This window comes from Stutzerimonas kirkiae, assembly GCF_004327335.1.
GTDB lineage: Bacteria > Pseudomonadota > Gammaproteobacteria > Pseudomonadales > Pseudomonadaceae > Stutzerimonas > Stutzerimonas kirkiae.
The window spans coordinates 1-57,671 of sequence record NZ_QJUO01000008.1 but is presented as its reverse complement, the minus strand read 5'-3'; the positions used below and the strand labels follow the sequence as shown (position 1 = coordinate 57,671).

General features: G+C 63.4%; 43 protein-coding genes, 1 pseudogene and 1 riboswitch (1 of these 45 running past the window's edge). Of the genes and pseudogenes, 10 read left to right on the top strand and 34 right to left on the bottom strand.

The annotated features are described in order from the left end of the window. The 15 genes from DNJ95_RS06770 to DNJ95_RS06700 all read right to left on the bottom strand — a co-directional run. Positions 1-1,040: the 5' portion of a SurA N-terminal domain-containing protein gene (locus DNJ95_RS06770; protein ID WP_131184026.1), read on the bottom strand. 808 nt of this gene lie to the left of the window's left edge; the window shows 1,040 of its 1,848 coding nt (coding positions 1-1,040); the start codon lies at positions 1,038-1,040; its stop codon lies off the left edge, out of view. Positions 1,041-1,207: 167 nt separating this feature from the next. Next, positions 1,208-1,480: a nucleoid-associated protein HU-beta gene (hupB, locus tag DNJ95_RS06765; RefSeq protein ID WP_003239952.1), complete on the bottom strand. Its 273-nt coding sequence runs from the start codon at positions 1,478-1,480 to the stop codon at positions 1,208-1,210. A gap of 134 nt (positions 1,481-1,614) precedes the next feature. After that, the gene (gene lon, locus DNJ95_RS06760) at positions 1,615-4,011 is read right to left on the bottom strand and encodes an endopeptidase La (protein ID WP_131183963.1); all 2,397 of its coding nucleotides are present in this window, start codon (positions 4,009-4,011) and stop codon (positions 1,615-1,617) included. Between the two features lie 125 nt (positions 4,012-4,136). Then, positions 4,137-5,417 carry an ATP-dependent Clp protease ATP-binding subunit ClpX gene (gene clpX / locus DNJ95_RS06755; RefSeq protein WP_131183962.1) on the bottom strand — a complete coding sequence of 427 codons (1,281 nt, stop codon included), beginning with the start codon at positions 5,415-5,417 and terminating at the stop codon, positions 4,137-4,139. A 93-nt stretch (positions 5,418-5,510) separates the two neighbouring features. Beyond that, positions 5,511-6,149: an ATP-dependent Clp endopeptidase proteolytic subunit ClpP gene (clpP, locus tag DNJ95_RS06750; RefSeq protein ID WP_131183961.1), complete on the bottom strand. Its 639-nt coding sequence runs from the start codon at positions 6,147-6,149 to the stop codon at positions 5,511-5,513. Positions 6,150-6,234: 85 nt separating this feature from the next. After that, on the bottom strand, positions 6,235-7,548 hold the full coding sequence (gene tig, locus DNJ95_RS06745) for a trigger factor (protein WP_131183960.1): 1,314 nt from the start codon (positions 7,546-7,548) through the stop codon (positions 6,235-6,237). Positions 7,549-7,720: 172 nt separating this feature from the next. Next, positions 7,721-9,406: a 30S ribosomal protein S1 gene (gene rpsA / locus DNJ95_RS06740; RefSeq protein ID WP_131183959.1), complete on the bottom strand. Its 1,686-nt coding sequence runs from the start codon at positions 9,404-9,406 to the stop codon at positions 7,721-7,723. A gap of 145 nt (positions 9,407-9,551) precedes the next feature. Beyond that, complete coding sequence (gene cmk, locus DNJ95_RS06735; protein WP_131183958.1) at positions 9,552-10,238, bottom strand: (d)CMP kinase; 687 nt, start codon at positions 10,236-10,238, stop codon at positions 9,552-9,554. After that, a complete protein-coding gene (locus tag DNJ95_RS06730) occupies positions 10,235-12,433 on the bottom strand; it encodes a prephenate dehydrogenase/arogenate dehydrogenase family protein (protein ID WP_242671924.1) in 2,199 nt (732 codons plus the stop codon). Before DNJ95_RS06730 ends, cmk begins: the two co-directional genes overlap by 4 nt. Then, positions 12,430-13,539: a histidinol-phosphate transaminase gene (gene hisC, locus DNJ95_RS06725; protein ID WP_131183957.1), complete on the bottom strand. Its 1,110-nt coding sequence runs from the start codon at positions 13,537-13,539 to the stop codon at positions 12,430-12,432. The genes DNJ95_RS06730 and hisC overlap by 4 nt, the downstream gene beginning before the upstream one ends. Positions 13,540-13,630: 91 nt before the next feature. Continuing rightward, the gene (pheA, locus tag DNJ95_RS06720; protein WP_131183956.1) at positions 13,631-14,728 is read right to left on the bottom strand and encodes a prephenate dehydratase; all 1,098 of its coding nucleotides are present in this window, start codon (positions 14,726-14,728) and stop codon (positions 13,631-13,633) included. Next, positions 14,728-15,813, bottom strand: a complete 1,086-nt coding sequence (serC, locus tag DNJ95_RS06715; protein ID WP_131183955.1) for a 3-phosphoserine/phosphohydroxythreonine transaminase — start codon at positions 15,811-15,813, stop codon at positions 14,728-14,730. The genes pheA and serC overlap by 1 nt, the downstream gene beginning before the upstream one ends. A 100-nt stretch (positions 15,814-15,913) precedes the next feature. Continuing rightward, on the bottom strand, positions 15,914-18,661 hold the full coding sequence (gyrA, locus tag DNJ95_RS06710; protein ID WP_131183954.1) for a DNA gyrase subunit A: 2,748 nt from the start codon (positions 18,659-18,661) through the stop codon (positions 15,914-15,916). 648 nt (positions 18,662-19,309) lie between these two features. Then, on the bottom strand, positions 19,310-20,386 hold the full coding sequence (gene mtnA, locus DNJ95_RS06705; protein ID WP_131183953.1) for an S-methyl-5-thioribose-1-phosphate isomerase: 1,077 nt from the start codon (positions 20,384-20,386) through the stop codon (positions 19,310-19,312). 194 nt (positions 20,387-20,580) lie between these two features. Next, positions 20,581-20,988 (bottom strand): PA2817 family protein, encoded by a 408-nt coding sequence (locus DNJ95_RS06700; RefSeq protein ID WP_131183952.1) that lies wholly within the window; start codon positions 20,986-20,988, stop codon positions 20,581-20,583. 130 nt (positions 20,989-21,118) lie between these two features. Between DNJ95_RS06700 and DNJ95_RS06695 the strand changes: the two genes are divergently transcribed. The 4 genes and pseudogenes from DNJ95_RS06695 (at position 21,119) to DNJ95_RS19180 (ending at position 24,033) form a co-directional block, all read left to right on the top strand. After that, a complete protein-coding gene (locus DNJ95_RS06695) occupies positions 21,119-21,379 on the top strand; it encodes a type B 50S ribosomal protein L31 (RefSeq protein WP_131183951.1) in 261 nt (86 codons plus the stop codon). Beyond that, positions 21,376-21,531 (top strand): type B 50S ribosomal protein L36, encoded by a 156-nt coding sequence (gene ykgO / locus DNJ95_RS06690; protein WP_131183950.1) that lies wholly within the window; start codon positions 21,376-21,378, stop codon positions 21,529-21,531. The genes DNJ95_RS06695 and ykgO overlap by 4 nt, the downstream gene beginning before the upstream one ends. A gap of 331 nt (positions 21,532-21,862) precedes the next feature. Next, on the top strand, positions 21,863-22,429 hold the full coding sequence (locus DNJ95_RS06685) for a TonB-dependent receptor plug domain-containing protein (protein WP_131183949.1): 567 nt from the start codon (positions 21,863-21,865) through the stop codon (positions 22,427-22,429). Between the two features lie 265 nt (positions 22,430-22,694). Then, positions 22,695-24,033, top strand: a pseudogene (locus DNJ95_RS19180) (TonB-dependent siderophore receptor). 59 nt (positions 24,034-24,092) lie between these two features. On the opposite strand, the gene DNJ95_RS06675 reads toward DNJ95_RS19180, so the two are convergent. The 6 genes from DNJ95_RS06675 to DNJ95_RS06650 form a co-directional block, all read right to left on the bottom strand. After that, on the bottom strand, positions 24,093-25,031 hold the full coding sequence (locus tag DNJ95_RS06675) for a chemotaxis protein CheV (RefSeq protein WP_131183947.1): 939 nt from the start codon (positions 25,029-25,031) through the stop codon (positions 24,093-24,095). 271 nt (positions 25,032-25,302) lie between these two features. After that, positions 25,303-26,208, bottom strand: coding sequence for a lipid kinase YegS (gene yegS, locus DNJ95_RS06670; protein ID WP_131183946.1), 906 nt, complete (start codon positions 26,206-26,208; stop codon positions 25,303-25,305). A 69-nt stretch (positions 26,209-26,277) separates the two neighbouring features. Beyond that, positions 26,278-27,750, bottom strand: a complete 1,473-nt coding sequence (locus DNJ95_RS06665; RefSeq protein WP_131183945.1) for an efflux transporter outer membrane subunit — start codon at positions 27,748-27,750, stop codon at positions 26,278-26,280. Next, the gene (locus tag DNJ95_RS06660) at positions 27,747-30,857 is read right to left on the bottom strand and encodes an efflux RND transporter permease subunit (RefSeq protein WP_131183944.1); all 3,111 of its coding nucleotides are present in this window, start codon (positions 30,855-30,857) and stop codon (positions 27,747-27,749) included. The genes DNJ95_RS06665 and DNJ95_RS06660 overlap by 4 nt, the downstream gene beginning before the upstream one ends. A gap of 22 nt (positions 30,858-30,879) precedes the next feature. Beyond that, a complete protein-coding gene (locus DNJ95_RS06655) occupies positions 30,880-33,966 on the bottom strand; it encodes an MdtB/MuxB family multidrug efflux RND transporter permease subunit (RefSeq protein WP_131183943.1) in 3,087 nt (1,028 codons plus the stop codon). Further along, positions 33,963-35,174, bottom strand: a complete 1,212-nt coding sequence (locus tag DNJ95_RS06650) for an MdtA/MuxA family multidrug efflux RND transporter periplasmic adaptor subunit (protein WP_131183942.1) — start codon at positions 35,172-35,174, stop codon at positions 33,963-33,965. The genes DNJ95_RS06655 and DNJ95_RS06650 overlap by 4 nt, the downstream gene beginning before the upstream one ends. A 433-nt stretch (positions 35,175-35,607) precedes the next feature. Between DNJ95_RS06650 and DNJ95_RS06645 the strand changes: the two genes are divergently transcribed. Then, positions 35,608-36,267 (top strand): 7-cyano-7-deazaguanine/7-aminomethyl-7-deazaguanine transporter, encoded by a 660-nt coding sequence (locus DNJ95_RS06645; protein WP_131183941.1) that lies wholly within the window; start codon positions 35,608-35,610, stop codon positions 36,265-36,267. A gap of 319 nt (positions 36,268-36,586) precedes the next feature. Here the strand turns inward: DNJ95_RS06645 and DNJ95_RS06640 are convergent, their stop codons facing one another. Then, positions 36,587-37,804 carry an MFS transporter gene (locus DNJ95_RS06640; RefSeq protein WP_131183940.1) on the bottom strand — a complete coding sequence of 406 codons (1,218 nt, stop codon included), beginning with the start codon at positions 37,802-37,804 and terminating at the stop codon, positions 36,587-36,589. Positions 37,805-37,935: 131 nt separating this feature from the next. Between DNJ95_RS06640 and DNJ95_RS06635 the strand changes: the two genes are divergently transcribed. Continuing rightward, on the top strand, positions 37,936-38,829 hold the full coding sequence (locus tag DNJ95_RS06635) for a LysR family transcriptional regulator (protein ID WP_131183939.1): 894 nt from the start codon (positions 37,936-37,938) through the stop codon (positions 38,827-38,829). Positions 38,830-38,983: 154 nt separating this feature from the next. Then, positions 38,984-39,964, top strand: a complete 981-nt coding sequence (locus tag DNJ95_RS06630; protein WP_131183938.1) for an Rpn family recombination-promoting nuclease/putative transposase — start codon at positions 38,984-38,986, stop codon at positions 39,962-39,964. A 125-nt stretch (positions 39,965-40,089) separates the two neighbouring features. Here DNJ95_RS06630 and DNJ95_RS06625 read toward each other — a convergent pair whose 3' ends face one another. The 10 genes from DNJ95_RS06625 to pvdP all read right to left on the bottom strand — a co-directional run bounded on the left by DNJ95_RS06625 (position 40,090) and on the right by pvdP (position 52,577). Then, positions 40,090-40,650, bottom strand: a complete 561-nt coding sequence (locus DNJ95_RS06625) for a vWA domain-containing protein (RefSeq protein WP_131183937.1) — start codon at positions 40,648-40,650, stop codon at positions 40,090-40,092. 107 nt (positions 40,651-40,757) lie between these two features. Beyond that, the gene (locus DNJ95_RS06620; protein WP_131183936.1) at positions 40,758-41,789 is read right to left on the bottom strand and encodes a magnesium chelatase ATPase subunit I; all 1,032 of its coding nucleotides are present in this window, start codon (positions 41,787-41,789) and stop codon (positions 40,758-40,760) included. After that, positions 41,786-45,568, bottom strand: a complete 3,783-nt coding sequence (cobN, locus tag DNJ95_RS19325; RefSeq protein WP_131183935.1) for a cobaltochelatase subunit CobN — start codon at positions 45,566-45,568, stop codon at positions 41,786-41,788. The genes DNJ95_RS06620 and cobN overlap by 4 nt, the downstream gene beginning before the upstream one ends. Before the next feature lie 3 nt (positions 45,569-45,571). Further along, complete coding sequence (gene cobW / locus DNJ95_RS06610; protein WP_131183934.1) at positions 45,572-46,642, bottom strand: cobalamin biosynthesis protein CobW; 1,071 nt, start codon at positions 46,640-46,642, stop codon at positions 45,572-45,574. A gap of 44 nt (positions 46,643-46,686) precedes the next feature. Continuing rightward, positions 46,687-47,052, bottom strand: a complete 366-nt coding sequence (locus DNJ95_RS06605) for a DUF1636 family protein (protein ID WP_131183933.1) — start codon at positions 47,050-47,052, stop codon at positions 46,687-46,689. A 130-nt stretch (positions 47,053-47,182) separates the two neighbouring features. Then, positions 47,183-47,971 carry an ABC transporter ATP-binding protein gene (locus DNJ95_RS06600; protein WP_131183932.1) on the bottom strand — a complete coding sequence of 263 codons (789 nt, stop codon included), beginning with the start codon at positions 47,969-47,971 and terminating at the stop codon, positions 47,183-47,185. Further along, a complete protein-coding gene (locus DNJ95_RS06595) occupies positions 47,968-48,984 on the bottom strand; it encodes a FecCD family ABC transporter permease (RefSeq protein WP_131183931.1) in 1,017 nt (338 codons plus the stop codon). Before DNJ95_RS06595 ends, DNJ95_RS06600 begins: the two co-directional genes overlap by 4 nt. Further along, positions 48,981-49,757 (bottom strand): ABC transporter substrate-binding protein, encoded by a 777-nt coding sequence (locus tag DNJ95_RS06590; protein ID WP_165491591.1) that lies wholly within the window; start codon positions 49,755-49,757, stop codon positions 48,981-48,983. Before DNJ95_RS06590 ends, DNJ95_RS06595 begins: the two co-directional genes overlap by 4 nt. A gap of 119 nt (positions 49,758-49,876) precedes the next feature. Continuing rightward, positions 49,877-50,485, bottom strand: coding sequence for a cob(I)yrinic acid a,c-diamide adenosyltransferase (gene cobO, locus DNJ95_RS06585; RefSeq protein WP_181953379.1), 609 nt, complete (start codon positions 50,483-50,485; stop codon positions 49,877-49,879). 88 nt (positions 50,486-50,573) lie between these two features. Continuing rightward, a riboswitch (cobalamin riboswitch) is annotated at positions 50,574-50,786 on the bottom strand. Positions 50,787-50,963: 177 nt separating this feature from the next. Next, positions 50,964-52,577: a pyoverdine maturation tyrosinase PvdP gene (pvdP, locus tag DNJ95_RS06580; RefSeq protein ID WP_165491590.1), complete on the bottom strand. Its 1,614-nt coding sequence runs from the start codon at positions 52,575-52,577 to the stop codon at positions 50,964-50,966. 328 nt (positions 52,578-52,905) lie between these two features. Between pvdP and DNJ95_RS06575 the strand changes: the two genes are divergently transcribed. The 3 genes from DNJ95_RS06575 to DNJ95_RS06565 all read left to right on the top strand — a co-directional run bounded on the left by DNJ95_RS06575 (position 52,906) and on the right by DNJ95_RS06565 (position 56,376). After that, positions 52,906-54,561 (top strand): cyclic peptide export ABC transporter, encoded by a 1,656-nt coding sequence (locus DNJ95_RS06575; RefSeq protein WP_131183929.1) that lies wholly within the window; start codon positions 52,906-52,908, stop codon positions 54,559-54,561. 293 nt (positions 54,562-54,854) lie between these two features. Further along, the gene (locus DNJ95_RS06570; protein ID WP_131183928.1) at positions 54,855-55,193 is read left to right on the top strand and encodes a helix-turn-helix domain-containing protein; all 339 of its coding nucleotides are present in this window, start codon (positions 54,855-54,857) and stop codon (positions 55,191-55,193) included. Next, positions 55,108-56,376, top strand: a complete 1,269-nt coding sequence (locus DNJ95_RS06565; RefSeq protein WP_242671923.1) for a type II toxin-antitoxin system HipA family toxin — start codon at positions 55,108-55,110, stop codon at positions 56,374-56,376. Before DNJ95_RS06570 ends, DNJ95_RS06565 begins: the two co-directional genes overlap by 86 nt. Before the next feature lie 245 nt (positions 56,377-56,621). On the opposite strand, the gene DNJ95_RS06560 is transcribed toward DNJ95_RS06565, so the two are convergent. After that, positions 56,622-57,044, bottom strand: coding sequence for a helix-turn-helix domain-containing protein (locus DNJ95_RS06560; RefSeq protein WP_131183927.1), 423 nt, complete (start codon positions 57,042-57,044; stop codon positions 56,622-56,624). A gap of 33 nt (positions 57,045-57,077) precedes the next feature. After that, a complete protein-coding gene (locus DNJ95_RS06555) occupies positions 57,078-57,260 on the bottom strand; it encodes a type II toxin-antitoxin system HicA family toxin (RefSeq protein WP_131183926.1) in 183 nt (60 codons plus the stop codon). Positions 57,261-57,671: the final 411 nt, after the last annotated feature.

The following is a 57,671-nucleotide window of genomic DNA, read 5'->3' as shown; positions in this document are numbered from 1 at the left end:
GGAGCGGAAACCTGGTTCTCCTGCAAGGCATAGAGCGCCTCTTCGAACGCCGGATCGTAGACGCCCTTGCCAGCGAAACCGAGATCGCCGCCGTCCACCGCGGAGCCACTATCCTCGGAAAACTCCTTGGCCAGTACCGCGAAGTCCTCACCAGCATTCAAGCGTGCGGCAATCTCGTCGATGCGTGCCTTGGCCTGCGCCTCGCTATGATCCCCGCCGACTTCGATCAGGATATGAGCGGCACGACGCTGTTCGGCCAGATTGGCAATCTGCTTCTGATAGAGTTCCTGTAGCTCTTCCTCGGAAGCCTCGACCTGGTCGAAGAAGGATTCCTTGCGAAGTTCGAGATATTCCACGACGACCTGCTCGGGGGAACGAAAACGCTCAGTATTGGCATTGTAATAGGCCGCGATATCGTCATCGGAAACCTGCACTTCATCGGGATTGGCCTTGACAGTGATACTGGCGAAGTCACGTGTCTGCTGCTCGAGACGCGCGAAATCCGCCACCTGCCGGTCGGTGACGAAGCTCGTACCGGAAATGCCCGCACGCAATTGCCCGATCAGCAGTTCCTGCTCGAGTAAGTGACGGAACTGCAAGCGGTTGTAGCCCATCTGCTGAATGACCTGATCGAATCGAGCGGCATTGAATACACCGTCGACCTGGAATTCAGGCGTCTGCAGAATCAATTGGTCCAGAGCCGCCTGGGAAAAGGCGAAACCTGCGTCCACGGTACTTTGCAGCAGTACCTGGCGCTCGATCAGCCCGGCCAGGGCGGACTCGCGCAACAGCCGGTCATCGAGCAGGGAAGCATCGAAGTCACGCCCGAACTGCTGGACCAGTTGCCGGCGCTGCATGTTCACAGCCTGCTCCAGCTCCGCCTGGCTGATCTTCTCGCCATTCACTTCTGCCACATCGCGGCTGTTTCCGGTCGAGTTGAAGATAGCCTCAACACCGGTCAGCGCCAACAGCACCACAATGATTCCGATGATGGTCTTGGCAATCCAGCCTTGAGAATTATCCCTGATGTTTTGAAGCATGCATCCCCCGGGTGGCTGCGTAATACGACGAGCAGCGCAGGTGAGTCCAGATAAAAGAAAGGCGCATCCATGGATGCGCCCTCTCGGAACTTTCAAAGCGACCATTACGCGAGGATGGAATCTCCGGCGAAGGCGCCTCTACAGGCCAGAGCCAGGATCGAAGACGCTTAGTTGACTGCGTCCTTGAGTGCCTTGCCGGCCTTGAAGCCCGGGATCTTGGCAGCAGCGATGCTGATCGGCTTGCCAGTCTGAGGATTGCGGCCAGTGCGGGCAGCGCGTTCCTTGACGGCGAAAGTACCAAAACCAACCAAAACGACAGAGTCGCCAGCCTTCAGAGCACCGGTGACGGATTCGATCACTGCATCCAGCGCACGGCCAGCTACAGCTTTCGGGATATCAGCAGATGCAGCGATGGCATCAATCAGTTCCGATTTATTCACTCTTGAATCCCCTTGAATATTCTATGGAGTCGTATCTTCGATTTTTCGGGTGTAAGCAAAGCGATGCTGGGACGCTGCCGACAAGGGGCCGTTTATATCAAGGCGCCCAAAATTTTGTCAATCATGCCCACGGACTAATGCGTGCTGATCCTCTCCTTGGAGTCTACCTCGCGCTTTTCTTCCGTTGCAACAATCTCTGGAGCCGCATCAGACAAGGGCTCCGGCGCGTATTGCAACGCAATTTGCAGGACCTCGTCAATCCACTTGACCGGTTTAATCTGCAAGTCCTGCTTAATATTCTCGGGAATTTCCTTCAGATCTCGCTGGTTCTCTTCCGGGATGATGACAGTCTTTATTCCTCCGCGATGGGCTGCCAGCAACTTCTCCTTCAGCCCACCGATCGCCAGCACCTGCCCACGCAGGGTGATTTCCCCGGTCATGGCCACATCGGCGCGGACCGGAATCTGCGTCAGCGCCGAAACCAGCGCCGTGCACATGCCAATACCGGCACTCGGGCCATCCTTGGGCGTGGCCCCCTCGGGCACGTGGATATGGACATCCTGCTTCTCATGGAATTCCGCTTCCAGGCCGAGGCTGCGGGCGCGGCTGCGCACCACCGTCATCGCCGCGGTGATAGATTCGCCCATGACATCGCCAAGCGAGCCGGTCTTGGTCAGGCGCCCCTTGCCTGGCATCGCGGCCGCCTCGATCGTCAGCAACTCGCCACCGACCTGCGTCCATGCCAGCCCGGTCACCTGGCCGACCTGGTCCTGTTGCTCGGCCAGGCCGTAGCGGAACTTGCGCACGCCCAGGTATTGCTCCAGGTTTTCCGTATCGATACGCAGGCTGACCTTCTTCTGTGCAACATGCTCCTTGACGACCTTGCGGCAGACCTTCGCCAACTGCCGCTCCAGGCTGCGCACACCGGCCTCGCGGGTGTAGTAGCGAATGATATCGCGCAGGGCCGACTCATCGAAGGTCAGCTCGGCGGCCTTCAGGCCATTGGCCGCGACCTGCTTGGGTACCAGATAACGAGTGGCGATATTGATCTTCTCGTCCTCGGTATAGCCAGGCAGGCGTATGACCTCCATGCGGTCCAGCAATGGCGCGGGGATATTCATCGAGTTGGCGGTACAGAGGAACATCACCTCGGACAGGTCGTAATCGACCTCCATATAGTGGTCGTTGAAACTGTGATTCTGCTCCGGGTCCAGCACCTCGAGCAGGGCGGATGCGGGATCGCCCCGCATGTCGTTGCCCATCTTGTCGATTTCATCGAGCAGGAACAATGGATTGCGCACCCCGACCTTGCTCATGCGCTGGATCAGGCGCCCCGGCATCGAGCCGATATAGGTACGCCGATGCCCGCGGATCTCCGCTTCGTCACGTACGCCACCCAAGGCCATGCGGATGAACTTGCGGTTGGTCGAACGGGCGATCGACTCGGCCAGCGAGGTCTTGCCGACACCGGGAGGGCCAACCAGACAGAGCACGGGCCCCTTGAGCTTCTTCACGCGCTTCTGTACCGCGAGGTATTCGAGGATGCGCTGCTTGACCTCTTCGAGGCCATAGTGATCGGCATCCAGCACCTCCTCCGCCTTGGCCAGATCGAGACGAACCTTGCTGACCGCCTTCCAGGGCACATTGACCAACCAATCGATATAGGAGCGGACCACGGTCGCCTCGGCGGACATCGGCGACATCTGCTTGAGCTTGTTCAGCTCGGCCATCGCCTTCGTCTGTGCGTCCTTGCTCATTCCGGCGGCATCGATACGCTTCTTCAGGTCATCGATTTCATTGTGCCCTTCGTCGAGGTCGCCCAACTCCTTCTGGATGGCCTTCATCTGCTCGTTCAGGTAGTACTCGCGCTGGCTGCGCTCCATCTGCTTCTTGACGCGCCCACGAATACGCTTCTCCACCTGCAGCAAGTCGAGCTCGGCATCCAGCAGGGCCAACACATGCTCGACACGCGCCGGCAACTCGGCCACTTCCAGGATCGCCTGCTTCTGCTCGATCTTGAGCGTCATATGCGCGGCCATGGTATCGACCAGGCGCGCCGGATCGTCGATCGAGGAAAGGGACGTCAATACCTCCGCCGGCACCTTCTTGCCCAGTTGCACATACTGCTCGAACTGGCCGAGCAGGGTCCGCGCGAAGACTTCGGCCTCTTTCTCGCTGACCTCGACCTCATCGAGCAACTGCACCTCCGCACGATGATGGGAGGCGTCGGCGACGAAGTCCTCGATCCGGCCACGCTGCTCGCCCTCGACCAGGACCTTGACCGTCCCGTCGGGCAGCTTGAGCAACTGCAGAATAGTGGCGACCGTACCCACCCGGTAGAGTGCATCCTCGCCCGGATCGTCATCCGCAGGGTTCTTCTGCGCGATCAGCAGAATCTGCTTTTCACTTGCCATCGCCGCCTCCAGGGCTTCGATGGATTTCTCACGCCCAACGAACAGCGGTATCACCATATGCGGGTAGACCACGACATCACGCAGCGGCAAAAGGGGCAATTCGATGGTTGTTTTCATAATTGAGCTCTACGACGGCGATGAACGGGCAAGGCTGATACGCATTGACGAACCCTTAACATGAGGGTGTGTCGTGCAAAAAACAAGGATGAAAAGATAAAGGGGCCAGACGGCCCCTTTATCTATCACGCCTCCGGCGCAGCCTTGGCTGGCGGCTCGGCACTTTCGTAGATCAGCAGCGGCTGGGAAGAACCCTCGATGACACTCTCATCGATGACGACCTTGCTGACATCCTTCTGCGAGGGAATCTCGTACATGGTGTCGAGCAGAACCCCCTCGAGGATCGAGCGCAGCCCGCGCGCACCCGTCTTGCGCTCGAGCGCCCGCGTGGCGACAGCCTTGAGCGCATCGGCACGGAACTCCAGCTCGACGCCTTCCAGCTCGAACAGCTTGGCATATTGCTTGGTCAGGGCGTTCTTCGGCTCGGTGAGAATCTGGATCAGCGCGGGCTCGTCCAGCTCATCCAGCGTCGCGATGACCGGCAGCCGGCCAACGAACTCGGGAATCAAGCCGAACTTGACCAGGTCGTCCGGCTCTACCGAACGCAGCGCTTCGCCGATCTTCTTGCCCGGCTCGCGACTGCGTACCTCGGCAGCGAAACCGATGCCCGCCTGGGTCGAGCGACCCTGAATGACCTTCTCCAGACCAGCAAAGGCACCACCGCAGATGAACAGAATGCTGCGGGTGTCGACCTGCAGAAATTCCTGCTGAGGATGCTTGCGACCGCCCTGCGGCGGCACCGAGGCAACCGTGCCCTCGATCAGCTTCAACAATGCCTGCTGCACACCTTCGCCGGAAACGTCGCGGGTGATGGAGGGGTTGTCGGATTTGCGCGAAATCTTGTCGATCTCGTCGATATAGACAATGCCCATCTGGGCCTTCTCGACATCGTAATCGCACTTCTGCAACAGCTTCTGGATGATGTTCTCGACATCCTCGCCCACATAGCCGGCCTCGGTCAGCGTCGTCGCATCGGCGATGGTGAAGGGAACGTTGAGCAGTCGCGCCAGGGTCTCCGCCAGCAGCGTCTTGCCGGAGCCGGTCGGCCCGATCAGCAGAATATTGCTCTTGCCCAGCTCGACTTCTTCTTTCTTGTCGCGCTGGTTGAGACGCTTGTAGTGATTGTATACAGCTACCGCAAGAATCTTTTTCGCACGCTCCTGACCGATCACGTACTGGTCGAGAATGCCGCTGATTTCCTTGGGAGTTGGCAATTTGTGCGAGTTGTTCTCGGCCTGGGCTTCCTGCACCTCCTCGCGGATGATGTCATTGCACAGGTCGACACACTCGTCGCAGATGAAAACGGAGGGGCCGGCAATCAGTTTGCGCACTTCGTGCTGACTCTTTCCGCAGAAAGAGCAGTAGAGAAGCTTTCCGGAATCCTCGCCGTTGCGGGTGTCAGTCATTCGGTCAATCCAATACGGTAGTCTTGCAAGACAAGATGAAGGCAATCGAGGGCGTTTTCAACCCCGGGAGGCCCTGCCATCCGGGGTGAAGAATCAGACAGCCAGTTGACGACGGCTATGAACCTGATCGATCAGACCGTACTTGACCGCATCTTCGGCGCTCATGAAGTTGTCGCGATCGGTATCGCGGGCGATGATTTCGATCGGCTGCCCGGTGTGGTCGGCGAGGATGCGATTCAGCCGCTCGCGGATCGTCAGTATCTCGCGCGCGTGGATCTCGATATCCGATGCCTGCCCCTGGAAGCCGCCGAGCGGCTGGTGAATCATCATGCGCGAGTGCGGCAGGCAGTAGCGCTTGCCTGCGGCGCCACCAGCCAGCAGCAACGCACCCATGCTGCAGGCCTGGCCGATGCAGGTGGTGGTGACGTCCGGCTTGATGAACTGCATGGTGTCGTAGATCGACATGCCGGCCGTGACGGAACCGCCTGGCGAGTTGATATAGAGATGGATGTCCTTCTCGGGGTTTTCCGCCTCGAGGAACAACAGTTGCGCAACCAGCAGGTTGGCCATGTAGTCTTCGACCTGGCCAACGAGAAATACCACGCGCTCCTTCAGGAGACGCGAATAGATGTCATAGGCCCGCTCACCGCGCGCCGATTGCTCGATCACCATAGGGACCAGACCGCCGGCGGCTTGGATGTCCGGAACATGCATGAAGGAATTGCGGGACATATCTAAGGTTACTCCCTATGTCATTGCCTCAAATGCATAAGCCAGCGCGAGGCTGGCTTATGCTGGCGTACTCGAACGAATCAAATCAGGCGGCTTGAGGCGCTTGCGCTGCCTTGACGGCTTCCTCGTAGGAGACTGACTTGTCGGTCACCTTGGCCTGCTTGAGAACAGTATCTACAACTTGTTCTTCGAGTACAACAGAACGAACTTCGTTCAGTTGCTCGTCATTCTTGTAGTACCAGGAAACCACCTGCTCCGGCTCCTGGTAGGCGGACGCCATTTCCTCGATAAGCTCGCGTACACGGGCCTCATCGGGCTTGATTTCGTTCTTCTGCACGACTTCGGCAACGATCAGGCCGAGCAGCACACGGCGCCGGGCCTGTTCGGAGAAGAGTTCCGCCGGCAGTTGATCGGGCTTGATATTACCACCGAACTGCTGAACCGCCTGGGTGCGCAGACGATTGACCTCGTTGTCCAGCAGCGCCTTCGGCACTTCGACCGGATTGCTGTCGATCAGGCCGTCCATGACCTGGGTCTTGACCTTGGTCTTGATCGCCTGGCGCAGTTCGCGCCCCATGTTCTTCCTGACCTCGGCACGGAAGCCTTCCAGACCGCCTTCGGTCACCCCGAAGCGCGCGAAGAATTCATCGTCCAACTCGGGCAGCTTGGGTTCCGCGACACTGTTGACGGTAACGCTGAACTCGGCGGTCTTGCCGGCCAGGTCGAGGTTCTGGTAATCCTCCGGGAAGGTCGGCGTGATCACGCGCTCCTCACCCGCCCTGGCACCGACCAGCGCCTCTTCGAAACCGGGAATCATGCGCCCGGAGCCCAACACCAGTTGAGTCCCCTTGGCCGAACCGCCAGCGAAAGCCTCGCCATCGATCTTGCCTACGAAGTCGATATTGACCTGGTCGCCGTTCTCGGCCACGCGGTCGGCAACGGTTTCGAAACGGGTGCTCTGCTTACGCAGGATTTCCAGCATGTTATCGACATCCGCATCGCCGACTTCGGCTTGCAGACGCTCGACCTCGATGCCCTCGAAACCAGCCAGTTCGAACTCGGGGAAGACTTCGAAAGTGGCGATGTACTCGAGATCCTTGCCCTTCTCGAAAACCTTGGGCTCGACCGAAGGCGCCCCGGCCGGGTTCAGTTTTTCGGCCACGACGGCTTCGTAGAAAGTCGCCTGGATCACGTCACCCAAGGCTTCCTGGCGGGCAGCCTCTTCATAACGCTGGCGGATGACGCTCATGGGCACCTTGCCCGGACGGAAACCTGGAATCTTTGCACGGCTGGCGGTCTGCTGCAGACGCTTGTTGACTTCGGTCTCGATACGCTCTGCCGGCACGCCGATAGTCAGGCGGCGCTCGAGAGCAGAGGTGCTTTCAACAGAAACTTGCATGTATTTTCCTCGTTGCACAGACATAAGCCGGGCGTTCCGGCCCCAGAATGGGGATGCATTCTATTAGCTCGAATGACAGAAGTCACCCATCGCCAAGGCACATGCCGGCTGATGAAATTCTCGGATACGAAAAGGGCGACCGAAGTCGCCCTTTCCAACGGAAAGCAGAAACTCAGTTCTGGTTTTCCATTTGCGCGCGGATCAAATCACCAATGGTGGTCGGACCGGTGCTTTCCACGGTTGTTTCCTGCTTGCGCAGCCCCTGGATGGCTTCCTTCTCGTCATCCACGTCCTTCGACTTGATGGACAGGCTGATGACGCGGGACTTGCGGTCGATGCTGATGATCTTGGCTTCGACTTCGTCGCCTTCCTTCAGCACGTTGCGCGCATCTTCGACGCGGTCGCGGCTGATTTCGGAAGCTTTCAGCGTGGCTTCGATATCGTTGCCCAGGTCGATGATGGCACCCTTGGCGTCGACTTCCTTGACAGTGCCGCGAACGATGCTGCCCTTGTCGTTGATCGAGGCGTAGTTGGAGAACGGATCGTCTTCCAGTTGCTTGATGCCCAGGGAGATGCGCTCGCGTTCCGGATCGACCGAGAGGATGACGGTATCCAGTTCGTCGCCCTTCTTGAAGCGGCGGACGGCTTCTTCGCCCGGCTCGTTCCAGGAGATGTCGGACAGGTGGACCAGGCCATCGATGCCGCCATCCAGACCGATGAAGATACCGAAGTCGGTGATCGACTTGATGGTACCGGAGATGCGGTCACCCTTGTTGAACTGGCTGGAGAAGTCTTCCCACGGGTTGGATTTGCACTGCTTGATACCCAGGGAGATGCGACGGCGCTCTTCGTCGATGTCGAGAACCATGACTTCCACTTCGTCGCCAACCTGAACGACTTTCGACGGGTGGATGTTCTTGTTGGTCCAATCCATTTCGGAAACGTGCACCAGGCCTTCCACGCCCTCTTCCAGCTCGGCGAAGCAGCCGTAGTCGGTGAGGTTGGTGACGCGAGCCACGACGCGGGTGTTTTCCGGGTAGCGAGCCTTGATGGCAACCCATGGGTCTTCGCCCAGTTGCTTCAGGCCCAGGGAAACGCGGTTGCGCTCGCGGTCGAATTTCAGCACCTTGACGTCGATCTCGTCACCAACGTTGACGATTTCCGACGGATGCTTGATGCGCTTCCAGGCCATGTCGGTGATGTGCAGCAGGCCATCGACGCCACCCAGGTCGACGAACGCACCGTAGTCGGTGAGGTTCTTGACGATACCCTTGACCTGTTGGCCTTCCTGCAGGGATTCCAGCAGGGCTTCGCGCTCGGCGCTGTTCTCGGCTTCCAGCACACTGCGGCGGGAAACGACAACGTTGTTGCGCTTCTGGTCGAGCTTGATGACTTTGAATTCGAGCTCTTTGCCTTCCAGGTGAGTGGTGTCGCGGACAGGGCGCACATCGACCAGGGAACCCGGCAGGAAGGCGCGGATGCCATTGACGTCGACGGTGAAGCCACCCTTGACCTTGCCGTTGATGACGCCCTTGACCACTTCCTCGGCAGCGAAGGCTGCTTCCAGAACGATCCAGCTCTCGGCGCGCTTGGCTTTCTCGCGGGACAGTTTGGTTTCACCGAAACCATCTTCCACCGCATCCAGAGCGACGTGGACTTCGTCACCCACCTTGATGGTCAGTTCACCCTGTTCGTTGTAGAACTGCTCGACCGGGATGACGCCCTCGGATTTCAAGCCGGCATGTACGGTGACCCAGTCACCGTCGATGTCGACCACCAGGCCAGTGATGATGGAGCCCGGTTGCATGTCGAGGGATTTGAGGCTTTCTTCAAAGAGTTCTGCGAAGCTTTCGCTCATGTTTATTCCTGCTGTTTTCAGGCGGGGTTCCGCCCAATCTCCATATCCCAGACGATATGGGTTGACTCATTAATAAAAGGCCCGCGGAACAGGGTCTGGATTTCCGCATGCCTTCTTTTCGACGGACCGCGGCAGCGGTCCCTCATCAGGCGAGGCCGCGACTGGCGGCCTCGCTCAGAATGCTTGCAAGCACCTGCTCGATGGAAAGTGCCGTGGAGTCCAGCAGCACGGCATCGCCAGCCGGCTTCAGGGGTGCCACGGCACGCTGCGTATCACGCTCGTCGCGCGCACGTATCTCATCGATAAGACTCGCGAGATTAACATCATCGCCCTTGGCCTTCAACTGCAGAAAGCGGCGACGTGCCCTTTCCTCGGCGCTGGCGGTGAGGAATATCTTCAGCCGGGCATCGGCGAACACCACCGTTCCCATGTCCCGGCCATCGGCCACCAGCCCCGGTGCCTGGCGAAAATCCTTCTGCCGCTGCAGCAGTGCCGCGCGTATCGCCGGCAGTGCCGCGACCCTGGATGCCCCGGCACCGACGGACTCATTGCGAATGGCTTCGCTGACATCATCCCCCTCGAGGAGAATGGCAGCGCCCTTCCCTTCGCCCTCCGCACCGAAACGCACATCGAGACGGGCGGCCAGAACGGCGAGTCGCTCTTCGTCATCCAGGGCAATGCCATGCTTTTGCGCAGCGAGCGCCAGTATGCGATACAGCGCCCCCGAATCCAGGAAGTTCCATCCCAGTTGCCTGGCCAGCAGCGTCGCCACCGTCCCCTTGCCAGAGCCGCTCGGGCCATCGATGGTGATGACGGATATATCTGCGCTCATAAACCAGCCTCTGTCTTGATATTCATGCCGAATCGCTCGGCAAGTTCGATGAAGTCGCGCACGGATGCCGGGCACTCATCTATCTGCAGCCCGCCACCGGTATGCGACCCTGCGATGCACAAGGCCATTGCCACATGCAGATCCCGGTTGGCGGCGACCTTGCGCCCTGCGAGGGCGCCCCCCTCGAGTGTCAGTTGCTCTTCGTCGACGACCACCCTGATACCGAGTTCGAGCAATGCATCGAGGGTATAGCGAAGCCGAAGCCGCTCCAGCCCTTGCAGCGCGCCGATCCCCGAAAAGCGGCTGGTTCCGCTGGCGCAGGCCGCCGCCACCAGCAGAACCGGCAACTCCGCAGCGATTATCGGCAGACAGTCGGGCGGCACATCGCCCCCCCGCAGTCCGGCACCGCTCACCGCGATAGAAGCCACCGGGACACCTGCGACATAGCCCCTGCGCAGCAGACGGATATTCGCCCCCATACGCCCCAGCAGCGTCAACCCGGCGTCCAACGCCGGCGTCATCGCAACGGCCTCCAGGGTCAGCTCCGAGCCCGCCGCCAGACTGGCCGCGACCGCCAGAGCAAGCGCCATCGAGGCATCCCCGGGGATATCCAGGCGTTGCGCCACCAGGGCATGGCCAGCCGCAAGCGCCAGTCCGCCCGCCTCTATCCGCACAGGACAGCCGAACCCGCCGAGCAACTCGCCCTGTTGGCGCGCCACGACACTGACACGGGTATTGCCGGAGGCATACAGGCCAGCCATCAGGAGAGCTGGCGCGGCCTGTCGCAGATGCGACCGGTCGATCCCGACCAGAGCCTGGCCGCCCCTGATGCGGATCGGGGCATGGCCGTCGTGCAGGGAAATGCTCGCCCCCATCTCGCACAGCGGCTCGACGACATCGCCCATGGGCTGCCGGCTCAGCGCGGCATCACCGGTCAGCATGCAATCGAAGCGCTGCGCCGCCAGCAGACCGGCCAGCATCCCCATGGCACTGGCGGAACCACCGAGATAGAGCGGCCCGGGCGGCGCCTGCAAACCATGCAGGCCGACACCATGGATGATCAGCCGGCCCTGCTGCGGGCCTTCGATGACCACGCCCATATCGCGGAAGGCCTGGAGGGTCGCCAGGGAAGCTTCGGCGGCACGAAAGCCGCTTATTTCGCTGCTGCCCTCGGCCAGCGCCGCCAATACGATCGCGCTTTGCGCAATGCCTTTGTCCCCCGGCACCGGGGCTTCACCCCGCAGCGCGGCGACAGGCTCGATCCGTATGCCCAGTGCTGCCGCATATTCATCCTCGGCATAGGCGCGGCCTGCCAGGATCTTGCCGAAATGCTCGCGCGCCGCCCTGGCCCGAGTGAACACCCCCAGCAGGTGGTGGCCGTCCTTTTCGACCATCGCCTCGCGCAATAGATCGAGATCGGCCTGGAACTCGTCCAGGGTCGCCAGTACGGCATCCCGGTTGGCCAGGAAGATATCGTGCCACATCACCGGATCACTGCCGGCGATCCGCGTGAAGTCGCGGAAGCCGCCCGCGGCATAGCGGAATATCTCCAGGTTCTCATGGCGCCTGGCCAGCGAATCGACCAGGCCGAAGGCCAGCAGATGCGGCAGATGGCTGGTGGCCGCCAGGACTTCGTCGTGATGCTCGACCTGCATGTGCTCGACATCCGCCCCCAGCACCCGCCATGCCCGGTCGACCAGCGCCAGGGCGCCAGGATCGGTATCGGTTTGCGGCGTGAGGATCACCTTGTGGCGGCGGAACAAGGCCGGATTGGCGGCGCCGACGCCACTCTGCTCCGAGCCGGCGATGGGATGGCCCGGCACGAAACGCGGCAGATTGCGACCGAAGGCTTCGGCGGCGCAGCGCACCACACTGCCCTTGGCGCTGCCGACATCGGTCAGCACGATGCGCTCGATGTCCAGCTCCAGCAATGCCAGGGTCCGCAGCAGGCGCTCCATGGCGAGTATCGGCACCGCCAACTGGATCAGGTCGGCCTCGCGGCAGGCCTCTTCCAGGGTTTCCGGGCAGCGATCCACCACACCGAGTTCCACGGCCAGGCGCCGCGTCTGAGGATCGAGATCGAAACCTGTCACTTCCCGGCACAAGCCACTGGCGCGCAGGCCCTTGGCAAAGGAGCCGCCAATCAGGCCCAGCCCGATCACCAGCACGCGGCCGAAGCCCGCTGCCGGTTTCACGAAGCCAGCACCTTGCCCAGGGCAGCGAGGAAGCGTGCGTTCTCCCGTTCGGTACCGATGGAGACACGCAGGAATTCCGGCATGCCGTAGCCGGCGATCGGCCGTACGATCACGCCCTCGCGCAGCAGCCCCTGGTTGACCGGAGCGGCATCGCGGCCGACATTCACCGCGATGAAATTGCCGCGGGAGACGATCCACGACAACCCCAGCGCCGCGCAGCCCTGTTCCAGTTGGCGCTTGCCGGCCTCATTGATTTCACGACCGCGACGCAGGTACTCCTGGTCGTCCAGGGCCGCACAGGCGGCCGCCTGGGCCAGCGAGTTGACGTTGAACGGCTGCCGTACGCGATTGAGCACGTCGGCGATGCGCGGCGAACTGACCCCGTAGCCGACACGCAAGGCACCCAAGCCATAAGCCTTGGAAAAAGTGCGCGACACCAGCAGGTTGGCATGCCGCGACAGGTAACCCAGGCCATCCGGCAGGTCGTCGCCGCTGGCGTATTCGATATAGGCCTCGTCCAGCACCACCAGCACATCCTCCGGCACGCGGGCGAGGAAATCCTCCAGCGCCTGCGGGCCGAACCAGGTGCCGGTCGGGTTGTTCGGGTTGGCGACGAAGATCACGCGGGTCTGCGCGTCGATGGCGGCCAGCATGCCATCCAGGTCATGGCCGTAGTCGATGGCCGGAACCACCTTGCTCCCGGCACCCACCGCCTGAGTCGAAATGGGATAGGCGGCGAAGGCGTGGGCACTGTAGACCGCATTGCTACCAGGCCCGAGAAAGGCACGGGCAACGATGTCGATGATGTCGTTGGAGCCGTTGCCCAGGGTTATCCCGGCCGGATCGATATCGAAACGCTCGGAGAGCTTGCGCTTGAGTTCGTAGCCACCGCCATCGGGGTAGCGGGTCAATTCCGCCAGCGCCTGTTCGATGGCTTGCAGTACGCGAGGGTTGGGGCCTTGCGGGTTTTCGTTGCTGGCCAGCTTGACGATCTCGCCCGGGTCGATACCGAGCTCGCGCGCCAGCTCACTGATCGGCTTGCCCGTGACGTAGGGGGACAATTGCTGTACGCCTGGCTGCGCCAGGGCGAGGAAATCACATGACATAAGTAAGCCTCAAGCTTCAAGCTTCAAGCCGCAAGCTCCAAGACTCAGGCCGACCCACTTGCAGCTTGAGGCTTGAGGCTTGCGGCTGCGATCAGAGAACCGCCTTAGGATAGGAACCCAGGACCTTCAACGCCACCGCTTCGCCGTTGATCTTTTCCAGCACGTCCTTGACCAGCGGGTCCTGGTGATGGCCCATGCAGTCGATGAAGAACACATAGGTCCATTTGCCGCTGCGCGATGGACGGGTTTCGATACGGGTCAGGTCGATGCCGTTGGCATGGAATGGCAGCAGCAGTTCATGCAGCGCGCCCGGCTTGTTGCGCATGGAAACGATCAGTGAGGTCTTGTCGTCACCGGTCGGCGGCACTTCCTGGTTGCCGATGATCAGGAAGCGCGTGGAGTTGTCCGGACGGTCCTCGATCTTTTCCGCGATGCGCGTCAGGCCATAGAGTTGCGCCGCCATGTCGCCGGCGATGGCCGCGCTGTTCCATTCGCTCTTGACCCGCCTGGCGGCGTCGGCGTTGCTGGAAACCGCCACGCGCTCGACGTTCGGGTAATGCGCATCGAGCCACTTGCGGCACTGTGCCAGCGACTGGGCATGGGAGTAGATGCGGGTGATGCGGTCGGTCCTGGTGGTTTCGCCCACCAGCAGGTGATGGTGGATACGCAGTTCGACCTCGCCACAGATGACGATGTCGTGCTCGAGGAAGCTGTCCAGGGTGTGGTTGACCGCGCCCTCGGTGGAGTTCTCCACCGGCACCACGCCAAAATTCACCGCGCCGGCGACCACTTCGCGGAACACCTCGTCGATCGCCGCCATCGGCTTGCTCAGCACCGACTGGCCGAAATGCTTGAGTGCCGCCGCTTGCGAGAAGGTCCCCTCCGGGCCGAGGTAGGCCACGCGCAGCGGCTGCTCCAGGGCCAGGCAGGAAGACATGATCTCGCGGAACAGCCGCGCCACTTCCTCGTTGTCCAGCGGCCCCTTGTTCAGTTCCATGATGTGCTTGAGCACCCAGGCCTCGCGCTCCGGGCGATAGAATACCGGTTGCTCGCCTTCGGGCAGCGCAGCGGTCTTCACCCGCGCCACTTCCTGGGCACAGCGGGCACGCTCGCTGATCAGTTCGAGCAGCCGCTCATCCAGGTTGTCGATGCGCAGGCGCAGCGCCTTGAGCTGATCGGCTTCGCTCATCAGCCATGCTCCTTCTCGAACTCGGCCATATAGGCGACCAGCGCCTGCACCGCATCCAGGCCGGTCGCGTTGTAGATGGAAGCGCGCATACCGCCCACCGAACGATGCCCCTTGAGGTTGAGCAGTCCACGCGTCTCGGCGCCGGCCAGGAAGGCCTTGTCCAGGCGCTCGTCGGCCAGACGGAACGGCACGTTCATCCAGGAACGGGCATTGTGGCTGACCGGATTGGTATAGAACTCGCTGCGGTCGATGACGCCGTAGAGCAGTTCCTGCTTGGCGCGGTTGCGCTGGCCCATGGCCTCGACGCCACCCTGCTCCTTCAGCCACTCGAAGACCAGCCCCGAGAGGTACCAGGAGAAGGTCGCCGGCGTGTTGTACATCGACCCGTTGTCGGCGGCTACCTTGTAGTCGAGCATGGTCGGGCAGGTGCTGCGGGTACGGCCCAGCAGATCTTCGCGGACGATCACCACCACCAGCCCGGAAGGCCCGATGTTCTTCTGCGCACCGGCGTAGATCAGGCCGAAGCGGGACACGTCCAGCGGGCGCGAGAGAATGTCCGAAGACATATCCACCACCAGCGGCACGTCACCGGTTTCGGGAATCCAGTCGAACTGCAGGCCGCCGATGGTTTCGTTGCTGGCGTAGTGCACATAGGCGGCACCTTCGCTCAGTTGCCACTCGTTCTGCCCCGGAATGGCGAAGTAGTCGTAGGGCTTGGCGCTGGCGGCGAGATTGACGTTGCCGAAGCGGCGCGCTTCCTCAATGCTCTTGCGCGACCAGATACCGGTATCGATATAGTCGGCGACGCCATCCTCTGGCAGCAGGTTCAGCGGAATCTCGGCGAACTGCTGGCTGGCGCCGCCCTGCAGGAACAGTACCTTGTAGTTCGAAGGTATCGCCAGCAGGTCGCGCAGGTCCTGCTCGGCCTTCTCGGCGATGGCGACGTATTCCTCGCTGCGATGGCTCATCTCCATCACCGACAGGCCCTTGCCGTGCCAGTCGAGGAGTTCCGCCTGTGCACGCTGCAGCACGGTTTCCGGAAGCGCGGCCGGGCCGGCGCAGAAATTAAAGGCTCGCTTGCTCACATCCACTCTCGCTCAAATGATCTTGTCCACCCCGCACGATGCGGGGCCATCGCGGCGCCATCGCGGCCACAGGGCCTCAGAGCCTGTGGCCGCGACGCGGTCATTCTTCCTGCTGCGACCCGCCGACCTCGGCATCCGTGCCAGCTTCGTAGTCTGGCGACGCTTCGTCCGGCTCATCGCCCTCCTCCTCGGAAGGCTCCTGCACCCGCTCCAGGCCAACCAGCGTTTCTTCCTTGGCCAGCTTGATCAGGGTGACGCCCTGAGTGTTGCGTCCGGAACTGGAGACTTCGTCGACCCGCGTACGCACCAGGGTGCCCTGGTCGGAAATCAGCATGATCTCCTCGCCTTCCTGCACCTGGATAGCGGCGACCAGCTTGCCGTTGCGCTCGCTGCAGACCATGGCGATGACGCCCTGGCCGCCACGACCGCGACGCGGGAACTTGCTCAGCGCGGTGCGCTTGCCATAGCCGCGCGCGGAGGCCGTGAGGATCTGCGCGCCCGACTCGGGGATCAGCATGGAGATCAGCTGCTGCCCTTTCGCCAGGCGGATGCCGCGTACGCCACGGGCATTACGGCCCATGGTGCGCACGGCGCTCTCGGCGAAGCGGATCACCTTGCCGGTATCGGAGAACAGCATGACTTCCCGCGCGCCGTCGGTGATGGCGGCGGCGATCAGGCGGTCGCCCTCGTCCAGCTTCAGGGCGATCAGGCCGGAGCTGCGCGGCTTGCTGAACTGCACCAGCGGCACTTTCTTCACCGTGCCCTTGGCGGTGGCCATGAAGATGAAGGCGCCGGTCGGCTCGGCGACCAATTCGGCGGTTTCGCCATCGGCCTCTTCGACTTCCGCCTCGACCACTTCGCCTTCGATCAGCGCCGTATCGCTCTCGTCCAGGTCGTCATCGTCGGTGCCGCTCTGTTGCAGCGCCTCCAGGTCGATCTGCAGCATGGCGGTGATGTACTCGCCCTCGTCCAGCGGCAGCAGGTTGACCATCGGCCGGCCACGGGCCGCGCGCGAGGCTTCGGGAATCTCGAAGGTCTTCAGCCAGTAGACCTTGCCCTTGCTGGAGAACAACAGCAGCGTGGCATGGCTGTTGGCGACCAGCAGGTGCTCGATATAGTCCTCGTCCTTGACCCCGGTGGCCGACTTGCCCTTGCCGCCGCGACGCTGCGCCTGGTAGGCGGCCAGCGGCTGGCTCTTGGCATAGCCACCATGGGAAATGGTCACTACCCGTTCCTCTTCCGGGATCAGGTCGGCCATGGTCAGGTCGGTCTGCGAAGCGACGATCTCGGTACGGCGTTTGTCGCCGAATTCCGCCTTGACCTTCTCCAGTTCCTCGCGGATCACTTCCATCAGCCGTTCGGGGCTGGTCAGGATACGGATCAGCTCGCCGATCTGGGCGAGGATTTCCTGGTATTCGCCCAGCAGTTTCTCGTGCTCGAGGCCGGTCAGGCGGTGCAAACGCAGGTCGAGGATCGCCTGTGCCTGCTCCGGCGACAGGTGATACTTGCCGTCGATCAGGCCGAACTGCGGGTCCAGCCCTTCGGGGCGGCAGGAGTCGGCCCCCGCGCGCTCGACCATGGCCACCACCGCACTCGATTCCCAGGAGGTGGAAATCAGCGCTTCCTTGGCCTCGGCCGGGGTCGGCGAGGCCTTGATCAGGGCGATCACCGGGTCGATGTTGGACAGCGCGACCGCCTGGCCTTCGAGGATGTGGCCACGCTCGCGCGCCTTGCGCAGCTCGTAGACGGTGCGCCGGGTCACCACTTCGCGGCGGTGCAGGACGAAGGCTTCCAGCAGTTCCTTGAGGTTCAGGGTGCGCGGCTGGCCATCGATCAGCGCCACCACGTTGATACCGAAAACGCTCTGCAACTGCGTCTGCGCATAGAGGTTGTTGAGCACCACTTCCGGCACTTCGCCACGGCGCAGCTCGATCACCACGCGCATACCGTCCTTGTCGGACTCGTCGCGCAGTTCGGTGATGCCTTCGATCTTCTTCTCTTTCACCAGCTCGGCGATCTTCTCGATCAGCCGCGCCTTGTTCAACTGGTAAGGCAGCTCGGTGATGACGATCTGCTGGCGGCCGCCGACCTTGTCGATGTCCTCGATATCGGCGCGGGCACGGATATAGATGCGTCCGCGGCCGGTACGGTAGGCCTCGATGATGCCGGCACGGCCATTGATGATGCCTGCCGTGGGGAAGTCCGGGCCGGGGATGAACTGCATCAGTTCGTCGATGCTGATCTCGGCGTTGTCGATCAGCGCCAGGCAGCCTTCGATCACCTCGCCCAGGTTGTGCGGCGGGATGTTGGTGGCCATGCCGACGGCGATACCGCTGGAACCATTGACCAGCAGGTTGGGAATCTTGGTCGGCATGACCGCCGGGATCTGCTCGGTGCCATCGTAGTTCGGCACCCAGTCGACGGTTTCCTTCTCCAGGTCGGCCAGCAGCTCGTGCGCCAGCTTGGCCATGCGCACTTCGGTGTAACGCATGGCGGCCGCATTGTCGCCGTCCACCGAACCGAAGTTGCCCTGGCCATCGACCAGCATGTAGCGCAGCGAGAATGGCTGCGCCATGCGCACGATGGTGTCATACACCGCCGAGTCGCCGTGAGGATGGTATTTACCGATCACATCACCGACCACACGGGCGGATTTCTTGTACGGTTTGTTCCAGTCGTTGCCCAGTTCGCTCATGGCATAGAGAACACGGCGGTGTACCGGCTTCAAGCCATCACGCGCATCCGGCAAGGCTCGACCGACGATCACGCTCATTGCATAGTCGAGATAGGACTGTTTGAGCTCGTCTTCGATATTGACTGGAAGAATTTCTTTGGCCAGTTCGCCCATGGAAGCCTGGTTCCTTGTAGTCAGCAGGGTCCTGCGATAAGCCGGCGATAGTAACACAAGGCAAGCCAGCGCAGGAGCAGGCAAGGCGCCCACGCCAGGGCGATCGCATGAAGCCTCGGCTCATGGTCACGGGGCCGACCGATGCCATGCCGTGTTGCGAACGGATTGGCAATAGTGTGTGCGGTTTGCCGGACCTGTTAGCGGTGCTCATCCGGCCGTGGAGTCGCGAGCCCGGCCAGCCCGCGACGAAACACCCATGAACCCGTCGCCCATATGAATACGGAGGCGCTCTGCCGGCGAAGGTCTCGGCGCGGGGCTGACCGTGCTCGCGGCGAATACCCGTGGCGCCTGAACGAAACAGTACCGAATCACCCGCAAAGCTTGCGGTTTCGTTGGCTCTTTCCTTCAGGCGCCGCCGAGAGTGGCTGTGCCGATGCCCGGTGGCGGGACGGGACCTTCGCCGCCAGGGATGGCGGCGAAGAGCTACAGGGATGTATTCACGCGTGCCCCGTCCCGCCGCCGGGCATTCGCACAGGGACGATGCTCCCGAGATCGCGCTCTACGACCCTGAAGCCAGACACTTTATTGCCAATCCGGCAACTGGGTGAAAACGGCAAACCATCCATCGGCACGCTCATGGAGAGTGGATCAGTGCAGATGCTTGCGGCTCATGAGCGCCGCCATCTTCTCGCTGGTCGGGCGCTCGACGATGCCTTTTTCCGTGACGATCAGGTCGATCAGGTCCGCCGGCGTCACGTCGAAGGCCGGGTTGAACACCTCGACGCCAAGCGCCATGCGTTGCCCATCGAACTCCAGCAACTCATCGTCGCCACGCTCCTCCAGGTCCAGCAGTTCAGCCGTTTCCAGTGTCATGTCGATACTCGAACTGGGCGCCGCGACCATGAACCGCACACCGTGGTGCATGGCCAGCACCGCCAACTGGTAGGTACCGATCTGGCTCACCACATCACCATTGGCAGCGATGCGGTCGGCACCGACGATCACCCAGGTCACCCCGCGTACCTTCATCAGGTGCGCCGCCGCCGCATCGGCGTTCAACAACACCGGAATCCGCTCGACCCCCAGTTCCCAGGCGGTCAGGCGCGAGCCCTGCAGGCGGGGACGGGTTTCATCGACATAGACGCACTCCACCAGCTCTTCCTGACTGGCAGCCCGTACCACTCCCAGTGCCGTGCCGAAACCGCCGCTGGCCAGCGCGCCGGCATTGCCATGGGTCAGCAGGTTCTGCGCATGGCCCTGGTACTTGCGGATGGCCTCCAGGCCGAGCTGGGCGATGACCAGGTTGGCTTCGCGGTCACTCTGGTGAATCTCGATGGCCTGCCGCTCCAGCGCCAACAGCGGCGACTCGCCGGGACGGCAACGGTCGAGCCGCTCGCGCATCTGCCGTAGCGCCCAGTGCAGGTTGGCGGCGGTACTGCGCGAAGCCTCCAGGTGCTGGAAATCCTCTTCGAGCGCGCCACGCCAGTCGCCGCCGGCTTCGAGCCGGGCACGCAGGCCGAGCACGACAGCATAGGCGGCACTGATGCCAATGGCCGAGGCTCCACGCACCACCAGGGAGCGGATGGCCTGTACCACGCCAGTGGCCGTGTCATAGCAGTGCCATACGCTTTCCTGCGGTAATCGGCGCTGATCCAGCAGATAAAGCCGCCCTTCCCGCCAGTCGATGGACTTGACCTTCTCCGCCGCCAGCAGACGCTCGCGCATGGCGTATTCCCCTATGCAAAAGGCGGCGATTATACCCATAGTGGCAAGCCGGGCCATCACGCCATATCGTTATTCCGCAGGCAAGGCGCTTCGACAAAAGCGCTGGAGGCTGGAGCGCAGGATGAAGCGCACGGCTTCCCCCGTTTTACTCCAGCCTCAGGCGCTCTTTCCGGCATGTAAAAGCACAGGACTCATCAGTGCCGGGGACTGTTCTCTGGCAGCGCCATCAGTTGCAGCTCCCGCACCCAGTCAAAATCCTGCCCGGCCTCTTGCGCCTCGAAGCGGCGCTCATCCACCGCCTGGAAAATGGCGATTTCCTCATCCGGCATGAAATGCAGGCAGTCGCCACCGAAGAACCAGAGCAGGTCACGCGGAACCAGATGGGCAATCTGTGGATAGCGCTGGAAAACCTGGCAGATCACCTCCTGCCCAAGATAGTGCTCCTGCTCCTCCTGCCGCAGATCGTGCAATACCTCATCGAAGCGCTCGAGAAACAGGGCATGGCTTTCCTCTTCCACCTGCTGGTTCTCCCCAACGGCGACCAGGATATCGCGCAGGTGCGCCATGAGCGCCGCATTGTGTTCAAGATAGGAAGTCGCCATGGCAATCGGCCCTTGTCGGATTTCAGGGCCGGCGATTATAGGCGCGTAGCGCGGATGAAACGAGAGGATTGCCACGGGAGCAAAAATGGTTATTATTAAAAACGTTATCTCATAACATTAAGGCTTTCAGATGAAACCCGGAATCCACCCCGACTACCGCCCCGTTCTCTTCCATGATGTCTCCGCCGACACCTACTTCCTCATCGGCTCCACGGTGCAGACCGACAAGACCCGCGAATACAGCGATGGTGCCACCTATCCCTACGTCGCCCTCGATGTGTCCAGTGCCTCGCACCCGGTCTATACCGGGCAACAGCGCCAGACCAAGAGCGAAGGCCGCGTGGCTGGCTTCAACAAGCGTTTCGCCGGCTTCCCGGGAGGTGGCAAATGAAAGTCGTCTCCTCCCTCAAACAGGCCAAGCTGCGTCACCGCGACTGTCAGATCGTCAAGCGCCGTGGCCGTGTCTATGTCATCTGCAAGAGCGAACCGCGCTTCAAGTGCGTGCAAGGCCGTCCTAAGCCGAAACGCAAGAACAAGGGCTGAAGATTGCGCTATACCTTTGTTCACAGGAAAGGGGCTTCGATAAAAGCGCTGGAGGCTGGAAAGCTGGACGAAAACACCGGTTGCCATGTTCTTTCGTCCAGACTCCAGCCTTCCAGCGCTCTTTTCGGGGCTTTGCCGTGCATCCTGGGTGAACCGACAACCCGAGTGGGCGCCAGTACGCTCGCCCGGAACTTGCGGTAACGTCTCGCGAAGAAACAGGATGCGATGAATTCCCATCCGCATCCTGTTCCAAAGGTCGCCGCAGCAGTGTCCATCCACCCTTACCTTCGCCCAGCAGGCGGGCATCACCCTGCCCTACGACCCGGCCCTGATGCGCGGCAAACAGGCGCCGGGGCTGGATGGGCATTACCAAGTCGACAGCGCCCTTGAACATCTACTGGCAGGCAGTGGCCTGATGGCCTCGCGTGGCGCCAGTGGCAACTGGGTGCTGGAGGTCCGGCCGTCGCTGGACAGTCTGGAGTTGAGCGCCGTGAGCATCTCCGGCAAGGCACCGGGCTCGATCACCGAGGGAACCGGTTCCTACACCACCTGGTCGTCGAGCAGTTCGACACGGCTGAACCTGTCGCTGCAGGAAATACCGCAATCGATCACCGTATTGACGCGGCAAAGGCTGGACGACCAGCGCCTGGACAACCTGATCGACGTGCTGGAAGCCACTGCCGGGATTACCGTGATCAAGGAGTCGCTCGCGCGGACGCCAACTCGTTCTGGTCACGCGGCTTCTCCATCGCCAACTTCTCGATCGACGGTGTTCCCACCTCCTCTTCCCTGGCCAACCACCTTCACAACACGGCCATCTACGACCGGGGCGAGATCGTCAGGGGCAGCACCGGCCTGGTCAGCGGCATGGGTACCGCTTCGGCGACCATCAACATGATCCGCAAGCGCCCGACCTACGAGCCGCAGGCGATACTGAGCGCCCAGGCGGGTAGCTGGGACCGCTATGGCGGCGGCCTGGACCTGTCCGGCCCGCTGAACCAGAGCGGTAACCTCCGTGGCCGCCTGGTCGCCGACTACAAGAGCCAGCACGCCTGGGTCGATCACTACGAACAGGAGGACTTCACCCTCCATGGCATCACGGATGCTGGACCTGGGCGAGCGTACGTGGGCTTCAACCAGCAGACGAGCGACGCTGACGCCCCCTGCGTAGCGGCTTCCCGCTATTTTACCGCAATGGCCAGCGTACCGGCTTCAAGCGCTCGGCCAACAGCGCCCCGGGCTGGTCCTACTACGACAACACCAGCAACAGTGTCTTCGCCGCGCTGGAGCACCAATTCGGCAACGGCTGGAACGGCAAGGCGGAATACAGCCACACCCGCTACGACTATGACGCCGTGGTGACCTATGTCAGCGGCTCGCTGGACCAGGCCAGCGGATCGGGAGCCTCGCTCCAGTCGACAAGATTCAAGGCGAACCCTACCCGGCAAGACAGTCTGGATGTATACCTGACCGGCCCGCTCAAGCTGTTCGACCATGAGCATGAGCTGATCACCGGCGTTACCCTCTCCCAGCTCGACACCCTGGATACCACGGACTATGGCTGGTTCTCGGTATCCAGCCCGATCCCGGACATCGACGACTGGAACGGCAATACAGAAAAGCCGCAGTTCAGCACCTATGGGGAAAGCGATAGCCGCATCCATCAATATGCCGCCTACCTGACCGCGCGTTTCCATTTGACCGACTCCACCCAGTTGATCCTGGGCAACCGGGTGGTCGACTGGCGGGACAACTATGACTACACGGCGAACGACGGCAGCAAGAGCAAGACCAGTCGCCGGGAAAGCGGTATCTACATCCCCTATGCCGGCCTGGTCCAGAAGCTGGACGATACCTGGTCGCTGTACGCCAGCTATACGAAGATATTCAACCCGCAGGGCAACTGGGTGCGCGATGCCAACGGCAATCGGCTGGCCCCGGAAGAAGGCACCAGTTACGAAACCGGCATCAAGGCCGGTTTCAATGAAAGCCGGCTCACTTCGAGCCTCGCCCTGTTCCGGACGGAGCAGGACAACCTCGGCATCCATGAGCCCTCGTTCTCCGCCTACCGGACCGAGCAGGGAACCACTACCCAGGGCTTCGAGCTTGAACTCAACGGAGAGCTGGCGCCGGGCTGGCAGCTCTCCGGGGGGCTACACCCATAGCGTCAGCACCGACCAGGACGACAGGAGAATCGTCACCCAGGTCCCTCGCCACAGCCTGAAAACCTTCACCAGCTATCGCCTTCCGGGCGCCCTGAGCAAGCTGGTCGTCGGCGGCGGCATCAACTGGCAGAGCAAGGCTGCCTACTACCCGGACACCTACATGCAAGGCAGCTATTCTCTCGTCAACCTGATGGCCCGCTACGACATCAGTGAAAACCTCTCCGCCTCACTCAACCTGAACAACCTGTTCGACAAGGAGTACTTTTCCAGCGCCAGCGAATACGGTGTCCATGGCGCCCCGCGCCACTTCATGACCTCCCTGAAATACACCTACTGAAAGACAGAGGGCCGGCAAAAGCCGGCCCTCCCAGGTCCAATCGATCCTGCCCGCGCTCGCTACGCCTCCTGCGGCTCATCCAGCAACAGGCGCTCCTTGATCACATCCACCAGCTTTTCCGGCTGGAACTTGGAGAGGAAGTTGTCGCAACCGACCTTCTGCACCATGGCCTTGTTGAAGTTGCCGGACAGCGAAGTGTGCAACACCACATAGAGATCGCTCATGCGTGGATCGTGGCGGATCTCGGTGGTCAGCCGGTAGCCGTCCATTTCCGGCATTTCGGCGTCGGTGAAGACCATCAGCAGCTTCTCGCTCAGCACCAGCCCTTCATCGGCCCATTTCTGCAACTGGCGCAGTCCCTTGAGGCCATCGCTGGCGGTATGGATGACGACGCCCAATTGCGACAGGGTATCGCGCAGTTGCGCCAGGGCCACGATGGAGTCGTCGACGCAAAGCACCTCGCGGCCCCGTGCGCGCTCCAGGATCGGATCGCTCAGGCGCTCGCTGGAAATGCGTGTGTCGTAGGGCACGATTTCCGCCAGCACCTTTTCCACGTCGATGACTTCCACCAGTTCTTCATCGACCTTGGTGATGGCTGTCAGGTAATGCTGGCGCCCGGCCGTGGCGGGTGGTGGCAGCACCGCGTCCCAGTTGAGGTTGAGGATACGGTCCACGCCACCGACCAGGAATGCCTGCACCGAACGGTTGTACTCGGTAACGATGATGGTGCTGTTCTCGTCCGGTGTCAGCGGACGCAGGCCAATGGCCCTGGACAGGTCGATCACCGGCAGGGTCTGGCCACGCAGGTTGATGACGCCACAGACGGAATTGTGCCGGTGCGGCATCAGGGTCATGCGCGGAAGCTGCACCACTTCCTGCACCTTGAAGACGTTGATCGCGAACTTCTGCCGCCCGGAAAGGCGGAACATGAGAATTTCCAGGCGATTCTGCCCAACCAGTTGGGTGCGCTGATCGACTGTATCGAGGATGCCGGCCATAAGGTGCTCCTAAAGTCTTCAAGACCTGGAATATCGGCAGCGAAGCCCCGGTCTTGAAAGTGATTGCCGGACAACATTATCGCCGGCCAGCCATCATATAGCCATCAACGAAGGTTTGTCAGGTCGCCGATACAAGCTCGCGCCATGGAGCCGAAAAGAGCGCTGACAAGCTGGAGGCTGAACGAAAGCCGGTGTTTTTCGTCCAGGGCCCCAGCCTTCAGCACCTTTATCGAAACACCTTGGCCCCGAATAACGGCATGGCGCGCTCACCCTACGCCAGCAGTGGGCATGCCTGCGGCAGGTGCATGCGCAGGGCCCCCGGGCGTACGCGCAAATGCATATCCCGCAGGAGCAAGGGCTCCCCGTCCAGGTTGAGATCGAGGCTGCCATCCAGTTCGATATCCAGCCAGGGCAGGCGCGCGGTCAGGGAAATACTCTCGAGGCCCAGCAGGCCGCCGCTGAGCAGTGTGCCCAGGGTCGCCACGGTATCCGCCGGAGCGGGAAGGACGCAGATATCCAGCAGGCCATCGTCGATCCGCGCCTGCGGGCAAAGCACCTGCCCACCGCCGGCCTGCCGGCCATTGCCGATCCCCATGGCCAGGAAGGAGCCCTCCCAGTGAAAATCGGGCCCATGAAAACGGCCATGGGCCGCATTCAACTCACCGAAGCGCGACAGGCCACTGAGCAGGTAGGCACCGCCACCGAGCACCCTCTTCAGCTCTTCCGGCGTATTGGCCGTGACATTCGCGCCAAACCCGCCAGTGGCCATATTGATGAAGAAATGGCCATCGCGGAGCTCCCCGACATCGACCGCGACCGGCTCTTCATCGAGCAGCGCCAAGGCCGGGCCGGGCTGCAATGGAATAGCGGCGGCCCTGGCGAAATCATTGGCGGTGCCCAGTGGCAGGACCGCCAGGGAAACCGCATGGGCGCCGTCGAGAATGGCGCTGGCGACCTCCCGCAAGGTGCCATCGCCGCCACCTGCGATCAGCCGGCCATACCCCTGGGCCACGGCCTCATGTACCAGCCGCTGGGTATCACCGCCTTCCCAGGTCACGCGCACGGCCAGTGATCGCTTCCCGCCATGAGTCTCGCGCCAGTGCTGCACGGCCTGGCGTACCTCTTCGTTGAGCGCCTGTTTGCCATGCAGGATCAGCAAGGCGGGAGCGGGCTTCATGGACTGTCTCCGGAGGACGAACACTGCGTATAGGACCGCGATACCCCGTCGGTGTTTCCCCGGCGCGAGTCACTCTTCCAGCAGCGGCTCGGCAAGGCCCTCACTGTGCCACCCGCCACCGAGGGCCGCGATCAGTTGAACGCTCGCCAGCAGACGATTGCCCAGCAACGTCAACTCGGTACGCTCGTTGGACAGCGCGGTGGCTTGCGCACTGACCACGTTGAGATAATCCACGGTGCCCGCCCGGTACTGGTTCTCCACCAGTTCCAGGGCCTCGCGGGCCGAGCCGACGGCTTCGCCCTGTACCCCTGACTCCTGCTCGAGCACACGCAACTGCACCAGGTAATCCTCGACCTCGCGCAAACTGTCGAGCACGGTCTGGCGGTAGCTGGCCACGGTGCGGTCATAGCCGGCCTCGGCCTGCTCGATACGCGAACGGATCAGCCCGCCATCGAAGAGGGTCATGGCGAACTGCGGCCCGATCGACCAGAAACGGTTGGGCGTCTCGATCCACTCGTTCAACACGCCACTGCGATAGCCGCCGGAGGCACTCAGGCTGAGGCTGGGGAACCAGGCCGTTTTCGCCACGCCGATCTGTGCATTGGCCGCTATTACCTGCCGCTCGGCCGCCGCCACGTCTGGCCGCCGCTCCAGCAATTGCGATGGCAGCAGGCGCGGTACCTGCGGCAAGCTCGGCAAGGCGTCGCGGGACGCCAGTTGGAACTGCCCCGGCGGGACGCCGATCAGCACCGCAATGGCATGCTCCAGTTGCGCACGCTGGTATTCCAGGTCGATGGCCTGGGCTTCGGTGCTTTTCAGTTGCGTGCGCGCCTGGGCGACATCGGCCCGGGTGACGATACCCGCGCGCCGCTGGTTCTCGGTAATACGCAGGGAGCGCGCATAGGCCTCAACGGTATCCGCCAGCAGGCGCCGCTGTGCATCGATGACTCGCAGTTGCAGGTAATTCTGCGTCAGCTCGGATTGCTGGCTGAGGCGCACGGCGGCCAGCTCGGCCGCACTGGCATCCAGGCTGGCGCGGTCCGACTCCAGTTGGCGGCGCAAGCGCCCCCACAGGTCAAGCTCCCAGCTCACCCCCAGCGACAGGTCGTAGCTCTGGGAAATGCCGCCCCCCGAGCTGCTCACCGCGGTGCCGTCGATGACCCTGGTGCTGGTGCCGGCCCCCTGGCCGGAGCGGGTTTTGCTGGCGTCCGCGGAAACGCTCGGGAACAGCGAGGCACGCGCACCACGCACCACCGCCTGCGCCTCGCGGTACTGGGCCACCGCTTGTGCCAGGGTCTGGTTGGACTGTCGCAGGCGCTCGTGCAGTTGATCCAGCAGAGGATCATCGTACAGGCGCCACCAGTCGCTGAGGGCAACGTCCGCTGGCTCGGCCAGTTTCCAGCCCTCGACCTGGCGGAACTCGCCGAGAGCCGGCAGCTCCGGGCGCTGGTAATCGGGGCCGAGGGTGCAACCGGCCAGGGCAGCCAGGGAGACGGCCAGGCCCAGGGGGCGCAGACGGTGAAGCGCAATCAGTGAACTCATAGCGGATTTTCCAGAGCGGCATCGGTGCGCACACCACGCCAGCGGTTGAAACGATGGCGCAGACGATCCAGATACAGGTAGACCACCGGCGTCGTATAGAGCGTCAGCACCTGGCTGAACAGCAGCCCGCCGATGATCGCCAGCCCCAGTGGCCGGCGCATTTCCGCGCCTTCCGAACCGCCGATCAGCAACGGCAGCGCACCGAGGATGGCGGCCATGGTGGTCATCAGGATCGGCCGCAGGCGCAACAGGCAGGAGCGACGGATCGACTCGCTGGGCGACAGCCCGTCATGGCGCTCGAACTGCAGCGCCAGGTCGATCATCAGGATGGCGTTCTTCATCACGATGCCGATCAACAGGAACAACCCGAGCAGTGAAATCAGGCTGAACTGGTCGCCGACCAGGATCACCGTGAGCAAGGCGCCGACACCTGCCGAAGGCAGCGTGGAAATGATCGTCAGCGGATGGATGTAACTCTCGTAGAGAATGCCGAGCACGATATAGACCGCGATGATCGCCCCGAGGATCATCAGCGGCTGATTGTCCAGGGTCGACTGGAAGGCGCCGCCGGTTCCACCCTGGCGACCCTGCACATCGCTGGGCAAGCCGATGGCAGCCACCGCCCGGGTGAGCGCGGCGTTGGCCTGTTCCAGGCTGACGCCCGGCGCCAACTGGTAGTAGATACTCTCCGAGGCGAACTGGTTCTGGTGGCGCACCCGGTCATTGGCGACGCTCAGCTCATAGCTGGCGAAGGTCGACAACGGCACCCGGCGGCCATCTTCCGTGACTACCTGGATACGCTGCAGCACCACCGGGTCGTAGGCATATCTCGGGTCGACCTCCATCACCACCTGGTACTGGTTCAGTTCCGCATAGATGGTGGAAATCTGCCGCTGGCTGAAGGCATTGTTCAGCAACGAGGTGATATCGCTCATCTCGATACCCAGCCGCCGCGCCGCATCCCGGTCGATATTCAGGCTGACCTGCGTGGCCCCGTCGCCTTCGTTGCCGTCGATGTCCACCAGCTCCGGCAAGGCCTTCATGGCCGCCAGCACCTTCGGCTGCCAGAGCCGGAGCTTGCCCAGGTCGTCGGCCAACAACTGGTATTCGTACTGGGAACTGCGGTCGCGGCCCGGGCCGCTGAAACTGAGGTCCTGGTTGGGCATCAGGAACAGGCGGGCACCGGGGACCTTGGGCATCGTATCGCGCAAGCGTTCGATCACTTGCTGCGATGACACGCCACGCTCCTTGATCGGCGTCAGGCGGATCAGCAGGAAGGCATTGTTGATGCCTCCGTCGCCGCCGATGAAACCGGCCACCCCCGCCACCGCCGGGTCCTTCAGCAGCGCCTGGCGGTAGGTTTCCATCTTCGGCTGCATGACCTGGAACGACAGCCCGTCATCACCACGGATAAAGCCGTTCAACTGGCCATTGTCCTGCTGCGGCATCAGCGTCTTGGGCACTTCGATGAACAGGAAGACATTCAGCGCGATGGTCGCCAGCAAGGCCAGCAGCGTGATACGCGGATGCTGCAGGACGAAACCCAGGCTGCGGTCATAACCATCGACCAGGCGCTGGTGCACGGCATGGCTCCAGCCTTGCAGGCGCGATTGCCGGTGCTCCTCGCCATGGGCGCGCAGCCAGCGCGCGCAGAGCATCGGCGTCAGCGTCAGGGACACCAGCAGGGACACCAGCACCGCCGTGGCCAGGGTGATGGAGAACTCGCGGAACAACTGGCCGAACACGCCGCCCATGAACAGGATCGACAGGAACACCACCACCAGCGAGACGTTCATCGACAACAGGGTGAACCCCACTTCCTGGCTGCCCAGGTAGGCCGCGCGCAGCGGCGGCTCGCCGTTGTCGATATGCCGGGCGATGTTTTCCAGCACCACGATGGCATCGTCCACCACCAACCCGGTGGCCAGGATCAACGCCATCAGCGAGAAGATATTCAGCGAGAACCCCCACAAGTACATCACCGTGAAGCTGCCGATCAGCGAGATCGGCACCGCCAGCGCCGGGATCAGCGCCCGCCGCACACTGCCGAGGAACAGGAATACCAGCAGTATCACCAGGGCCACGGCGATGGCCAGGGTCAGCTTGGCCTCGGCGAAGGTGGCGCGGATCACCCGTGTGCGTTCGGCGGCGATCTCCAGCTCGACACTGGCCGGCAACAGTTCGCGCAGTGCCGGCAGGCGTGCCTGGATCGCCTCCAGGGTTTCCAGGATATTCGCCCCGGACTGGCGATAGACCACCAGCAGTACCGCCGAGCGATCATTGTAGAAGCCGCTGTTATAGCGATTTTCCACCGCGTCGGTGACCCTCGCCACATCCCCCAGGCGGATGGCCGCGCCGTTCTCGTAGCGAATCACCATGGGGCGATAATCAGCGGCCTCGTTCAGTTGATCGTTGGCCTGCACCTGCCACTGGCGATGCTGGTCCTCGACGAAACCCTTGGGCCGCCGCTGGTTGTTGCTGGCGATGCTCTGGCGCACCTCGTCCAGCGACAGCCCATGGTGCTCGAGCAGGCTGGCCTGCAATTCGATACGCACCGCGGGCAGCGAGCTGCCGCCGATATTGATCGCACCGACGCCAGTGACCTGGGCCAGGCTCTGGCCGACGATGGTATCGGCCAGGTCGTACAACTCGCCCTTGCTCAGTTCGTCGGAGCTCAAGGCGATGGCCATCACCGGATCGCCGGCAGTGCTCGCCTTTTTGTAGCTCGGCATGCTGCGCATGCCGCTGGGCAACAGGTTGCGCGAAGCGTTGATGGCAGCCTGCACTTCGCGGGCGGCGGCATTGATATCGCGCCCCAGTTCGAACTCCACGTTGACACGGGTCGAACCCTGGTTGCTGGTGCTGGACATCGAGCGGATACCGGCGATGCTGCCCAGCGCCCGTTCCAGTGGCGTCGCCACCGTCGCCGCCATCACCTCGGGGCTGGCGCCCGGCAGGCTGGCGGAGACTTCGATAGTCGGGAAGTCCACCTGTGGCAGCGGCGATATCGGCAACAGCCGATAGCAGACGGCGCCGATCAGCAGGATCGCCAGGCCCAGCATCATGGTCGCCACCGGGCGGGCGATAAAGGGTGCCGAGAGGTTCATCGCGGCAGCTCCAGGGCAACCCTCATGGTGCCTCCCCGACGACCGCGCTCGCACTGCGCAGCCCGCGCAGGCGCCGGCCCAGGCGGTCGAAGAACAGGTAGATGACCGGCGTGGTGAACAGCGTCAGCAACTGGCTGAGCAGCAACCCACCGACCATCACCAGCCCCAGCGGCTGGCGCAGCTCGGCGCCCGAACCGGACGCCAGCATCAACGGCACGGCGCCGAACAGCGCCGCCAGGGTGGTCATCAGGATCGGCCGGAAACGCAGCAGCGCCGCCTGGTAGATCGCCTGTTCCGGCGTCATGCCCTGGTGCCGCTCGGCCTCCAGCGCGAAATCGATCATCATGATCGCGTTCTTCTTGACGATGCCGATCAGCAGGATGATGCCGATGATGGCGATCAGCCCCAGGTCGTTACCGGTCAGCAACAGCGCCAGCAAGGCGCCGACCGCCGCCGAAGGCAGCGTGGAAAGGATGGTGACCGGGTGGATGTAGCTCTCGTAGAGCACGCCGAGCACGATATACATGGTCACCACCGCCGCCAGGATCAACAGCAGAGTGCTCGACAGCGAGGCGCGAAAGGCTTCCGCCGCCCCCTGGAAGCGAGTCTGGATCGACAGCGGCAGGCCGATCTCCCGCTCGACCTGCTCGATCACCTGCACCGATTCCCCCAGGGAAACACCGGGGGCCAGGTTGAAGGACACCGTCACCGCCGGGAACTGGCCGATATGGTTGATCAGCAATGGCGCCGGCCGCTGCTCGAAGCGCGCCAGGCTGGACAGCCGCACCGGCGTACCGCCCGTGCTCTGCACGAACACCTGCTCCAGCGCAAGCGGGCCGAGGCGGCCACCCTCGGTATTCTCCAGCACCACCCGGTACTGGCTGGCCTGGGTGAAGATAGTGGAAATCTGCCGCTGACCAAAGGCATCGTAGAGCGCATCGGTGATCGCCGACATCTCGATACCCAGGCGCGCCGCCGCATCGCGGTCGATATCCAGGAACACCTGCAGGCCTTCGTTCTGCAGGTCGCTGGCGACATCGCGCAGTTCCTCGCGTGCCTGCAAGGCTTCCAGCAGGCGCGGCGTCCACGCCTCCAGCAACTCGCTGTCCGGCGACTGCAGGCTGAACTGGAACTGCGTGCGGCTGATCCGGTCCTCGATCGACAGGTCCTGCACCGGCTGCATGTAGAGGGCGATGCCCGGCAGCTTCTGCAACTGCGGACGCAGGCGTTCGATCACTTCCCGCGCCGTCACGTCACGCTCGGCGAAAGGCTTGAGGTTGATCAGCAGGCGCCCGCTGTTGAGGGTGACGTTGTCGCCGTCCACACCGATATAGGAAGAGAGGCTCTGCACCGCCGGATCGGCCAGGACTACCCGCGCCAGGGACTGCTGGCGCTCGCTCATGGCACTGAAGGAAATCGACTGCGGCGCTTCGCTGATGCCCTGGATCACCCCGGTATCCTGCACCGGGAAGAAGCCCTTGGGCACCGCCAGGTAGAGCACCACGGTCAGCCCCAAGGTCGCCAGCGCCACCAGCAGGGTCAGCGTCTGATGGCGCAGCACCCAGCGCAACCAGCGCGAGTAGCCACCGATCAACCGCTCGACCCAATCGGGCTTTTCCTTGACCTCGGCTTTGTGGCGCAGCAGGCGCGCGCACATCATCGGGGTCAGGGTCAGGGATACCACCAGGGAAATCAGGATGGCCACCGCCAGGGTGACGGCGAACTCGCGGAACAGGCGCCCGACCACATCCTGCATGAACAGCAGCGGAATCAGCACCGCGATCAGCGAGAAAGTCAGGGAAATCAGTGTGAAACCGATCTGCCTGGCACCCTTGAGCGCCGCCTGCAGGGGCGTCTCGCCCTGCTCCAGGTGGCGCGCGATGTTCTCCAGCATGACGATGGCATCGTCCACCACGAAGCCGGTGGCGATGGTCAGGGCCATCAGTGTCAGGTTATTCAGGGAGAAGCCGGCCAGGTACATCACCGCGAAGGTGCCGACCAGCGACAGCGGCACGGCAATGGTCGGGATGATGGTGGCCGACAGCTTCTTGAGGAACAGGAAGGTCACCAGCACCACCAGCACCGTCGCCATCAGCAGTTCATGCTGCACGTCGGTGATCGCCGCGCGGATGGTCTGGGTGCGATCGGTGAGGATCACCACATCGACCCCGCTCGGCATGCTGGCGGTGATCTCCGGCAACAGTGCCTGGATACGATCGACCACCTCGATGACATTGGCCCCCGGCTGGCGCTGGATATTCAGCAGCACCGCCTGGCTCTCGTTGGCCCAGGCCGCCAGGCGCTCGTTCTCCGCACCCTCGACGATGCTGGCGACATCGCGCAGGCGCAGGGTCGCGCCATCCTGGTAGTTGAGGATGAGTTCGGCGTACTCCTCCGCCGTCTTCAACTGATCGTTGGCGTCGAGCATCGACATCTTGATCGGGCCGTCGAAGTTTCCCTTCGGCTGGTTGACGTTGGACCGGGTGATCAGCGAACGCACATCCGCCAGGGTCAGGCCATAGGCAGCCAGGGCCTCGGGGTTGACCCGGACGCGCATCGCCGGCCGTTGCCCGCCGGCGATGCCGACCATGCCGACGCCACTGATTTGCGCCAGTTTCTGCGCCATGCGCGTGTCGACCATGTCGTGCAGCTTCGGCAGCGGCAGGTTCGGCGAAGTCACCGCCAGGGTGATAACCGGCGTATCGGCGGGATTGACCTTGTTGTAGACCGGCGGTGCCGGCAGGTCGTCGGGCAACAGGTTGTTGGCCACGTTGATCGCCGCCTGCACCTCCTGCTCGGCCACATCCAGGGAAACTTCCAGGGAGAAACGCAGGGTGATGATCGAGGCACCACCGGAGCTGGTCGAGGACATCTGGGTCATGCCCGGCATCTGCCCGAACTGCCTCTCCAGCGGCGCCGTCACCGCACTGGTCATCACTTCCGGGCTGGCGCCCGGATACAACGTCATCACCCGGATGGTCGGATAATCCACCTGCGGCAACGCCGCGACGGGCAACAGGCGGTAAGCGATCAACCCGGCGATCAGGATGGCGATCATGCTGAGCGTGGTAGCCACCGGTCGCAGGATGAACAGGCGGGAGATATTCATTGCGCGGCGTTCCCCGCACCCTCTACGGCGGCTTGCCCACCAGGGCCGGCCTCGATCACTTCGACATCGGAACCCTCACGCAAGCGGTCGGTACCTTCAAGCACCACCCGCTCCCCGGCCTTCAGGCCTTCGAGAACCACGGTGGACTCGCCATCGTCGGGGCCGAGCTGCAGATTGCGGATCTCGACCTTGTTGTTGCCATTCACCACATAGGCGAAGACTCCGCGCCCCCCGAACTGCACCGCCGCGGACGGGATCAGCAATGCGTCTTCGAGGGTTTCCACACGCAGGCGGACATTGACGAACTGGTTGGGGATCAGCACTTCGTCTTCATTGTCGAAACGTGCCTTGAGCTTTAGGGTACCGGTGGTCGCGTCGATCTGGTTGTCGACGCTGGCCAGTACGCCCTCGCCCAGCAGTTGCCGCTCGCCGCGGTCCCAGGCCTGCACCAGCAACTGCTCGCCGCGACGGTGGCGCGCCAGCACCGCTGGCAGGGCGCCTTCCGGCAGAGTAAAGCTGATGGCCACCGGCTGCGTCTGGGTGATCACCACCAGCGCGGTCGCATCATTGGCCGCGACCAGATTGCCCGGGTCCAGTTGCCGCAGACCCACGCGGCCATCGATCGGGGCACGGATACGCGTGTAGTCGAGGTTGAGGCGGGCTTCGTCGACTGCCGCCTGGTTACTGGCGAGGGTGCCCTGGTACTGGCTGTAGAGGGCCTCCTGGGTGTCCAGGACTTGCCTGGAAATGCTGTCCTCGCCATGCAATTGGCGATAACGGCGCAGATCAGTTTCGGCATTCTTCAACAGTGCCCGATTCTGCTGCAGGGTCCCCTCGGCCTGTTGCAGGGCGATCCTGTAGGAGCGTGGATCGATCACCGCCAGCAGATCGCCGGCCTTGACCCGCTGGCCTTCCTCGAAGTGGATCTCCACCAGCTCACCCGCGACCCGGCTGCGCACATTCACCACATTCAGCGGTGTAACACTCCCCAGAGCCTTGTCATAGACTTCGAAAAGCGCCTGGCGCACCGGTTCGACACGCACCGGGATGCCCTGGCCAAAGGATGCGAACGAAGAACCACTGGCAGGCGTACGGCTTGGCTCACTTGGCCAGAGCCACCAGACGATCAGCAGAACAGCGACGAGAAGCAGGGACAGAATCAGCCAGACACGGCCGGCACGCGGAGGGGAAAGGTGAGCCTCGGACATGGAATATATGATCGCAGGAGAGGAAAGTCAGGAACCATAATCACTCTCGATAAAAACGAAAAGAGCATTTACGGCATTTTTACGAATTGTCCATATTACGTAGCGGCACTGCAGTCGATTTAGGCGGACAGTCCATCACACTGCCTGCAGCCGCCATTGGCGGCCATTCGGGCGATCGCGCTATGCCGCCATTCACCGACAAGGTGCTTCGATAAAAGCGCTGGAGGCTGGAACGCTGGACGAGAAACACCGGTTGCCACGCTCTTTCCTCCAGTCTCGAGCCTTCCAGCGCTGTTTTCGGCTGTTTGCCGTGCATAGCGCGACCGTCCTGCCCGCCCGACTTGCCGCGCCCAGTCCTCAGCCCCTAGAATGCACGCTCTTTTGGCAAATCACCCAATGGGTTCCCTAACCCCATCCATCAAAAAGGTCCCGCATGCCGTTATATGACCAACCACGCCAACGCCTGCTGCTGGCGGCACTGATCGCTTTCCATATCCTTATCATCATCGCCAGCAACTACCTGGTGCAGTTGCCGGTCACCCTGTTCGGTTTCCATACCACCTGGGGCGCCTTCAGCTTTCCTTTCATATTCCTCGCCACCGATCTGACCGTGCGCCTGATGGGCAAGTCGCCGGCACGCCGGGTGATCGCCCGGGTCATGCTGCCCGCGCTGGTGGCCTCCTATGTGGTTTCGGTGCTGTTCCACGAAGGCGCCTTCAGCGGCCTCGCGGCGCTGGGCGAATTCAACACTTTCGTGTTCCGTATCGCACTGGCCAGCTTTACCGCCTATGTGCTTGGGCAGTTGCTGGATGTGCAGGTATTCGACCGCCTGCGCCGCAGCCACCGCCGATGGTGGATCGCTCCCGCCGCCTCCAGCGTGGTCGGCCAGGCGCTGGACACCGCGGCATTCTTCTCCATTGCCTTCTGGAACAGCAGCAACGCCTTCATGGCCGAGCACTGGGTGGAAATCGCCCTGGTGGACTACGTCATCAAACTGGCGGTCAGCCTGATGCTGTTCGTGCCGCTCTACGGCGTGCTGCTCAACTCCATCGTACGTTGCCTGCCGACGCTACGGGTGCGAGTGCATTTGTAACGATGTCTCGCGAGGGGCTTGGCCCTGACAGGATTGGCAGTAGTGTTCCTGGCTATAGGGCCGTCGGGAGCATCGTCCCTGTGCGGATGCCAGGTGGCGGGACGGGGCACGCGTGAATAGATCCCGGTAGCTCTTCGCCGCCATCCCTGGCGGCGAAGGCCCCGTACCGCCACCTGGCATCCGCACAGCCACTATCAGCAGTGTCTGTGGGAAAGCGCCGGCGAAACCGCAAGCCCTGCGAATGACTCGGCACTGCCCTGGCGGCTCTTTCCATAGCCACTGCGGTATTTGCCGTGTGCCAGATACAAAGACAAGTGCTTCAACGCACCTCGCGCAAGCGCGCCAGGTGCAAGGCCACACCCAGGGACACCAGCAGCAGCATGGAGATGAACAGGCCTACACCATTCCACCCCGCCGACTGCCAGAACAGGCCGCCCAGGGTGCCGGCCACGCTCGATCCCAGGTAATAGCTGAACAGGTACAGGGAGGATGCCTGCCCCTTGGCCTGGATGGCACGGCGACCGATCCAACTGCTGGTCACCGAGTGGGCACCGAAGAAACCGAAGGTGAACAGCAATATGCCACCCAGGATCGACGGCAGGTAGGCGGGCAAGGTCAGCAACAGGCCAGCCAGCATCAGCGCGATCATGGCCCACAGCACCCGCTGCCGCCCATGCCGGTCGGCCAGCACGCCAGCCTTGGTCGAGCTGTAGATACCGGACAGGTAGACCACCGACAGCAGGCCGACACTGGTCTGGCTCAACCCCAGCGGCTCGGCGATCAGCCGATAGCCCATATAGTTGAACAGCGTCACGAAACTGCCCATCAGCAGGAACCCCTGGGCGAACAGCCAGGGCAATCCCGGATCACGCAAATGCAGCATGAACCCCTGCACTAGCGAACGCGGGCGCAACGAGCGCGAAGAGAAATTGCGCGACGCCGGTAGCAACCGCCAGAAGGCCACGGCCAGCAGCAGCGCCAGAATACCGAGCAACGCCAGCGCCGTATGCCAGGACACATAGTCCACCAGCACCCCGCCCAGCAAGCGTCCGCCCATGCCACCGATGGCGGTACCGGCGATATAGACGCCCATCGCCAGCCCCAGGTGCAGCGGGTCGATCTCCTCGCTCAGGTAACTCATGGCCACCGCCGCCACCCCGCTCAGCGACAGGCCGACCAGCGCCCGCATCACCAGCACCGCATGCCAGCTCGGCACCAGGGCGGCACCCAGGGTGAACACGGAAGCCGCCAACAACGAAATCACCATGGCCGGCTTGCGCCCCCAGGCATCCGACAGCGGCCCGGTGACCAGCAGCCCCAGCGCCAGTGAGATGGTGGAAACGGAAAGCACCAGGCTGCTCTGCGCCGCCGTCAGGCTGAAGCGGGCAGCCAGCATCGGCATCATCGGCTGCACGCAGTACAGCAGGGCGAAAGTGGAAAAACCGCCGGCGCACATGGCCAGCAGCACCCGTACGAATTGCGGCGTTCCCTTGAGAACATGGCTAGGAGGATTCTGACTTTCGTTCGATCTGTTCATTGCGGCCTCTTGCACGAGCCTGCGTTCTTACGCCGCAGGCAGGAAAACGCGGCCAGATTAATGAGCCGAACGAGACATATCCAATATAGAATTCGAAATGAATGATATGTAAAACGACCTATGGAGCCCATATGGAACTGCGCCATCTCCGTTACTTCGTCGCAGTGGCCGAAGAGCTGCATTTCGGCCGTGCCGCCGAACGCCTGGGCATCTCCCAGCCACCCCTGAGCCAGCAGATCCAGGCGCTCGAACAGGAACTGGGGGTGCGCCTGCTGGAGCGCAGTAACCGCCATGTGGCGCTGACCGACGCCGGCCGGCTGTTCCTCGAGGAAACCCGCCAGAGCCTGGCCCAGGTGAGCAAGTCGGTGGACGTGGTGCGGCGTGCCCAGCAGGGCGAACTGGGCGAACTGCAGATCGGTTTCACCTCGTCCTCGCCCTTCGTCTCGATCATTCCACGTTCGGTGTTCGCCTTTCGCCAGGCCTTTCCCGCGGTCCATCTCGACCTGCAGGAAATGACCAGCAGCGAAGTCAGCCAGGCAGTGCTGGAGCGCAAGGTCCAGGTCGGCATGATCCGCCCACTGGAACTGCCGCAGGAACTGTCGGCGGTGGAACTGCTCAGCGAGCCCCTGGTAGCGCTGCTGCATGCCGATCACCCGCTGGCCGGGACGCATGACGAAGCCATGCCCCTGGCCGCCCTGGCCGACGAACCCTTCGTGTTCTTTCCACGCACCTACGGCACCGGGCTCTACGGCCAGTTGTTCCAACTTGCCCGCCAGGCCGGCTTCACCCCGCGCATCACCCAGGAAGTGCACGAGGCCCTGACCATCATCGGCCTGGTGGCCGCCGGACTGGGCGTTTCCGTGCTCCCCGCCTCCTTCCGTCGCGCCAGGATCGACGGCGTGGTGTTCCGCCCGCTGAGCGATACCGGCGCCACCACCGCCGTCTGGCTGATCAAGCGCCGCCAGGAGCATTCCCCGCTGGCCCAGGCTTTTATCGACATACTGACGCGGGGAGTACAAAGCTAGGCAGGGTCCGTTGCCGTTTCTTTGCGACCTGGCCGGTACCTGAGGCCCTATGCCGCTTGCGGCCAACTGGATGCACAAATCGTGAACGGCTTCACAGCCCGCCCGTGGCGTACTGGCAACATTGCCCGCGTGCTTTCCATCCAGGACAGGGGATATGGCTCAGCCCCACGACACCAGCTACAAGCTGTTGTTCTCCAACCCGGAGTTCGTTCGCGACCCGCTGCTGGGCTTCGTGCCGCAGGCCTGGGTCGGCCAGCTCGACTTCGGCACCCTGGAGCCGCTCAACGGCCACTATGTCAGCGAAGATATGCGCCAACGCCATGAGGACATGGTGTGGCGGGTGCGCCTGCGCGACGCATGGATCTATATCTACCTGCTGCTGGAATTCCAGTCCACGCCGGATCGCTTCATGGCACTGCGGCTGCTCAGCTATATCGGGTTGTTCTGGCAGCAACTGGAAAAACAAAGGCAATTGACCGCGGACAGACTACTGCCTCCCGTACTGCCGCTGGTGCTCTGCAACGGCGACCAGCCATGGCACCACCCCTCCGAGCTGGCAGCGCTGTGTCATCCGCCGCCCAAAGAGCTGCAAGCCCTCCAGCCGCAGTTGAACTACCTGCTGGTCGACGAGAACAATTACGAGGACGAACAACTGGCCGGCCAGCGCAACCTGGTCGCTGCCCTGATACGGCTGGGACATGCCGGCGATGTGCAAAGCCTGCAGGCGATCATCGCCGAACTGCTGACCTGGCTACGGCTCGACGACCAGACGGCGCTCAGGCGTAATCTCAGCCGATGGATCGTCCGACTGATCCGTCATCGAGCGCCCCGGGAGCAGGTTCCCGAACTGACCGACTTGCTGGAGGTGAGCACCATGCTGGCTAAGCGTGATATCGACTGGAGTGCGAAATGGAAGCAACTGGGCCGGGAGGAAGGCCTGGAACAAGGCAGCAAGAAACAGGCCGTCGCTTTACTGCAACGTCAGTTGGGCAAACGCTTCGGCTCTTTGCCGGACTGGGCGGCGCAGCGGGTCGAGCTGGCCAGCGTGGAGCAGATCGGCGAATGGGCCGAGGCGATCTTCGATGCGCCGAGCCTGGAAGCACTGCTCGGCCAGGGTGGCCGCAGCGCATCGTAAGTAGCAGCAACGGCCAAGCGATGAGCTTGGCCCTTCCCTTGCCGGGCAAACCCGCCGTTACTCCGCTGCGCAATTCCACTCCAAACTTATGGCCTGCCGCTTGAAGCTTGAAAAGCTCGGCGCTCTCACCCCGGCTCTGGCCGTTGCGGGCCAGACGCCGGCAGATATTCCGCCTGCCAGGCCTGGGCAATCCGCCCTGAGCGGCCCAGGGCGATGCTGTCGTTCTCGAAATCCACCACCACACGGAAATCGGCGCCGTCAGGGCATCGCGGCAGTTGGCGGAAGCGCGCATCACTGAGCAGCCACAGGCCGCACTCTGCGCCGGGATGACGCTTGCGCCAGTTACCGATCTCACGCTCGCAGAGTGCCAACGCGGCCTCCACCGGCGAACCGCCGCCCGCCCCCAGCGGCGCGATCCAACCCCGGCCGTTGGCGGAGGCGCGTCCCGGCGCCTGGATCAGCCAGGCGCGCTGGCCGGCGAAGCCGATCACCGCCAGGTCGGCGCGTTGCCGGTAGCAATCCTCGGCGCAGCGCAGCAGCCAGCCCTTGGCCCGGGCCAGCTTGTCGCCACGCAGCATGGACGATGAGCAATCCAGCAACAGGCAGTGCAATTGACGCACACCACCGCGCACCGAACGAAAGCGCAGATGCTCCGGGCGCAACGCCGAGGCGCCCTTGGCCAGCAAGGTACGCGGCCAGTGCAGCCGCGTACCCGGTTGGCTGCCCGTATCGGCATGGCGCAGTTCATAGGGCGCACGAGCCTTGGGCAGGCGACCACCCGCCAGGTGTGGCCTCAGGGCTTTTTTGCCGGGGATGGCTCCAGCCGTGGGCGCCGCGCAGTCGGCTCCTGTATCGCCACGGCCTGCGGCGGCATGGCGCCCCAGTCACCGTCATCGCTCGTATCGGCCAGACCTTCCCCCGTCATCGAAGAAGATGCCGAAGACGGCGGCTGTGCCCCGCTATCCGCTGACGGCTCTGGCGGATTCTTGCGCCGATGCGCCAGCACCAGTTCCGCCACCGCCCGCACATCGCCCTCGCCCACCTCGTCTCGGCCCTGCCAGGCGGCATGGGCGGCGGCGGCGCGCAGCATCACCAGGTCCGCGCGCACGCCCTCGACACCCGCCCCATGGCACAACCTGCTGACCAGGCGATACAGCGCATCGCTGAACTCAAGCGTCACCACCCGCCGCCGCGCCTCGCCCAGCCGCTCGCTCAACACCTGCTGCTGCGCCTGGTATCGCGCGACAAAGGCCTGGGGATCGCGATCGAACTGCAGCCGGCTGCGCACGATGCGCTCGCGCTGCTCGGGCTCGATGGTCTGCCCCAGGCGCACCAACAGGCCGAAACGGTCCAGCAGTTGCGGACGTAGCTCGCCCTCCTCCGGGTTCATGGTGCCGACCAGCGCGATACGCGCCGCATGCTGGTGGGAAATACCGTCGCGTTCGATACGGTTGACGCTACTGGCGCAGACATCCAGCAGCAGGTCGACCAGGCTGTCGGCCAGCAGGTTGACCTCGTCCACATAGAGCACGCCACCATCGGCCCGCGCCAGCAGGCCGGGCCTGAACGCCACCTCGCCATCGCGCAGCGCGGCCTGGATATCCAGCGAACCAGCCAGTTGCTCCTCGCTGCTGCCCAGCGGCAGGTTGACCAGCCGCCCGTCCGCCAGCAGGTCGGCCAGCGCCCGCGCACTGGTGGACTTGGCGGTGCCACGCGGGCCCTCGATCAGTACGCCGCCGATGCGCGGGTCGATGGCCACCAGCAGCAGCGCCAGGCGCAGTTCGTCCTGGCCATGCAGGGCGGCAAAGGGATAGTGCGGAGTCATGCGCCACCTTCCAGTGTGTGTTCGGCATCCAGCAGGTGCTGCTCGATACGTTGTCGATAATCCCCGGGTTCCCGCCACAGGCCACGCTGGATGGCTTCCAGCAGGCGTTCGCTGATATCGCGCAGGGCATCCGGATTGTGCCGCTGGAGGAATTCGCGGGTGTCCGCATCCTCCAGCCAGGCGTCGCTCAGGCTGGCGTACTGGTCGTCGCGCACCACGCCGGTGGTGGCATCGTAGGCGAACAGGTAGTCCACCGTCGCCGCCATCTCGAAGGCGCCCTTGTAGCCGTGGCGCTTGATGCCGTCCAGCCATTTCGGGTTGGTCACCCGGGCGCGCATGACCCGGCTGACTTCCTCGTCCAGGCTGCGGATACGCGGCGCCTGCGGGTTGCTGTGGTCGCCGAAGAGAATCGCCGGCTGGCGCCCGCCGAGGTGGCGCACGGCGGCGCTCATGCCACCCTGGAACTGGTAGTAGTCGTCGGAGTCGAGCAGGTCGTGCTCGCGGTTGTCCTGGTTCTGCACCACCGCCTGGATCCGCCCCAGGCGCCGGGCGAAGCCTTCGCGGGCGGTTTCGCCGTAGGTCTGTTGGCCGTAGGCATAGCCGCCCCAGTTCAGGTAGGCCGCGGCCAGGTCGGCATCGCCCTGCCAGTCGCGCGAATCCATCAGCCCCTGCAAGCCGGCGCCATAGGCGCCCGGCTTGGCGCCGAAGATACGGAAGCCGGCCTGGCGCCGTGCCTGCGCCGCGTCCATGCCCGCCGCCTGCAACTCATCGCTCTCCTGGCGAATGCGCGCGCGGATCGGGTTGCAATCGTCCGTTTCGTCCAGCTCGGCGACACGCTGCACCGCCGCGTCGAACATCTGCATGACATTGGCGAAGGCATCGCGGAAGAAGCCGGACACCCGCAGCGTCACGTCCACCCGTGGGCGATCCAGACGCTTTTGCGGCAGCACCTCGAAATCCGTCACCCGGTAGCTGCCCTCGGCCCACTTCGGCCGCACCCCGAGCAAGGCGAAGGCCTGGGCGATATCGTCGCCGCCGGTGCGCATGGTGGCGGTGCCCCAGACCGACAGGCCGATGCTGCGCGGGTAGTCGCCGTTGTCCTGCACGAAGCGCTCGACCAGCAGCGCCGCCGACTTCTCGCCCAGCGCCCAGGCGGTGGGCGTGGGGATCATGCGCGTGTCCACCGAGAAGAAGTTGCGGCCGGTCGGCAGCACATCGGGGCGGCCACGGGACGGCGCACCACTGGGGCCGGGTGGTACGAAGCGCCCGGCCAGGCCACGGCAGAGCTGCAACAGCTCCTGCTCGCCACAGGCTTGCAAGCGCGGGCGCAGGTCCGTTTCCACACGCTCAAGCACCAGTGCCGTCCGCGGCCACTCGACGCCGCCCGGCAGCCTCTGTTCCAACAAGCGCAGGGCCAGCAGTTCCAGGCGTTCACGGGTATCGCCCAGGGTGCGCCAGGCCTGCTCGGACAGTTCCAGCAGCACCGCGGGCCGTTCGCCCTGCCAGGGTTCGCCCCAGGCGGCATCCAGCGGATCGAAGCGCTTCTCGCAGGACTGGCTCGCCGGCAGCAGGTCGGCGGCCAGCGCGCGGATCAGGCTGGCATTGCCGCCCTGGCCGTCGCCGACCGGATGCCGCGCCAGCGCCAGCAGGGTATCGCGCAGCAATCGCTGTTGCGGCGACTGGCCGAAGATATGCAGGCCATCACGGATCTGGCTCTCCTTCAATTCGCACAGGTAGGTGTCGGTGCGATTGAGCAGGCGCTGCTCGCTTTCCTCATCCTCCGGCGGCGGCAGGCCGAGGTCGGCATGCAGGTTATGGGCGAGGATCAGTTCGAGGATCTGCCGGCGCAGCAGCCCGGCGCGCCGGGGATCGAGGGTCAACGCGTCATAGAACTCGTCGACCAGCCGCTCCAGGTCGCGGGTCACGCCATAGCTCTCGGCGCGGGTCAGCGGCGGCATCAGGTGGTCGATGATCACCGCCTGGGCACGGCGCTTGGCCTGGGTGCCCTCGCCCGGGTCGTTGACGATGAATGGATAGAGGTGCGGCATCGGCCCGAACACCAGGTCCGGCCAGCACTGCTCGCTGAGGGCCACGCTCTTGCCCGGCAGCCACTCCAGGTTGCCATGCTTGCCGACGTGCACGATGGCGTCCGCCGCCCAGCGCTGGCGCAGCCAGCAATAGAAGGCCAGGTAGTAATGTGGCGGCACCAGGTCGGGGTCGTGGTAGTTGGCCATTTCGTCGAGGTCGTAGCCCCGCGCCGGCTGGATGCCGACGAACACCCGCCCCAACCGCAGCCCGGCGATCATGAAGCGCCCCTGGCGCAGCATCGGATCGGCCTCGGGCGCGCCCCAGCGCTGTCGAATGGCTTGCCGGTTGGCCTGCGGCAGGCCATCGAAGAAGGCCAGGTAATCCTCCATCGCCAGGCTCTGCCAGGCCGGGCGCACGGCCCAGTTGTCCGGATCGTTGGTGATGCCCTGCCTGAGCAGGCGCATCAGCGCATCGCCATCGGCGGGAATATCCTCGACGCCATAGCCCTCGCCTTGCAGGCGTTGCAGGATGCCGATCAGCGAGGCCGGCGTATCCAGGCCGACACCATTGCCCAGGCGCCCCTCGCGGGTCGGGTAGTTGGCCAGAATCAGCGCCAGGCGCTTGTCGCTATTCTCCAGGCTGCGCAGGCGACACCAGCGGCTCGCCAGCTCGCAGACGAAATCCAGCCGGTCGGCCAGGGCCTGGTACTGCACCACGTCGCACTGGGTCAGCGCATCGCGCCCCTGGGAGCCCTTGAAACTGACCGCGCGGCTGATGATGCGCCCATCCACCTCCGGCAGCGCCACATGCATGGCCATGTCGCGCGGTTGCAGGCCATGGGCATCGGCTTCCCAGCTTTCGCGGTTACCGCCGGACAGCACTACCTGCAGCACCGGGATATCGCCGGCCAGGGCATGGTCGCCCGGATCGTCCATGGCCGAGTGGGAGAACGCCGTGGTGTTGAGGATCAACGCCACCTGTTGCTGCTCGCACACCTGGCGCAGGGTATCCAGGCAAAGGGCATCCTTGAGCGACAGCAGCGCCAGCGGCAACGGGTTCAGGCCCTGGCGCAGCAGTTCCACGCACAATTCGCGGAACACCTCGGTGTTGCCCGCCTGCAAGTGCGCCCGGTAGAACACCAGCAGCACGCAGGGCGCGTCCGGGTGCCACTCGGCCTGCCAGTGGCTGACGCTGGCGCTGTCGTGTTCAGGATGAAAGATCGCCACCGGTGGCAGCACCTGGGGCGGCAACGCCTGCCAGGAGCGCTGGAAGAAACGCTCGCCGATAAAACGGTAGAACTGCCGCGCATTGCCCGCGCCGCCCTCGCGCAGGTAGCGCCAAAACTGGCGGCAATCGTCGCTGTCGATGGTGCTCAGGGCCAGCAGGTTAGGGTCTTCGCTCATGTCCCCGGAGAACATCGCCAAAGCGATGCCCTTGCGCTGACACAGGCTGACGACCTGCTCGGTGCCGTAGGGCCAGTAGCTCTCGCCGCCAAGATGGTCGATGACGATCAGCCGCGCATGCTGCAGCACTTCCTCCAGGTAGAGGTCGATGGACGCGTGCTGGCGCAGGTGCATCAGGTTGGCCAGGCGCACGCCCGGGAAATCCTCGGCCGGGCAGGTCGCCGCCAGCAGTGCCAGGGTGGTGTCGGCGGCGCTGAGGATGACGATCTCGCCAGGCGTCTGGTCCAGCCGGGTGATGATCGACGCGTCCTCGACATAGCCACCCGGCAGCGCTGACAGCATATGCATGGCTCAGGCCCCGATCACCGCGCCTTGCAGCGCGCCCTGCAGTTGCTCGGCATCCAGCTCGCGACCAATCAGCACCAGGTAGCTGTGGGGTGTCTCGTCGTCGCGCCAGCGGCGGTCGAAGTAGCTGTCGAAGCGCTTGCCGACGCCATGCACCACCAGCCGCATGGGTTTGCCCGGCAGTGCCAGGAAACCCTTGATACGCAGGATATCGTGGCGCTCGACCAGCCCCTGAAGGATCGCCAGCAGGCACTCGCGCTCGACCAGCGGCAGCTTCACCGCCAGCGACTCGAACAGGTCATGGTCGTGCTCATGCTCCTCGTCATCGCCGTGGTCGTGATGGCTTTCACGCAGGTGGATGCTGTCTTCCGAGGCGCTGGACAGGCCCAGCAGCAGGTCCAGGCCGAGGCGCCCCTGATCGCTGGCCACCACCTTGACCTGGGGCGGCAGTTCCTCGCGCACCAGCGCTTCCACCTGGCGAATGGTCGCGGCATCGGCCTGGTCGGTCTTGCTCAGCACCACCAGGTCGGCGGACAGCAACTGGTCCTCGAACAGCTCATGCAACGGCGATTCGTGGTCGAGATTCGGGTCGGCGCGGCGCTGGGCATCCACCGCCCGCGGATTGGCGGCGAACTGGCCGGCGGCGGTGGCCGGCACGTCGACCAGGGTGATCACCGCGTCGACGGTGCAGGCGTTCTTGATCTCCGGCCAGTTGAAGGCCTGCACCAGCGGCTTGGGCAGGGCCAGGCCGGAGGTTTCGACAAGAATGTGGTCCAGTTCGTCGCGGCGCCCGATCAGTTCCTTCATCACCGGGTAGAACTCTTCCTGCACCGTGCAGCACAGGCAGCCGTTGGACAGTTCGTACAACTGCCCCCCCTGCTCGGTGCCGTTCTCGTCGCAACCGATACCGCAGCCCCGCAGGATCTCGCCATCGATCCCCAGTTCGCCGAACTCATTGACGATCACCGCGATACGCCGCCCTTCGGCGTTCTCCAGGATATGACGCAGCAGCGTGGTCTTGCCGCTGCCGAGGAAGCCAGTGACGATGGTGACGGGAATCTTGCCTTGAACGGCCATGGTGTTGTCCTCGCTCGACTCAAAGTGGAAAAGAAAGTTGAAAATCAGTCGTCCAGCACGGGAATCCGGGCAATGAACTTGCCCTTTATCCCCTGCGGCCAGTCACGGAACGGCACCTGGCCGCTGTTCGAGATTCGATAGTGCTCGGCATAGTCCAGCAGCGCCTGGGCCGCGGCCTGGTCCGGCTGGAAATCCCCCAGCACGTAGGCGATCTTGCCCGGCGCCCGCAGCAGCACGCTGCAATGCCGCTGGCAGGCCATCAGGCAGCGGGTACGGCCCAGGCGCAGCGATACGCCACGCTCCAGCGCCAGCCGCTCGACCTGCTCGGCGAACAACGCCCCGCGCCGCGGCTGCTCCGGGTTGGCGGCGTCATAGCCGCAGGTTTCACAGATCAGCAGTTGGCTCGTCATACTTGTGCCTCTGGCTCGGGCAATCCGTAGGATGGGGCGAGGAGCAGAGCGACGACACCCATCAGTGGTGTCCGGTGATGGGTATCGCTACGCTCAACCCATCCTACGTTTATGGAGTGGTGGCTTGTCTTCATGCGCCATCCCCTTCCGGGCGGCAGGCCCAGGGCAGTACGAACGGCTGCTGCTGGTGCTCGCCGAGCATCGCCTGCACCTTGTACACCTGCTGCAGGTTCTTCGGCGTCAGCACCTGGCGCGGGCTGCCGTACTCCACCACGCGGCCCTGGTCGAGCAGCAGCACCCGGTCGCAGAAGCGACTGGCCAGGGTCAGGTCGTGCAACACCACCAGCACGCTGCGGCCCTGGCGGCACTGGGCGCCGAGCATCTGCATCACGTTCAGTTGATGGAAAGGGTCCAGCGCCGCCACCGGTTCGTCCGCCAGCAGCAGCGGGCTGCCGACCGCCAGTGCCCGCGCCAGCCGCGCCCGCGCCCGTTCGCCGCCGGAGAGGCTGTCGACGCGGCGTGAGGCCAGCCCGGTCAAGGCCATATCCGCCATGGCCTGCGCCACCGCCTGCCGGTCGGCCTGGCTCGGCAGGCCCCAGAACGTCCGGTGCGGTAGCCGCCCCAACGCGACATAATCGCCCAGGCGCAATGGCCAGCCGCTCTCGTCGCCCTGCCCCAGGTAGGCCAGGCGCAGGGCGCGCTGGCGCGGGTCGAGGGTCTTCAGGTCCTGGCCGTCGAGGCGGATGGCGCCGCTATAGGGCAACAGATGCGCCAGCGCCTTGAGCAGGCTGCTCTTGCCGGCGCCATTGGGGCCGATCAGGCCCAGCAGGCAGCCCTGTTCCACTTCCAGGGAGATACTGTCGAGCAGCCGCTTGCCGTCGATCGCCAGGCCGACCGCCTCCAGCGCCAGCCAGCTCATCGGGCCAGGCTTCCACGCTGGCGCAGCACCAACAGCAGGAAGAACGGCGCGCCGAGCAAGGCCGTTACCACGCCGAGCATCAGCTCCTGCTCGCCACTGACCAGGCGCAGCAGGATATCCGCCGCCAGCAGCAGGATGGCGCCGCCCAGCGCGCTGCTCAGCAGCAGCCGCGACGGGTGGTAGTCGACCCAGCGCCGCAACAGGTGCGGCACCACCAGCCCGATAAAACCGATGGCGCCAGTGACCGCCACACTGGCGCCCACGCACAACGCCGTGCCGAGGATGATCTGCAAGCGCAGGCGGGCCAGGTTGACGCCCAGGCTGCCGGCCTCGTCCTCGCCCAGGGTCAACGCATCCAATTGCCGGCCACAGGCCAGCAACAGCGCCAGGCCCGCGAGGATGAATGGCAGGCTCAAGTGGATGTCGGCGAAACTGCGGTCGCTCAGCGAGCCCATCAGCCAGAGCACGATGTCCTGCATGTCGGTCGGCGTCGGCGCCAGGTTGATCGCCAGGGAGGTCAGCGCCGCCGCCAGGGCGGAGAGCGCCACGCCGGCCAGGATCAGCGTCAGGTTGCCGCCCCGGCGGCGGGCGATGACGTACAGCAGCAAGGTAGCCAGCGCCGCGCCGCCCATGGCGGCGCCCGGCAGCAGCCAGTGGCTCAGGCTGGCATAACCGTAGTAGAGGCACAGCACCGCCCCCAGGCTGGCGCTGCTGCTGACGCCGAGCAGGCCCGGCTCCGCCAGCGGATTGCGCAACAGCCCCTGCAACGCCGCCCCCGCCGTGCCCAGCGACATGCCGACGAGGATCGCCAGCAGCACCCTGGGCAGGCGGATTTCATGCACGATGACCCAGTGCTGCACCGCCAGCTCGCGCAGGTCGTCACTGGCCGGCTGCCATTGCAGCAACGCCCGCAACACCTCGCCGGGCGCCAGGGATACCGAACCGATGCCCAGCGACAACAGGAACAGCACAGCCAATGCCAGCAGCAGGACGGGATTCACCAGTCGGTTCATGGGCGCAGCGCTCCCGCATCGGCCAATGCATCCAGTTGCCCGGCCAGTTGCTCGGCGGCCGTCACCAATTGCCCGTCGCTGCAGCCCCAGTGGTTGTCGGCGATGGTGATCGACGGGGTATGACGCAACAGTTGCTGCAATCGGGGATGGCGCCAATAGGACGACTTGGCATGGCCCTGGTCGATCAGCATATCCGCCTTCACCAGCACATCCGGCGGTGCACCGAGCAGGCGCTCAAGGGGGTAATGCCCCCAGCCCCGGGCAGGAAAGGCATTCTCAGCCCCCAAGGCCTGGAACACCGTATCGACATACGTCTCGCGCCCGGCACTACCGCCGTTGGGCCGCAAGTACAGCAAGCGGAAGGGTCGTTCACGCGTCTGCAACCGTTGCAGACGCGCCTGCCAATCGGCCACCTGTGCCTGCCCGGCCGCCTCCCGATCCATATGCTGTGCAACCAATAGGGTGGTATCGAAGATCTGCTGCCAAGTGGTCGGGTATGGCACCGCCAGCACCTCGATGCCATGGCGCTGGAACAGCTCGCGCGGGTTCTGCGCCAGCCAGCGCCGCGAGGCCAGCACCAGGTCCGGGCGCAGTGCGACGATTTCCTCGGCACTGGCCTGGTTCGCCGGGTACTGGCGCGCCTGCCGCGGCATGGACGACACCCGCGCATCCTGGCTCTTCGCCGACACCGAGAGCAGTTGCCCGGGCGCCGCCAGGCCCAGCGCCAGGTAATCGGCGCACAGGTTGGTCGACACCACTCTGGGCAGTGCCATGGAGCCCTGGGCGAGCAGCAGCGACAGCGCAAGCAGCACGCAGGAACGGGCTTGCCCGCGAAGCCATCGCGGCCATCGCGGTTCGCAGCCAAGACGGCGCCGACGAAAGCGGAAAAGCATCAGAAATCGACGCCGGCCTGGCCCTTCACACCGGCGTTGTAGGCATGCTTGACGTCACGAATCTCGCTCACCGTGTCGGCCAGCTCGATCAGTTCCGGCTTGGCCGCTCGCCCGGTGACGATCACGCTCTGCTGCGCGGGGCGTTCGCGCAGGGCCTGCAGCACCTCGTCCAGCGACAGGTAGTTGTACTTGAGCATATAGGTCAACTCATCGAGCACCACCAGGCTCAGGCTGGCATCGGCCAGCATGCCGCGGGCATGGGCCCAGGCCTCGTCGGCGGCGGCCTTGTCCTTGTCCCAGTCCTGGGTGTTCCAGGTGAAACCGGTGGCCATGGCGTGGTAACGCACCTGGGGCGCATGCTGCTGCAGGTAGATGACCTCGCCGGAGGCCTGGGTACCCTTGATGAACTGCACGACTCCGGCCTGCTGGCCATGCCCCAGCGCCCGGTACAGGGTGCCGAAGGCCGAGGTGCTCTTGCCCTTGCCGTTGCCGGTGATGAGGATCAGGATGCCGCGCTCGATCTGCGCCTTGTCGATACCGGCATCGACCACGGCTTTCTTGCGCTTCATGCGCTCGGCATGGTTCTGCTTCTTCTGTTCGTCGATCATCGCTCGCCACTCCGGAAAGGAGGCGGGATGGACGCGGGCAGGCAAACTCGAAGACACCTGACAGCGGCAGCCACCCACACCCCGGGGTCATACCTGATCGCAACAGGCCGGTCTTCTGGCTCGCCATCATCCGAATACCGCGCCTTCCCGGAGCAGGCTCCAGTGGCATATCACGGCATCGTCAGGCTCACAGCAGCGGGGGCTGCGCCGGAATCGGCATGCCTTTGGCACGCCCCACCGGACTTCCCGTTTCAGCCCCGCCAGAGGATATGGCGAAGGCACCTGTTCGAGGGGTGGCAGGTTAGCAGCAAAATCGTTGGAAGCCGATAGCAGCGACATACCTACCCAGGGCAATCGCGCCACGCACTCGAAGAGCCGAAAACAGCGCTGGAAGGCTGGAGGCTGGACGACAAGCACTCCGTTGCTTCTACGTCCAGCCTCCAGCACTTTCAATCAAAGGTTTCATGCCGCCTGCAACCTACTGCTTTCCTCCCGGCCCGGGGGGCAGGTGGCGGCCGTACCAGGGACGCAGGGGGATGCGTCTGGACAAGCGCTCCACCTCCGTCTCGTCGGAATGGATGATCCGCAGCGCCAGCTTCATGGTCTCGATATCCAGCTCCCCGCCGCCGCCATTGCCTTGCAGCCAGGCGCCACAGCCGGCCTGCTGCGGGCCGAGCCAGGGGCGGGCGAGTTCGACCCAACGGCCAGGGGCGAACCAGGGCACACCATCGACGAAGGTACGCAGCACTTCGCCCGGATGCGCCTGCTCATGGGCCAGGAACCAGTCTTCGATACGGTCGTCGATCCAGCCATGGAAGGCCCAGAATACCGGATTGAGGTGGGACGAAAAGGCATCGCCAAGAAAATCGTTGTCCTCGCGGAACCAGCGCTCGGAGAAATCGACGGGATTACGCGCATAGGGCATCGACAAGCCGCTGTTGGGATCACGCGCCAGGGACGCCCAGCACATATGCAGCCAGTCATGGATGCCCAGCTCGATACGCGAGCCCAGCTCTCCCAGGCACAAGTTGCTCAGGTACTCCGGGTTCTGGTACTGCGCTTCCCACAACTGGAAATTACCGAAATACCCATCGCTGCTCTTGATACCGAGCAGCCAGGCATTGAATCCATCGTCGCCGGGAATCTCCCAGGATGGCGGTACCGAGTAACCATCATGGTTTTCCACATAGTCGACGAATGCCTGTACGCCATGGCCAATATAGGGCCGTGGCGCCGGCAGGCTGGGCCAGGAAGGCAGCGGCTGCATGGCGCGCGCCTTCAGCACCATATCCCGGTGCATGAACAGGAAATCCTCGCCCGAGCCGTTGCGGTGGCGCTCCTTGCCCCGCGCATCCCGCTCCTTGCCTTCCGGCCCCGGCTGCCAGCCCAGGCCGCGCACACCACGCCGTTGCGTCTCGTCCAGGTGCCGCCAGCGATCACGGGCGGCATGCCAGACCTGATGGAACAGCCGGTGTCCGGGAGACATCAACCAGGCCTTGAGCTCGGGCCGATAGGGAAGCCGCTCACGCGCCAGCACGAAAGGCCGACGCACCGCGACGAAACGCGCCTGCCGCGTGGAAAAGCCATGCTGGCGGCCCAACTCGCTCAAGGCGCCACTGATGGTCGCCTGGCCACCGCCACTGCTCCAGTTGCCCCAGATTTCATCGAAGATCGCCTGACAGTCGTATACCTGGCCAGCATGATCCGTCAGCTTCCAGCGCAGGTTGGGCACCTTGCCCGCATCCAGCTCACCGAACACCTGCAGATTGCCTTTATCGAATGGCCGCTGCCCCAGCGCACCACGTACCGCCCGCCCACCCGGACCGATATCCAGCAGCAGCTCGAGGCGCTCGAGTGCCAGCCCGGGATAGTCCTCCTGCCCGTCGAGCAAACGAAAATCCCAGATACCGACCAGTCGCTCGCCAAGCAGCACTTCCGCCTGTGGCACCGGGACGACCTCCGGCTCCTCGTTCAGCTCGGCCGCTTCCTTTTCCTGATGACTGCGGTAAGCGCTGCGCGCCGCCACCAGCGCCCCTCCGGCGACCCCGGCCGCCGCCAACCCCGCTACGAACTTCCGTCGAGAAACCCTCATAAATCCCTGCCCAGCCCCTCTGCCCGATACGGACATTTCCCATACGGACGAAACGGTCAAAGGCGGATTTAGGTTCGGCTCACCAATGGTGCGTGGCGCAGCACGGTTCTCTTTTCCCCTTGCGGGTTAACCCATGCACATATCGTCGCGTTCAAATCCATTGCACCGGCGTGGCACCCTACAGCGTCCTTCTCCACTGGCGGGAGAAGGGCTGGGAAGAAGGGTCCGCCCGCCAGGGCGCTGCTGCGGCAGATGCCTGCTCACAGGGTTAAATCCCTCCGCCGCCAACTCGTCTAGTCGGTTCAAGGTCCGTCTCAGAGAAGCCCCCATGTCGCCACGCCTGTCCGCGGAAGTCCTGCGCATTCTCAAGCCGTTCTGGCTGTCCGTCGCACTCGCGACCCTGCTGGGTATCGTCAGCGGCCTGAGCGTCACCGCGCTGCTGGCGACCATGAACGACGCGCTGAACCGCGAAGGTGGCGCCACCGCGCGCCTGGCTCTGCTGTTCGCCGGCCTGTGCATCCTCACCCTGGCCTGTTCCACCCTGTCCAACCTGCTGACCAACCGGGTCGGGCAAAAGGTCATCGCGCGCATGCGCCAGGAACTGGCGGCGAAGATCCTCGTCGCGCCTATCGAACAACTGGAACGCTATCGCGCCCACCGCCTGATCCCGGTGCTGCTCAACGATATCGGCACCATCAGCGGCTTCGCCCTGTCCGTGGCGCCCATGGTGATCTCCCTGACCGTGACCCTCGGCTGCCTGTCCTACCTGGCACTGCTGTCCTGGCATATCCTGCTGCTGACCCTGCTTACCGTGGTCATCGGTGGCGGCGCCCAGTACCTGGCCCATGCCATCGGCCTGCGCAGCCTGCAGGCCGCTCGTGATGGCGAGGACGAGTTGCAGAAGCACTACCAGGCGATCTCGGCCGGCGCCAAGGAACTGCGCATCCAGCGCGAGCGTCGGCACACCATGCTCGAGCGACATATCAAGGGCACCACGGAAAGCATCTGCCGCGCCAATATCCGTGCCGCCACCATCTTCGTCAGCGCCGAGACCTTCGGTTCCATGCTGTTCTTCGCGGTGATCGGCATGGTCATCGCCTTCCAGGCCCTAGGCTCGGCCACCGACAAGAGCGTGCTGGGCGGTTTTATCCTGGTGATGCTCTATATGAAAGGGCCGCTGGAACAACTGATCACCACCATCCCCAGCATCAGCCGCGCCGAAGTGGCGTTCCGCCGGGTCGCCGAACTCTCGCAACGCTTCTCTTCCCCCGAGCCACACCTGCTGCTGAGCGAGCCGCCCGCGACGGACAGTACCCTGCACAGTATCGAACTGCACCGGCTCGGCTACGACTACCCGGAGGTGGAAGGCAGCAGCGCCTTCCACCTCGGCCCGGTGGACCTGGAAATCCGCCAGGGCGATATCGTCTTCATCGTCGGCGAGAACGGCTGCGGCAAGACCACCCTGATCAAGGTCCTGCTCGGCCTCTACGAACCCCACCAGGGCGAGATCCGCCTGAACGGCCAGCGCGTCGATGCCGAACACCGCGACGACTACCGCCAGCTCTTCACCACCATTTTCTCCGACTACTACCTGTTCGACGACCTCGCCCCCGGCAAACAGCGACTCCCCGCGGAAGCGGAAAAATACCTGCGACGCCTGGACATCGCCCACAAGGTCTCGATCCGCGACGGCGCCTTCAGCACCACCGACCTCTCCACCGGCCAGCGCAAGCGCCTGGCCCTGATCAACGCCTGGCTGGAGGAACGCCCGGTGCTGGTCTTCGACGAATGGGCCGCCGACCAGGACCCGGCCTTCCGCCGGGTGTTCTACACTGAGCTGCTGCCCGAGTTGAAGCGCCAGGGCAAGACCATCATCGTCATCTCCCACGACGACCGTTATTTCGACATCGCCGACCAACTGGTGCATATGCACGCCGGCAAGGTGGTCAGCGAGCGGGTTGCCGGCAAGGAAGTGCCGGCGTGAGCGGACCTCGATAGAGCTTCTCCTGAAGCACTACAGTCTTCGACTCCCCGTAGGATGGGTCGAGCGAAGCGATACCCATAGGTTCACAAAGCGATGGGTATCGTCGCCCTGCTCCTCGCCCCATCCTGCGAGAAGCCGCCCAACCGCCAGTTTATCTGTGATGCAACACCGCTACGCCAGCCGGCTGCCGTGGCAGTCCAGCCACGGGTAGGATCACACCTTGTCAGCAACAAGATGGCACCCAAGAAAAAGGTGATATATCATCTACTAAAGCATTTAAAAGATGAAATATCATGCAAAAGCACAAGTCTCTCTTGACAGATTCGACCTTGGCCCTGCTCACTCGGCTCGGCGCCAACATCGAGCTGGCCCGCAAGCGCCGCCGCCTCTCGGTCGAGACCATTTGCAGCCGCGCCGGGATCACGGCCCAGACCTACAGGCGCCTGAGCAAAGGCGAACCCGGCCTGGGCATCGGGATAATGGCGGCGGTCCTGAGTGCAATGAACCTGGAGGACGACCTTGCGCTGATCGCCTCGCCGTCTTCCGATGAAGTCGGCATATCCATGGAAAGAGCACACCAGCCCAAGCGAATTCGCGGGGAGGCGTCCGATGAACTGGACACCGATTTCTAAGACGTACGTTTTCGCAGCACTCGACGGCGAGCCGCGCCCCATGGGTATCCTGGCCAAGGACCCGTCCGGGCTGCGCTTCGCATACGCACAGAGCTGGCTCAGCTCACCCGACGCATTCTCCGCCGACCCGCTGAACCTTCCCCTGTCGCCTGGCGAAAAGACCGCATCGAAGCTATGGGGATGCTTCGAAGACGCCACGCCCGACAACTGGGGCAGAAAGGTACTCCTCGCCACCCACAAACAGGCCCCTGCCAACGAGCTCGAATGGCTACTGGCTTCCCGCGGCGCTGGCGCTGGCTGCCTGCTCTTCTCGGCTTCACGGCACTCGGTGGCCCCTCCCGTTCCCGTGCCTTCGTTTTCCGAACTCGAGCGACTGCTGGAGCTTGCCGACGAAATCGACCGTGGCGAGCTACCGGATCACCTGGACGACGCATTGGCCAAACTGCTGGTCTACGGCTCATCCATGGGCGGCGCCCGGCCCAAGGTGACGGTACGCCTTGACGAGCGGCAATACATCGCCAAGCTCTCCCGGCGCGATGACCTGTTCAACCAGCCGCGTGCCGAGTTCGCCAGCCTGGCCATGGCAAAGGACGCCGGCATTCCAGTACCCGGCCACCGACTGCATACAGTGAATGGCAGAACGCTGCTACTGATTGAGCGCTTCGATCGCGAGGGAGAGCATCGCTGCCACTACCTGAGCGCAAACGCACTCATAGCGCCAGAGCGCATGCGCCAAGGAGATATGGAAGGCTCGGTCAGCTATCTGCGCCTGGCTACCATCATCCAGAAGATCAGCCAGGACGCCCAGGCCGACCGGCATGACCTGTACCGACGCATGATCTTCAACATCTCGATCAGCAACACCGACGACCACCTGAAGAACCACGGCTTCCTGCACCAGGGCCACGACCAGTACCGGCTTGCCCCTGCATTCGACCTGCTGCCCCACCCCGAGCAGACCGACGAACTCGCCCTTATCGTAGGCACGCAGGGGCGTGCGGCCACCTTCGAGAACGCCCTGAGCCAGTGCGAACGTTTCGGCCTATCCAAGGTACAAGCGAGTCAGATCATCGAGGAAGTCATGGCAGTTACCACGCACGCAGCCAGCTACTTCCAGGAGGCAGGCTTATCCCCTGTGGAGGTCGGCATTCTCAGCGCTGCGTGCGGCCTGAATCGCATGTAAAGCCAGCGCAAAGCGATGCCCATCATCGAGCTGGTCAGGGCCTACCCCGGACGACCAGATATGGCGTGCCTGGCCTGGCGCAGCAGATGAACGTCCGTACTCCACGCATGCCCACAGTTCAAACCCACCACCGACCAATACCACTGCCTTCCCATCCAACGCCAGCACCGCTGCCGACTTGGTCGGGAAGATGTAGTCCATCACCGCATAACGACTAAAGGCGCCAATCGGCGCCCTTAGCTCATCTACGCGGCAATGACAGAGACTTCCAACCGCTGTCCGAGTATGGCCAGAGCATGTTCAACCTGCTCGATCTTCGAGCTGTGTAACAAATCCACCAGCCTATCGACTTGGGGCCGATTGACACCGAGCCGGCGCGCCATTTCGGCCTTGCCAATCCCCTTGTCCTGCATCGCGTTCCACAACGCAACCTTGGCAGCGGACAGGGCTGGCAATCGCACTAAAACCTGGCCAGGCTTTGCAGTCGATGGCAATGGGATCGGGCGGCGCTGATCCACATACAGCGACAGCGCGGACTCCAGCCCATCAACAGCATCCAGCAGCGCCTCGGCATCGTTATCGCCAGCGCTGTTCAGTTCCGGCACATCGTCGCTGCTGATCCAAACGCTGCCAGCCTCATGGTGCAGGGTCACTGGGTAATCAAACATTCGTCACCTCTCCCAAGCCTGGAAACCAAGGGTTCAATCCTTGAATCCCAAGTCTTTCAGTATCTTATTTCTCAATCCTTCGCCTATTTCCTTGGAGCCATGGTCGGGAACAATTGTCTGGCGGCCACCGTAGTAGGCCTTGAAATGGCTTCCTTTGGCGGGTTCAAAATGAACACCTTGAGCCTTTAACCACCGTCGAAACTCGCTGTACTTCATATGTACTTCCTTCGTTTCGACATAACGACAATGCAACAAATATGTTGCGCTCGCAACATATTTGTTGCGCACAACCAAAAGACCAACGCCTGGCGCCAATCGATCAAGGCCTCGATATCCAGGAAAAACAGTGCAGGAATAGTCGAAAAAAGACTTCCAGAGCTTCTTTCCAGGGGGAATCGTGGTCTTCGTTCATGGCGCACAATCGTGGCTATTCATTTGCCCATCAAACTGCAACAGTGGCGCACAGAGCGAAAGACCGATAAACCAGAACGGTGAAACCGGTCACACAGAAATGCTCGGTTTTGTGCAACAGCTCTCAAAACCAGACTGCCAGCTCACGCGCCCTAACCGCGGCACAAGTCCATATACGAAAATCCCCACTGCTCCATCCACCCTGGTGCCATCGCC

Bases quoted from the DNA above. Each gene is read 5' to 3' on its own strand.
- yegS (WP_131183946.1), bottom strand. From the start codon at position 26,208: ATGAAGCCCGCTCCCGCCTTGCTGATCCTGCATGGCAAACAGGCGCTC.
- DNJ95_RS06665 (WP_131183945.1), bottom strand. From the start codon at position 27,750: ATGAGTTCACTGATTGCGCTTCACCGTCTGCGCCCCCTGGGCCTGGCC.
- clpP (WP_131183961.1), bottom strand. From the start codon at position 6,149: ATGTCCCGCAATTCCTTCATGCATGTTCCGGACATCCAAGCCGCCGGC.
- pheA (WP_131183956.1), bottom strand. From the start codon at position 14,728: ATGAGCGAAGCCGATCAGCTCAAGGCGCTGCGCCTGCGCATCGACAAC.
- DNJ95_RS06645 (WP_131183941.1), top strand. From the start codon at position 35,608: ATGCCGTTATATGACCAACCACGCCAACGCCTGCTGCTGGCGGCACTG.
- cmk (WP_131183958.1), bottom strand. From the start codon at position 10,238: ATGAGCGCAGATATATCCGTCATCACCATCGATGGCCCGAGCGGCTCT.
- DNJ95_RS06660 (WP_131183944.1), bottom strand. From the start codon at position 30,857: ATGAACCTCTCGGCACCCTTTATCGCCCGCCCGGTGGCGACCATGATG.
- hisC (WP_131183957.1), bottom strand. From the start codon at position 13,539: ATGTCATGTGATTTCCTCGCCCTGGCGCAGCCAGGCGTACAGCAATTG.
- DNJ95_RS06565 (WP_242671923.1), top strand. From the start codon at position 55,108: ATGAAGTCGGCATATCCATGGAAAGAGCACACCAGCCCAAGCGAATTC.
- rpsA (WP_131183959.1), bottom strand. From the start codon at position 9,406: ATGAGCGAAAGCTTCGCAGAACTCTTTGAAGAAAGCCTCAAATCCCTC.
- DNJ95_RS06650 (WP_131183942.1), bottom strand. From the start codon at position 35,174: ATGTCCGAGGCTCACCTTTCCCCTCCGCGTGCCGGCCGTGTCTGGCTG.
- DNJ95_RS06685 (WP_131183949.1), top strand. From the start codon at position 21,863: ATGCGCGGCAAACAGGCGCCGGGGCTGGATGGGCATTACCAAGTCGAC.
- DNJ95_RS06595 (WP_131183931.1), bottom strand. From the start codon at position 48,984: ATGAACCGACTGGTGAATCCCGTCCTGCTGCTGGCATTGGCTGTGCTG.
- DNJ95_RS06605 (WP_131183933.1), bottom strand. From the start codon at position 47,052: ATGACGAGCCAACTGCTGATCTGTGAAACCTGCGGCTATGACGCCGCC.
- gyrA (WP_131183954.1), bottom strand. From the start codon at position 18,661: ATGGGCGAACTGGCCAAAGAAATTCTTCCAGTCAATATCGAAGACGAG.
- DNJ95_RS06575 (WP_131183929.1), top strand. From the start codon at position 52,906: ATGTCGCCACGCCTGTCCGCGGAAGTCCTGCGCATTCTCAAGCCGTTC.
- DNJ95_RS06555 (WP_131183926.1), bottom strand. From the start codon at position 57,260: ATGAAGTACAGCGAGTTTCGACGGTGGTTAAAGGCTCAAGGTGTTCAT.
- cobN (WP_131183935.1), bottom strand. From the start codon at position 45,568: ATGCATATGCTGTCAGCGCTGCCGGGTGGCTATGTCGAGGACGCGTCG.
- clpX (WP_131183962.1), bottom strand. From the start codon at position 5,417: ATGACTGACACCCGCAACGGCGAGGATTCCGGAAAGCTTCTCTACTGC.
- DNJ95_RS06600 (WP_131183932.1), bottom strand. From the start codon at position 47,971: ATGAGCTGGCTGGCGCTGGAGGCGGTCGGCCTGGCGATCGACGGCAAG.
- DNJ95_RS06675 (WP_131183947.1), bottom strand. From the start codon at position 25,031: ATGGCCGGCATCCTCGATACAGTCGATCAGCGCACCCAACTGGTTGGG.
- cobW (WP_131183934.1), bottom strand. From the start codon at position 46,642: ATGGCCGTTCAAGGCAAGATTCCCGTCACCATCGTCACTGGCTTCCTC.
- pvdP (WP_165491590.1), bottom strand. From the start codon at position 52,577: ATGAGGGTTTCTCGACGGAAGTTCGTAGCGGGGTTGGCGGCGGCCGGG.
- DNJ95_RS06620 (WP_131183936.1), bottom strand. From the start codon at position 41,789: ATGACTCCGCACTATCCCTTTGCCGCCCTGCATGGCCAGGACGAACTG.
- mtnA (WP_131183953.1), bottom strand. From the start codon at position 20,386: ATGCGCGAGCGTCTGCTGGCGGCGGAGAAGGTCAAGTCCATCGACTGG.
- DNJ95_RS06700 (WP_131183952.1), bottom strand. From the start codon at position 20,988: ATGGCGACTTCCTATCTTGAACACAATGCGGCGCTCATGGCGCACCTG.
- DNJ95_RS06630 (WP_131183938.1), top strand. From the start codon at position 38,984: ATGGCTCAGCCCCACGACACCAGCTACAAGCTGTTGTTCTCCAACCCG.
- DNJ95_RS06640 (WP_131183940.1), bottom strand. From the start codon at position 37,804: ATGAACAGATCGAACGAAAGTCAGAATCCTCCTAGCCATGTTCTCAAG.
- ykgO (WP_131183950.1), top strand. From the start codon at position 21,376: ATGAAAGTCGTCTCCTCCCTCAAACAGGCCAAGCTGCGTCACCGCGAC.
- DNJ95_RS06655 (WP_131183943.1), bottom strand. From the start codon at position 33,966: ATGAATATCTCCCGCCTGTTCATCCTGCGACCGGTGGCTACCACGCTC.
- cobO (WP_181953379.1), bottom strand. From the start codon at position 50,485: ATGATCGACGAACAGAAGAAGCAGAACCATGCCGAGCGCATGAAGCGC.
- DNJ95_RS06590 (WP_165491591.1), bottom strand. From the start codon at position 49,757: ATGGCACTGCCCAGAGTGGTGTCGACCAACCTGTGCGCCGATTACCTG.
- DNJ95_RS06635 (WP_131183939.1), top strand. From the start codon at position 37,936: ATGGAACTGCGCCATCTCCGTTACTTCGTCGCAGTGGCCGAAGAGCTG.
- DNJ95_RS06570 (WP_131183928.1), top strand. From the start codon at position 54,855: ATGCAAAAGCACAAGTCTCTCTTGACAGATTCGACCTTGGCCCTGCTC.
- tig (WP_131183960.1), bottom strand. From the start codon at position 7,548: ATGCAAGTTTCTGTTGAAAGCACCTCTGCTCTCGAGCGCCGCCTGACT.
- DNJ95_RS06695 (WP_131183951.1), top strand. From the start codon at position 21,119: ATGAAACCCGGAATCCACCCCGACTACCGCCCCGTTCTCTTCCATGAT.
- lon (WP_131183963.1), bottom strand. From the start codon at position 4,011: ATGAAAACAACCATCGAATTGCCCCTTTTGCCGCTGCGTGATGTCGTG.
- DNJ95_RS06560 (WP_131183927.1), bottom strand. From the start codon at position 57,044: ATGTTTGATTACCCAGTGACCCTGCACCATGAGGCTGGCAGCGTTTGG.